This window comes from Albidovulum sediminis (genome assembly GCF_025380365.1).
Taxonomy (GTDB): domain Bacteria; phylum Pseudomonadota; class Alphaproteobacteria; order Rhodobacterales; family Rhodobacteraceae; genus Albidovulum; species Albidovulum sediminis.
Genome location: NZ_JAOCQF010000008.1, coordinates 1 through 54,364, shown reverse-complemented (window position 1 = coordinate 54,364; position 54,364 = coordinate 1). Strand labels below are relative to the sequence as shown.

The 54,364-nt window shown below is 61.5% G+C and carries 60 protein-coding genes and 4 pseudogenes (1 of these 64 cut by a window edge); 25 read left to right on the top strand and 39 right to left on the bottom strand.

What is annotated here, in order from left to right:
* The 7 genes from N5I32_RS20610 to repA form a co-directional block, all read right to left on the bottom strand.
* On the bottom strand, positions 1-378 hold the start of the coding sequence (locus tag N5I32_RS20610; protein ID WP_261497794.1) for a hypothetical protein. 675 nt of this gene lie to the left of the window's left edge; only the first 378 of its 1,053 coding nucleotides appear in the window; the start codon lies at positions 376-378; the stop codon falls past the left edge of the window.
* Between the two features lie 185 nt (positions 379-563).
* A complete protein-coding gene (locus N5I32_RS20605) occupies positions 564-728 on the bottom strand; it encodes a hypothetical protein (RefSeq protein ID WP_018001789.1) in 165 nt (54 codons plus the stop codon).
* 389 nt (positions 729-1,117) lie between these two features.
* A complete protein-coding gene (locus N5I32_RS20600; RefSeq protein ID WP_261497793.1) occupies positions 1,118-1,591 on the bottom strand; it encodes a UCP036055 family protein in 474 nt (157 codons plus the stop codon).
* A gap of 100 nt (positions 1,592-1,691) precedes the next feature.
* The gene (locus N5I32_RS20595) at positions 1,692-3,863 is read right to left on the bottom strand and encodes a ParB/RepB/Spo0J family partition protein (RefSeq protein ID WP_261497792.1); all 2,172 of its coding nucleotides are present in this window, start codon (positions 3,861-3,863) and stop codon (positions 1,692-1,694) included.
* A 177-nt stretch (positions 3,864-4,040) separates the two neighbouring features.
* A complete protein-coding gene (gene repC, locus N5I32_RS20590) occupies positions 4,041-5,252 on the bottom strand; it encodes a plasmid replication protein RepC (protein ID WP_261497791.1) in 1,212 nt (403 codons plus the stop codon).
* A 182-nt stretch (positions 5,253-5,434) separates the two neighbouring features.
* Positions 5,435-6,427, bottom strand: a complete 993-nt coding sequence (gene repB / locus N5I32_RS20585) for a plasmid partitioning protein RepB (protein ID WP_261497790.1) — start codon at positions 6,425-6,427, stop codon at positions 5,435-5,437.
* A complete protein-coding gene (gene repA, locus N5I32_RS20580) occupies positions 6,427-7,611 on the bottom strand; it encodes a plasmid partitioning protein RepA (protein WP_261497789.1) in 1,185 nt (394 codons plus the stop codon). Before repA ends, repB begins: the two co-directional genes overlap by 1 nt.
* A 215-nt stretch (positions 7,612-7,826) precedes the next feature.
* On the opposite strand from repA, the gene N5I32_RS20575 reads away from it, so the two are divergent.
* Together N5I32_RS20575 and N5I32_RS20570 are read left to right on the top strand one after the other, a co-directional pair.
* The gene (locus tag N5I32_RS20575) at positions 7,827-8,054 is read left to right on the top strand and encodes an AbrB/MazE/SpoVT family DNA-binding domain-containing protein (RefSeq protein WP_261497788.1); all 228 of its coding nucleotides are present in this window, start codon (positions 7,827-7,829) and stop codon (positions 8,052-8,054) included.
* Positions 8,044-8,454: a PIN domain-containing protein gene (locus tag N5I32_RS20570; protein ID WP_261497787.1), complete on the top strand. Its 411-nt coding sequence runs from the start codon at positions 8,044-8,046 to the stop codon at positions 8,452-8,454. Before N5I32_RS20575 ends, N5I32_RS20570 begins: the two co-directional genes overlap by 11 nt.
* A gap of 63 nt (positions 8,455-8,517) precedes the next feature.
* Here N5I32_RS20570 and N5I32_RS20565 read toward each other — a convergent pair whose 3' ends face one another.
* Together N5I32_RS20565 and N5I32_RS20560 are read right to left on the bottom strand one after the other, a co-directional pair.
* The gene (locus tag N5I32_RS20565; protein ID WP_261497786.1) at positions 8,518-9,402 is read right to left on the bottom strand and encodes a recombinase family protein; all 885 of its coding nucleotides are present in this window, start codon (positions 9,400-9,402) and stop codon (positions 8,518-8,520) included.
* A 418-nt stretch (positions 9,403-9,820) separates the two neighbouring features.
* Positions 9,821-10,972 (bottom strand): tyrosine-type recombinase/integrase, encoded by a 1,152-nt coding sequence (locus N5I32_RS20560; RefSeq protein WP_261497785.1) that lies wholly within the window; start codon positions 10,970-10,972, stop codon positions 9,821-9,823.
* 114 nt (positions 10,973-11,086) lie between these two features.
* Between N5I32_RS20560 and N5I32_RS20555 the strand changes: the two genes are divergently transcribed.
* A complete protein-coding gene (locus tag N5I32_RS20555) occupies positions 11,087-11,971 on the top strand; it encodes a DUF1403 family protein (protein WP_055688038.1) in 885 nt (294 codons plus the stop codon).
* A 2-nt stretch (positions 11,972-11,973) separates the two neighbouring features.
* The gene (gene scpB / locus N5I32_RS20550) at positions 11,974-12,570 is read left to right on the top strand and encodes an SMC-Scp complex subunit ScpB (protein WP_036562694.1); all 597 of its coding nucleotides are present in this window, start codon (positions 11,974-11,976) and stop codon (positions 12,568-12,570) included.
* A gap of 16 nt (positions 12,571-12,586) precedes the next feature.
* Here the strand turns inward: scpB and N5I32_RS21385 are convergent, their stop codons facing one another.
* From N5I32_RS21385 to N5I32_RS20540, 3 genes are all read right to left on the bottom strand, one after another.
* Positions 12,587-13,513: a TniQ family protein gene (locus N5I32_RS21385; protein ID WP_369414374.1), complete on the bottom strand. Its 927-nt coding sequence runs from the start codon at positions 13,511-13,513 to the stop codon at positions 12,587-12,589.
* Positions 13,514-13,593: 80 nt separating this feature from the next.
* The gene (locus N5I32_RS20545) at positions 13,594-14,406 is read right to left on the bottom strand and encodes a TniB family NTP-binding protein (RefSeq protein ID WP_261497783.1); all 813 of its coding nucleotides are present in this window, start codon (positions 14,404-14,406) and stop codon (positions 13,594-13,596) included.
* Positions 14,407-14,476: 70 nt separating this feature from the next.
* Complete coding sequence (locus N5I32_RS20540) at positions 14,477-16,111, bottom strand: TnsB C-terminal domain-containing protein (RefSeq protein ID WP_261497782.1); 1,635 nt, start codon at positions 16,109-16,111, stop codon at positions 14,477-14,479.
* 167 nt (positions 16,112-16,278) lie between these two features.
* Here N5I32_RS20540 and N5I32_RS20535 point away from each other — a divergent pair, with 167 nt between their 5' ends.
* Positions 16,279-17,262 (top strand): hypothetical protein, encoded by a 984-nt coding sequence (locus N5I32_RS20535; protein WP_261497781.1) that lies wholly within the window; start codon positions 16,279-16,281, stop codon positions 17,260-17,262.
* Between the two features lie 147 nt (positions 17,263-17,409).
* Positions 17,410-18,349 (top strand): annotated as a pseudogene (locus tag N5I32_RS20530) (IS5 family transposase).
* Positions 18,350-18,408: 59 nt separating this feature from the next.
* Here the strand turns inward: N5I32_RS20530 and N5I32_RS20525 are convergent.
* Positions 18,409-19,251, bottom strand: a complete 843-nt coding sequence (locus tag N5I32_RS20525; RefSeq protein WP_261497780.1) for a hypothetical protein — start codon at positions 19,249-19,251, stop codon at positions 18,409-18,411.
* A 238-nt stretch (positions 19,252-19,489) separates the two neighbouring features.
* Positions 19,490-20,146 (bottom strand): hypothetical protein, encoded by a 657-nt coding sequence (locus N5I32_RS20520; protein WP_261497779.1) that lies wholly within the window; start codon positions 20,144-20,146, stop codon positions 19,490-19,492.
* Between the two features lie 322 nt (positions 20,147-20,468).
* Here N5I32_RS20520 and N5I32_RS20515 point away from each other — a divergent pair, with 322 nt between their 5' ends.
* From N5I32_RS20515 to N5I32_RS20510, 3 genes and pseudogenes are all read left to right on the top strand, one after another.
* Positions 20,469-21,050 carry a rhomboid family intramembrane serine protease gene (locus tag N5I32_RS20515; RefSeq protein WP_261497778.1) on the top strand — a complete coding sequence of 194 codons (582 nt, stop codon included), beginning with the start codon at positions 20,469-20,471 and terminating at the stop codon, positions 21,048-21,050.
* Between the two features lie 233 nt (positions 21,051-21,283).
* A pseudogene (locus tag N5I32_RS21380) lies at positions 21,284-21,379 on the top strand (hypothetical protein); the annotation flags it as partial.
* A 203-nt stretch (positions 21,380-21,582) separates the two neighbouring features.
* A pseudogene (locus N5I32_RS20510) lies at positions 21,583-21,888 on the top strand (hypothetical protein); the annotation flags it as partial.
* A gap of 73 nt (positions 21,889-21,961) precedes the next feature.
* Here N5I32_RS20510 and gnd read toward each other — a convergent pair.
* From gnd to N5I32_RS20485, 5 genes and pseudogenes are all read right to left on the bottom strand, one after another.
* Positions 21,962-22,951 (bottom strand): phosphogluconate dehydrogenase (NAD(+)-dependent, decarboxylating), encoded by a 990-nt coding sequence (gnd, locus tag N5I32_RS20505; protein ID WP_261497777.1) that lies wholly within the window; start codon positions 22,949-22,951, stop codon positions 21,962-21,964.
* A gap of 47 nt (positions 22,952-22,998) precedes the next feature.
* Positions 22,999-23,280 (bottom strand): DUF427 domain-containing protein, encoded by a 282-nt coding sequence (locus tag N5I32_RS20500; protein WP_261497776.1) that lies wholly within the window; start codon positions 23,278-23,280, stop codon positions 22,999-23,001.
* Positions 23,281-23,296: 16 nt separating this feature from the next.
* Positions 23,297-23,911, bottom strand: a pseudogene (locus N5I32_RS20495) (uracil-DNA glycosylase family protein).
* Positions 23,908-24,489, bottom strand: a complete 582-nt coding sequence (locus N5I32_RS20490; RefSeq protein WP_261497775.1) for a molybdopterin-dependent oxidoreductase — start codon at positions 24,487-24,489, stop codon at positions 23,908-23,910. Before N5I32_RS20490 ends, N5I32_RS20495 begins: the two are co-directional and overlap by 4 nt.
* A gap of 16 nt (positions 24,490-24,505) precedes the next feature.
* Positions 24,506-24,952 (bottom strand): hypothetical protein, encoded by a 447-nt coding sequence (locus N5I32_RS20485; RefSeq protein WP_036763518.1) that lies wholly within the window; start codon positions 24,950-24,952, stop codon positions 24,506-24,508.
* An 82-nt stretch (positions 24,953-25,034) separates the two neighbouring features.
* Between N5I32_RS20485 and N5I32_RS20480 the strand changes: the two genes are divergently transcribed.
* The gene (locus tag N5I32_RS20480) at positions 25,035-25,715 is read left to right on the top strand and encodes a hypothetical protein (protein ID WP_261497774.1); all 681 of its coding nucleotides are present in this window, start codon (positions 25,035-25,037) and stop codon (positions 25,713-25,715) included.
* A 3-nt stretch (positions 25,716-25,718) separates the two neighbouring features.
* Positions 25,719-26,648, top strand: a complete 930-nt coding sequence (locus tag N5I32_RS20475; RefSeq protein ID WP_261497773.1) for a CorA family divalent cation transporter — start codon at positions 25,719-25,721, stop codon at positions 26,646-26,648.
* Between the two features lie 20 nt (positions 26,649-26,668).
* Here the strand turns inward: N5I32_RS20475 and N5I32_RS20470 are convergent, their stop codons facing one another.
* The 20 genes from N5I32_RS20470 to N5I32_RS20375 form a co-directional block, all read right to left on the bottom strand.
* Positions 26,669-26,983 carry an antibiotic biosynthesis monooxygenase family protein gene (locus N5I32_RS20470; protein WP_051578302.1) on the bottom strand — a complete coding sequence of 105 codons (315 nt, stop codon included), beginning with the start codon at positions 26,981-26,983 and terminating at the stop codon, positions 26,669-26,671.
* A gap of 19 nt (positions 26,984-27,002) precedes the next feature.
* Complete coding sequence (locus N5I32_RS20465; protein ID WP_261497772.1) at positions 27,003-28,193, bottom strand: cation:proton antiporter; 1,191 nt, start codon at positions 28,191-28,193, stop codon at positions 27,003-27,005.
* Complete coding sequence (locus N5I32_RS20460) at positions 28,190-28,687, bottom strand: peptide-methionine (S)-S-oxide reductase (protein WP_028720610.1); 498 nt, start codon at positions 28,685-28,687, stop codon at positions 28,190-28,192. The genes N5I32_RS20465 and N5I32_RS20460 overlap by 4 nt, the downstream gene beginning before the upstream one ends.
* A gap of 4 nt (positions 28,688-28,691) precedes the next feature.
* Positions 28,692-29,150 (bottom strand): carboxymuconolactone decarboxylase family protein, encoded by a 459-nt coding sequence (locus tag N5I32_RS20455; RefSeq protein ID WP_028720609.1) that lies wholly within the window; start codon positions 29,148-29,150, stop codon positions 28,692-28,694.
* 2 nt (positions 29,151-29,152) lie between these two features.
* Positions 29,153-29,680, bottom strand: coding sequence for an N-acetyltransferase (locus tag N5I32_RS20450; protein ID WP_028720608.1), 528 nt, complete (start codon positions 29,678-29,680; stop codon positions 29,153-29,155).
* A complete protein-coding gene (locus N5I32_RS20445) occupies positions 29,673-31,103 on the bottom strand; it encodes a mercuric reductase (protein WP_261497771.1) in 1,431 nt (476 codons plus the stop codon). The genes N5I32_RS20450 and N5I32_RS20445 overlap by 8 nt, the downstream gene beginning before the upstream one ends.
* Before the next feature lie 2 nt (positions 31,104-31,105).
* The gene (locus N5I32_RS20440) at positions 31,106-31,675 is read right to left on the bottom strand and encodes a hypothetical protein (RefSeq protein ID WP_028720606.1); all 570 of its coding nucleotides are present in this window, start codon (positions 31,673-31,675) and stop codon (positions 31,106-31,108) included.
* 28 nt (positions 31,676-31,703) lie between these two features.
* The gene (locus N5I32_RS20435; protein WP_261497770.1) at positions 31,704-33,182 is read right to left on the bottom strand and encodes a protein adenylyltransferase SelO; all 1,479 of its coding nucleotides are present in this window, start codon (positions 33,180-33,182) and stop codon (positions 31,704-31,706) included.
* A gap of 23 nt (positions 33,183-33,205) precedes the next feature.
* Entirely contained in the window at positions 33,206-33,658 is a 453-nt protein-coding gene (locus N5I32_RS20430; RefSeq protein WP_261497769.1) for a DUF417 family protein, read from the bottom strand.
* 57 nt (positions 33,659-33,715) lie between these two features.
* Positions 33,716-34,216, bottom strand: coding sequence for a peroxiredoxin family protein (locus tag N5I32_RS20425; protein WP_261497768.1), 501 nt, complete (start codon positions 34,214-34,216; stop codon positions 33,716-33,718).
* Positions 34,213-35,652, bottom strand: coding sequence for an FAD/NAD(P)-binding protein (locus N5I32_RS20420; protein ID WP_261497767.1), 1,440 nt, complete (start codon positions 35,650-35,652; stop codon positions 34,213-34,215). Before N5I32_RS20420 ends, N5I32_RS20425 begins: the two co-directional genes overlap by 4 nt.
* A gap of 3 nt (positions 35,653-35,655) precedes the next feature.
* Entirely contained in the window at positions 35,656-36,168 is a 513-nt protein-coding gene (gene msrA / locus N5I32_RS20415) for a peptide-methionine (S)-S-oxide reductase MsrA (protein WP_261497766.1), read from the bottom strand.
* On the bottom strand, positions 36,165-36,605 hold the full coding sequence (gene msrB / locus N5I32_RS20410; RefSeq protein WP_261497765.1) for a peptide-methionine (R)-S-oxide reductase MsrB: 441 nt from the start codon (positions 36,603-36,605) through the stop codon (positions 36,165-36,167). The genes msrA and msrB overlap by 4 nt, the downstream gene beginning before the upstream one ends.
* 101 nt (positions 36,606-36,706) lie before the next feature.
* Positions 36,707-37,579, bottom strand: coding sequence for a LysR family transcriptional regulator (locus N5I32_RS20405; RefSeq protein ID WP_261497764.1), 873 nt, complete (start codon positions 37,577-37,579; stop codon positions 36,707-36,709).
* Between the two features lie 9 nt (positions 37,580-37,588).
* A complete protein-coding gene (locus N5I32_RS20400; protein ID WP_081791463.1) occupies positions 37,589-38,506 on the bottom strand; it encodes a TIM barrel protein in 918 nt (305 codons plus the stop codon).
* Positions 38,503-39,351, bottom strand: a complete 849-nt coding sequence (locus N5I32_RS20395) for a pyridoxamine 5'-phosphate oxidase family protein (protein WP_261497763.1) — start codon at positions 39,349-39,351, stop codon at positions 38,503-38,505. Before N5I32_RS20395 ends, N5I32_RS20400 begins: the two co-directional genes overlap by 4 nt.
* A 62-nt stretch (positions 39,352-39,413) precedes the next feature.
* Complete coding sequence (locus N5I32_RS20390; RefSeq protein WP_028720598.1) at positions 39,414-39,881, bottom strand: nuclear transport factor 2 family protein; 468 nt, start codon at positions 39,879-39,881, stop codon at positions 39,414-39,416.
* A 23-nt stretch (positions 39,882-39,904) separates the two neighbouring features.
* Positions 39,905-40,597 (bottom strand): DNA-3-methyladenine glycosylase I, encoded by a 693-nt coding sequence (locus N5I32_RS20385; protein ID WP_036763516.1) that lies wholly within the window; start codon positions 40,595-40,597, stop codon positions 39,905-39,907.
* Between the two features lie 594 nt (positions 40,598-41,191).
* Complete coding sequence (locus tag N5I32_RS20380; protein ID WP_261497762.1) at positions 41,192-42,193, bottom strand: DUF4236 domain-containing protein; 1,002 nt, start codon at positions 42,191-42,193, stop codon at positions 41,192-41,194.
* Between the two features lie 179 nt (positions 42,194-42,372).
* Positions 42,373-42,648: a hypothetical protein gene (locus N5I32_RS20375; protein WP_261497761.1), complete on the bottom strand. Its 276-nt coding sequence runs from the start codon at positions 42,646-42,648 to the stop codon at positions 42,373-42,375.
* A 197-nt stretch (positions 42,649-42,845) separates the two neighbouring features.
* On the opposite strand from N5I32_RS20375, the gene N5I32_RS20370 reads away from it, so the two are divergent.
* The 14 genes from N5I32_RS20370 to N5I32_RS20305 are packed head-to-tail and all read left to right on the top strand — an operon-like array spanning position 42,846 to position 54,262.
* Positions 42,846-43,205, top strand: coding sequence for a hypothetical protein (locus N5I32_RS20370; RefSeq protein WP_261497760.1), 360 nt, complete (start codon positions 42,846-42,848; stop codon positions 43,203-43,205).
* The gene (locus N5I32_RS20365; protein WP_261497759.1) at positions 43,144-43,914 is read left to right on the top strand and encodes a lytic transglycosylase domain-containing protein; all 771 of its coding nucleotides are present in this window, start codon (positions 43,144-43,146) and stop codon (positions 43,912-43,914) included. Before N5I32_RS20370 ends, N5I32_RS20365 begins: the two co-directional genes overlap by 62 nt.
* Positions 43,911-44,201: a TrbC/VirB2 family protein gene (locus tag N5I32_RS20360; protein ID WP_261497758.1), complete on the top strand. Its 291-nt coding sequence runs from the start codon at positions 43,911-43,913 to the stop codon at positions 44,199-44,201. The genes N5I32_RS20365 and N5I32_RS20360 overlap by 4 nt, the downstream gene beginning before the upstream one ends.
* A gap of 9 nt (positions 44,202-44,210) precedes the next feature.
* A complete protein-coding gene (locus N5I32_RS20355) occupies positions 44,211-44,489 on the top strand; it encodes a VirB3 family type IV secretion system protein (protein ID WP_261497757.1) in 279 nt (92 codons plus the stop codon).
* The gene (locus tag N5I32_RS20350; protein ID WP_261497756.1) at positions 44,479-46,875 is read left to right on the top strand and encodes a VirB4 family type IV secretion/conjugal transfer ATPase; all 2,397 of its coding nucleotides are present in this window, start codon (positions 44,479-44,481) and stop codon (positions 46,873-46,875) included. Before N5I32_RS20355 ends, N5I32_RS20350 begins: the two co-directional genes overlap by 11 nt.
* Positions 46,872-47,093, top strand: a complete 222-nt coding sequence (locus N5I32_RS20345) for a hypothetical protein (protein WP_261497755.1) — start codon at positions 46,872-46,874, stop codon at positions 47,091-47,093. Before N5I32_RS20350 ends, N5I32_RS20345 begins: the two co-directional genes overlap by 4 nt.
* Positions 47,094-47,097: 4 nt before the next feature.
* Positions 47,098-48,264 (top strand): lytic transglycosylase domain-containing protein, encoded by a 1,167-nt coding sequence (locus tag N5I32_RS20340; protein ID WP_261497753.1) that lies wholly within the window; start codon positions 47,098-47,100, stop codon positions 48,262-48,264.
* Entirely contained in the window at positions 48,261-49,058 is a 798-nt protein-coding gene (locus tag N5I32_RS20335; protein ID WP_261497752.1) for a type IV secretion system protein, read from the top strand. The genes N5I32_RS20340 and N5I32_RS20335 overlap by 4 nt, the downstream gene beginning before the upstream one ends.
* 26 nt (positions 49,059-49,084) lie before the next feature.
* Entirely contained in the window at positions 49,085-49,732 is a 648-nt protein-coding gene (locus tag N5I32_RS20330) for a VirB8 family type IV secretion system protein (protein WP_261497818.1), read from the top strand.
* A gap of 35 nt (positions 49,733-49,767) precedes the next feature.
* Entirely contained in the window at positions 49,768-50,442 is a 675-nt protein-coding gene (locus tag N5I32_RS20325) for a TrbG/VirB9 family P-type conjugative transfer protein (protein WP_261497817.1), read from the top strand.
* A complete protein-coding gene (locus tag N5I32_RS20320) occupies positions 50,439-51,764 on the top strand; it encodes a TraB/TrbI/VirB10 family type IV secretion system protein (protein ID WP_261497751.1) in 1,326 nt (441 codons plus the stop codon). Before N5I32_RS20325 ends, N5I32_RS20320 begins: the two co-directional genes overlap by 4 nt.
* A gap of 1 nt (position 51,765) precedes the next feature.
* Positions 51,766-52,800 carry an ATPase, T2SS/T4P/T4SS family gene (locus tag N5I32_RS20315; RefSeq protein WP_261497750.1) on the top strand — a complete coding sequence of 345 codons (1,035 nt, stop codon included), beginning with the start codon at positions 51,766-51,768 and terminating at the stop codon, positions 52,798-52,800.
* 17 nt (positions 52,801-52,817) lie between these two features.
* Positions 52,818-53,237 carry a hypothetical protein gene (locus N5I32_RS20310; RefSeq protein WP_261497748.1) on the top strand — a complete coding sequence of 140 codons (420 nt, stop codon included), beginning with the start codon at positions 52,818-52,820 and terminating at the stop codon, positions 53,235-53,237.
* Positions 53,237-54,262: a TrbL/VirB6 family protein gene (locus tag N5I32_RS20305; protein ID WP_261497747.1), complete on the top strand. Its 1,026-nt coding sequence runs from the start codon at positions 53,237-53,239 to the stop codon at positions 54,260-54,262. The genes N5I32_RS20310 and N5I32_RS20305 overlap by 1 nt, the downstream gene beginning before the upstream one ends.
* Positions 54,263-54,364: the final 102 nt, after the last annotated feature.

Genomic DNA, 54,364 nt, shown 5'->3' with positions numbered 1-54,364 from the left:
GCGTAGTCCCGTGCCCAAAGGCTTTTCGTCGTGCCTGGTCACAGGTGAAGCGCGCTCAAATCGTGCAACGCCCAGTTCGCGATCGTCGAACTCGACCCAAACGACGGGAGCAGGAAGCTTCACTTCACCGAGGATTGCCATGGCAGGCACCCCAGCTTCCTCAGCCTGTTTCGAGACGGCATCGTGAAGCGTGTCAGTGTAGGCGGCTGCCAGGTGATCGAGCAGGAATACCTTAGCCTGCTGTAGCGCATCGAGCGCGTAAACTCGGAACTGCCGCAGGTCGTCGGACGGTGTGAAGTGCCAGATCAAATCGTCTTTGGGAGCCGACTTACCTGCGAGCGACGAACCGTATAATGAAATCAATGATTTATAGAGCATCCTATCGGCCCCCGAACCGTCTTGATCAGCTTCCGATGAACACCTTCGATGATCAAGCGACTTTCATGGAGGCCGCGCCGACCATTTGTCGGCTCCTCCGATCGGTCGACCGGAACGGTTTACCGGCAAAAGGCCCAATTCGGGGCCACTGCCCCGATGCCGAGCCCTCGTTGGGGCCGTGGGCTTCATGCCCACGGATCGACCTCAGCGACCACTTGAACCTCGTCGCCGTCGATTTCATCGGCGGGGACGGCGCCGAAGGTTCCATCCCCTGCCTGGAAGACGACGATCGAGACCATGAGCGTGGCGGCGAGAGAGGCGGCGAAAGCGTGAGCATCTTTGCGGGACATCTGTTTGGCTCCTGTCTGGGAGGCGGGGGACCATCCCCCGCGCGACAGGACCCTGCAGGCCCGAAGACTGGCTGACATCACCGGGTGCGTTCGGCTCGCCCGAATCCACCCGGCGGCACGGGCTTGCCCGTAGTCCGACCCCTTGCGGGTTGATCTCGAAGACAGGATTCGGGGCAAGGAAGGGAATGGCGAGCGGGAGATGGTGCCCCAACGTCAGGAGCCGGCTGTCCCGCTGATGCTTGGAACGCCGCGAGCCTCCCGGGGCAGGCTCTTGGTTGAAGACCTCCATCTTGGGGGATGGAACCTTCGACGCCCCGCGACATCGCGGGACGATAGTGTGATCGGTGAGAGGCCCGCCCGTCGGCAGGCCCCTCACGCCATGTGAGGGCTCAGGCGGCTAGATCCGCGCCCCCTGCCCTATCGCCGTCCTCGGCACCGACGATTTCAAGCCGCGCGTTGCGATAACCTTCCCGCGCGATCCAGAGCTCCGCCGCGGTGACGGACTCCGCCAGATGCAGCAGTTCGGTATTCCCGCCGAAGTCCAGCAGCACGCGCACCTGCCCGGGCTTCGGTTCCTCGGCCACCTCGAAAGTCAGACGGCTGTCCGCCGAATGGCTGCGCATGATGGTCACGAGAATGACCCCGTCCGAGGAGAAGTTGCCCTCATGCAGCGTGAAGGAGGCCGGAGCGGTCCAGGTCGGATAGACCCGAGGCGGTTCCTTCTTCACGAGACGGCCGACGCCGTTCGATCGCTCCCAGGCGGCAAGCTTCTTGCTGAACCGTGCCGGTGGCTTTGGACTGCCGTCGGTGTAGCGGATCAGCGCCCCGAGGGGGGCTGTGTCGATGATGGTCGTTGCAGACATGTTTCCTCATCCCGAATGCGAGCACACGCATTCAACATATTGATATTGCTGTATTTTGTGAGAGATAGGAGCGGGTCACCCCGCCCCCGGATGGCTCAGATCATTCCGCGGCCATCATCGACGCGTCGCCGTCCGGCAGATCGGCCGTCAGGAAAGCCGGGAGATCGATGTCTTCGGGCGCGCTCGCGTCCTCCCCCTGCCCTTCTGCGATCCCCTCGCCGTCGCTTGCCGCCAGATCGGCCCGGCGCAGGACCTCGGGCAACCAGCCGCTGCCTTTGAGGAGCCGCTCGGCCTCGGCGGCCATCTCGCCCTTCTTCAGATGATCGAGAAGCTGCGCGGTCCCTTCACCCTTCGCCTCGCGCACGGCCTCGAGGATCCGGGCCTTGGGAACGCGGTTGAGATAGCCATCGACCGTCGGCTCCCAGCCCGCCTCGACCATGTCGAGATCGACAGCTCGCGCCACGAAATCAGCATGGGCCATGCGGCGGGTCAGGCCGCTGGCGGAGATGCCCGCACCATATGGGTTCACCTTCTCATGGAGCGCATTGATCCCGAAGCTGAGGCAGTGCGCGAGGAGCGCCAGACGGCTGCCCTGGTCGAGCACGGTCAAATAGTCCCAGAGTGCCGCATCATCGCCGAGAGGCAGATCAGCCTCCCAGGCCGCGTGACGCTCATCGACCAGCTTTGCGACGACGCTGTTCTTCAGATCGGGCGCCTGAGCGGACATGTAGACGTGGCGCACGGTGGCCTCGAGACAGCTGCCCGAGGCCGAGGAGGTGCGGAAGGTATCCGTCACCAGCTTCAGAAGCAGGAGCGTCAGCGCCACGTCCGGCGACCGCCCGATGGCCTCGCGCAGCGCGAGGGTCCGGTGGGCAGTCAGTTCCATAACCAGCCGTTCGGGCAACGGCTTCAGCGCGCCGTCATCTTCCTCGTCGGACGCATCCGCACTGATCGGGTGACCGCCCGAGGTGATGACGGTACCCACGGCGGAGGTCGCCGACTGGTTCCAGTTGGAAACACCCAAATCACCCCCCTGCCCCATAGCATCCGCGCCATCACCATCCTGGACCGCGGTCTCCTCGCGCGGCTCGTCCTCAGGCCGGACATAGCCGCGATAGATCGCAAGGCCGCCATCCCGATCCAGTGTGACGAAGACGCCCGCGCGCGCAACCTCGGCCGGGTCGTAGATCAGCGACCTCTGTTCGAACGCTTCCATCGCGATCTCGAGCTGACCGAGCCGCGCATCGATCTCCTCGGGGTATTCGTCCTGGCCGGAGTATTCCTCTTCCAGCCCGCGATACTCTGCGAGGAGCGTCGCGTGGGACGCGCTCTCCTCGTCGGTCATCGGCGCGGGATCACCGGCCAGACGCCGCAGGCCGTGGCTGTAGCCATAGGGCAGGTCGGTCGCCACCTCGATCCACTTCCAGCCCTCCGAGGTCAGCGCCTCGGCTTCCGCCTGAAGCTTCTCCGAGACCAGCCGGTCGAGCAGGGCAGGGTCCTCGAGCCAGCCACCGTCATCGCCCTGAAACAGATCGCGCAGAACGACGCCGCCCGCCGCCTCATAGGCATCGACACCGACGAAGACCGCGCGGCGATCCGAGGCCCGGACCGAGGTCTCGGTCAGCATGCGCCGGATGGCATAGGGCTCCTTGTTCCACGAGTTCTTCACCGCATCCCAGACCTGCACTTGACGCCCGTGGTCAGGGTGCACCGTGAACGCCATCAGCTGTTCGAGCGTCATGCCATCCTCGGCATAGACCTCAAGCAGGGCAGGGGCCACGGACGCGAGTTTCAGGCGCTGCTTAACGATCTGCGGCGTCACGAAGAAGGCCGCGGCGATCGCTTCTTCACTCTGACCCTTCTCGCGCAAGGCCACGAAGGCGCGGAATTGGTCCAGCGGGTGCAGAGCGACGCGCTGCATGTTCTCTGCCAGCGAGTCGTCCTCGGCCAGAATGTCGGACGCAGCATCCCGCACGATGCAGGGGATCGGCGCGGCCTTCGCCAGCCTCTTCTGCTTCACCAAGAGCGACAGTGCCTGGAAGCGTCGACCACCGGCCGGGATCTCGAACGTGTCGGTCTCGACACCATCGGCATCGAGCACGGGCCGGACGTTCAGGCTCTGCAGGAGCCCGCGGCGGGCAATGTCCTCGGCCAGTTCTTCGACCGAGACGCCGGCCTTGATGCGCCGCACGTTGGACTGGCTCAGCACGAGCTTGTTGAAAGGGATGTCCCGCGACGGGGACAGGGTGATGTTCTGGGCTGCTTTCGCCATCAGATCTTCTCCACGACGGGCGTCGGAAGCCACTCTCCCAATCTCACTTCCCGTCACCCCTCAAACCCCCAACCTTTCCCTCTATCTGCTGGTTGCTCATCAGACCGCGCAGAGAGTTCACAGCTGTGAACTTCATCGATTGGGGCGCCGACGGCGTGATGTTCACAGCTGTGAACATCACGCCGCGCTTCGCCGGGACATCAGTGCCATGACCATCGGCCCGCAGGAGAACTCGCCCGCCGCCGCCTTCGATGTCAGCGCACGGAGATAGCCACCGGGCGATCGGATGTCGGCGAAGCGTTCCAGCATGGCGACAACAACGATCGATGCCTGCTCGGGGCCCATGAACCGTTGCGCTTCTTCCCAAGCGGAAGCACTGATCCCCATGGCCGGTCGCACATGGCAAGCCGCGTCGAAAAGCTGATGCCAGTGGCGGATATCGCCCTGGTAGAAAGTTTTGAGCGACGGGCAGCCCGCGATCACCAGATGGAGCGGGATCTTTGGCACGCGTCTTGTGTCTGCTTCTTCCACGTCAGCACTAGGTGCATCCGTTTCAACATCTGGCGCGCCGGCCGCCGCCCCGCCTTTTTCTAAGGCAGGTTCAAGATCTATAGATTCTTTATTTGAATTATGATGGTGGCGCTCAGTATTGGCTCCATTGGTGTTCATTTCTTCTGTTTCAGGACCATCAATGACGTTGCGTGCGTGGTCGAGAAGGGCTTGAAGGTCGGCGCGAAATGCTGAGAGCTCCTCGAGCGTGAGCTTGCGGCGAAGGGCGCGCGCTGTGAGAACAGCCTTGTCGCGAAACTGATCCCAGAGGCCGAGGCCTGGCTGGACCTCTTCTCCGAACTCCGCCAGGGCAGCAAGATCGCGCCGCATGAGGCTCACGATTTCCCGCAGTCTCCGGACACGGTCCTCGGCCTCACGCACAGCCTCTGCGGCCCGTGCAACCTCTTCGGATTGGCAGTAGAGTGGCGAGAGGTCGAAGCCAAAAGCCACACGCTCTTCGCCGTGCTTGCGAACATACCTCTTGCCGTTGGGACTATCGCGGCGCATGAGCAAGCCAGCATCCACCAGACGGGCAATGTGCCTGCGCATCGTGGAGCAGGGCATGCCGTTCAGCCGCTCGCAGATTGCCTTGTTCGACGGGAAGACGACCATCTCGGTATTCCCGCCAAGTGCATCATCCGGAAAGAAGCTGAGAAGCCCCTGCAGAACGGTCAGATCGCGTTCGGAAACCCCAAAGGCCGCCTGCGCCTTGGACAGCTCGCGAAGGAGCTCCCACTTGTTGACGGGCTTGCCCGGAACAGACGCCTCAGGACGCTCGACCACGCGCAGATGGGCATGCGAGATCGGCCGCATAAACGGCGAAATCGGTGTGTACTCCATGATGTCGTTCACGAAGGCATAGAAAAGCTGTTCCGCGAATCACATATGACTTGCGGTTTGCGCGCCGGCCCACTACCTTGAAAGTGCTAAGATCAAAGTTGGGGTCTCGTGGAGCGCAAGCTTTGCGGGACCTTTTCTTTAGCCTGTACCGTGCCTCCTTTTTGTTGCTGCTCTGCCTCTCTTCATGTCTCGCCTTTCCAGCGATCGTGAAGCTCTTCGAGGACGTCCTGCGCGCGGGCATCAAGCCACTCCGCAAAGGCATCATCCACATCCGTCAGGTCCAGGCGAAGCGCCCGGCCAGATCTCTTGATAGCGCCCACGGGCGTGCCATCGATCACAAGGGCAGTGGTCTTCGATCTCGGCTTCTTGCCGAGCGTCGAGCTCACACTCTTTTTTACGTGCCGCGCAACGGCCTCAAAAGCCGCCACCGAAGGATCCACCTGCGGATCCTCATCCGCCTGTTCGTTCGCGGCCGCCTTGGCGCGAACATCAAGAGCAATTCGGGAAAGATCGTCGTTCTCGATCCGGCTGTCGGCAAGCTCCTTGGCCAAAGCTTCCCATCTGGGACGGCCGACGCCGTGCGCCGGTCCGATTGCATGGGCCAGTGCAGTTCCGATCGCCTTGGCAACCGAGATCGACATCGATACCGCCGAACGGGTCACGTTGAGCACTTCGGCAATCTGTGCCTGCGAGCCAAAGCCACTATCGAGCAGTTCCTGAGCGAAGAGGGCACGCTCGATGTAACTCAGGTCACGTCTACCAGTATTCTCTGAAACCTGAGCGCGGAGTGCCGCCGTATCGTCCAGGTTAGCGATGAGGGCGCGAACCTTGCTCACTTTGTCGGAGGCACGAATGGCCTCAAGACGGCGGCGTCCATAGACGAGGAGATACCGATTGGGTTCGGTCGCATGGCGCCGAACAAGGATGGGCACAGTCTGCCCGTTTTGTTCAATCGACGCGCGAAGATCGTGCACATCCTTTGGGTCGAGGCGATCCGAGTATCGCTCGTCTTGGATCTCAGCCGGATCGAGCTCCCAAACATGGTGAGCATCGACAGCATCACGCGCCGACCGCAGGGCCCGATTGCTAGACATCATGCTACCGGGGGCAGGGGGCGTCCCCGCCGCTGCAAGACTATCCAGCATAGACATGCGCTTCTTCTTGCTGTCGGTCATCAGCGCCCCCAAGTCTTCTGAATGAGCTGGGCAATCTCGTCGTTGACCGCATTCAGGCTTTCAATGGCCCGGTCATAGGTCGTCCGGGTGAACGCGCTGCGTTCGACCTCGTAAAGGGTCTGCTTGGTCAAACCGGCATCCGAGATGGCCGTCGACTTGAGCATCGGCGCGTTCAAAACCTTGTCGCCGTACATCGTTCGCAAGAAGGCGACGATACGGTTCTGCGGTGCGTCTGTCGGCTCATACCGGGTCAAGAGATACCGCATCCAGTCATGCGACATGTCAGCCCCACTGTCGGCAATGACGTCCATCAGGTCGGCCGTCATTCTGAGGAACTGGCTCATCGACATCACGTCGAGCATCTCGGGATGGATCGTCACGAGAACGCCTGTCGCGGCCGACAGCGCGGACATGGTCAAGAACCCCAACTGCGGAGGACAGTCGATGACGACGACGTCATACCGCTCATCGACCTGCGCCAGCGCCTCCTTCACACGGAAAAAGAACAAACCCGCGTTGCCGCGAGAAAGCGCCCGTGGCGTCTCGTGCTCGAACTCCATCAGTTCGAGATTCCCCGGAATCAGGTCGAGATTCGGAATGTATGTCTTGCGGATCACCGCGGCGATCGGAACCGGGTCTTCATAACGGATCGCATCGTAGAGCGTGCCGCCGTCCAGCAGGTCAAACTCAGGCTGAACCCCATGCAACGCCGTAAGAGAAGCCTGCGGATCGAGGTCGATTGCCAGGACACGGTAACCCTTGAGGGCCAACCGTTGGGCGAGGTGCGCCGAGGAGGTCGTCTTTCCCGAACCACCCTTGAAGTTCATCACGCCAATGACCTGCAGATGGTCACCAGCGCGACGACCGGGCAGGTAATCTCCAGGCTTTCGAGCCGTTTTCTCCAACAAAATTCGTAAGTTATGGATATCTTCAGCTGAGTAGTGCCGCCGGTTCCCTGATGAAACTTCTGGCGACGGCCCCTTGCCATCAAGATGGAGCTTTCTGAGGTAAGAGTCGTTGACACCCAGCAGAGCAGCAGCTTCCCCAGAGGTGAATTTGCGCATAGACTTGGATGCGTCGGGCGGGAAAAGGCTCTCACGCTGCGAATGCAGTTGCGCCGCCAGCACCTCGGAATGCTGACGGATCACAGCGTTCAGGTCTTCCTGTGTATCGGCTCTGCTCATCTGCCCTCGCGCGCCCGTGGCGTGTTCACGGAATTTGGCGTTTAGTCGCCCTTTTCCGTGACTATTGCCGGAGGACTCAGATTCGTGCAAGCTCTTTCTAAATCTGGTGTCAGCCACTGCGTGACGCACAAGAGTAGCCAGGGCTCGTGGACAGGCTTGCCCATGCAACCAGCATGATATACGTTCCTGACTGTATATCCACTCAGGAGGTCACGATGCAGATCGCAAAATGGGGCAACTCGCTTGCCGTCCGTTTGCCCGCTGAGCTTGTCCGCGAACTTGGCCTCAAGGAAGGCGATCGGATCGACCTGGTCAAGGACGACGGTCAGGTCAGAGTCCGTCGTCTGGCGCGGGCGGATGAGGTGCTGACGGGTCTGCGCCGCTTCCGGGGCAAGCTGCCCGCTGCGGAACGCCTGAGCCGCGAAGACGCGCATGAGCGCTGAATTCGCGGACACGAATGTCGTTCTGTACCTGCTCGACGACGGCCCGAAGGCCGATCGCGCCGAAGTTATCCTGGGGCAGGGGCCCCGGATCAGCGTCCAAGTCCTGAACGAGACGCTGGTCAACTGCCGCCGCAAAGCTGGCCTGAGCTGGGAGGAAGCAGGGACGTTTCTTGAGGGCATTCGCGCCTTGTGCCCCGTCGAAGACCTGACCCTTCAGACCCACGACGTCGGCCGCGCCTTGGCGGAACGCTACGGCTTCTCGATCTACGACGCTATGATCGTGGCCAGCGCTTTGGTTGCGGGCTGCACCACGCTGTGGAGCGAGGACATGCAAGATGGCCTGCTGGTCGAAGGCCAACTTCGCATCATCAACCCCTTTGCGCGAGCGGACAGTTTCTGAGCTTGGCGCTGGCCAAAGCCTTGTAATCCTTCCATGTCATGGAGGATTCGCAAGGTTGTTAGGCTACTCAAGCAGACCCAACCTCTCCGCCCGCTCCAGCAGCATCTTCACCGACGACGGCTGCCAGCTTGTCCGCCCGCGGGGCGTGCGCTCGCGCATCGCTTCCAGTCTGGTGCAGATTGCCTGAAGCGTGATCTCGGGGTCCGCGCCCTTGATGGCGGCGACGATGGCGGGCAGGCGGTCGTCGATTTCGCGGCGGCCGGCGCGGTCCAGTACCGTGGGCGGCAGGAAGCCGTCCCGGACATAGGCGTTGACCGCGCGCAGGAGTCGGCTTTGCGTCCATTGACGCTCGTGGGGCAGGGGGCCGTTGACGATGCGCACCACATCTTCCCAGGCTAAGTCGGGCCGCAGGCGGCGGACCTGGGGCACCCAGTCCTGCGCCGTCTCGTTCAGGCGTTCCATATAGCCGTCCTGCCGGGCCAGCCGCACCTTGCGCAGCGCCGCCGGATCCCGGACGCGCAGACCCGGATTGCCGCCAACCCGGCCTTTGGTTCGTGCGCTGGCCAGGCCGGCTTTGGTGCGTTCGCGGATTAGGGCGCGCTCAAACTCAGCTGCGGCGCCGAGGACCTGGAGGGTGAACTTACCCTGCGGGGAGGACGTGTCGATCGGATCGGTGAGCGATCGGAAGAAGGCGTTCTTGGCCTCCAGCCGTTCGATCACCTCGAGGAGGTGGGAGAGCGACCGCGCCAGACGGTCGATGCGCACCACCACCAGCGTGTCGCCCTTGCCGATCCGCTCCAGCACCCGCGCCAGCACGGGCCGCGCGCGGTTCCCGCCCGAGGCCTGCTCCTCGTGGATCTCGACGCAGCCTGCGGATTTCAGGGCCTGCGACTGGGGCAGGGGGGTCTGATCCTCGGTCGAGACGCGCGCGTAGCCTATCAATGGCATCAAAACAGGCCGTTTGCAGTTTCACATACCACTAATAAACGACCGTTTGAAAACAGATGCAAGGGTGTGCACTGTGGCGCTGCTCGTCAGAAACCCCTTGGTTTCCGCACCGCGACTGCAATCGGAGAGACCACACGGACCATCGCGCGCGCGTGCTATATAGAGAGCAGGACCACCTCGGCAAAAACCCTTGGGTAATTTGCAAAATGCTCGTATTTTGCACATATGACGTCGCAACACCCTTCACAGCATGATGACTTCAATAATCCGTCCGGCGATGCTGAGGAGCTCGACCAGGCACTCGAGGACGACCTGTGGTGTCGCGTTTAGTTCCTGATTTCAATTGAAGCAGTAAGCTGAAACTGAAGCGCTGGAATTTCATCTTAGCGCTTCACCAACGCGTCAAGATTCCTGAGCTTCACAGCCCTGCGGCTTTGGTCAGGTTCACCCTGAACCTGTCGCGCCTGCGCTGGTAGCGCCGGGTCATCTCGGCCGACGCATGTCCTAGGTGCTTTTGAACATAGCGCTCATCAACCTCTGCCGACGAGGCGAGCCCGGCACGCAAGGAATGCCCTGAGAACATTGCCAACCGTTTGGCTTCCGGCAAATCGGATCTGACACCACTCTTAAGAACGGTTGCCTTGATCAGTCTTGCGACGTGCTTGTCGGAAAGGCGCGCCTCGAGGGCGCTTTTGCCGTCCCGCGAGGTGCGCACGAAGACTGGGCCAAAGCCGATCTTGGCAAAGTGTAGCCATTGCTCCAGCGCGTGGACGGGACAGGTCTGGTCGCTTGAGCCGCGCCCGACCTCGACCTCGCGCCACCCGGTCTTGGCGTTAAGCGTGAGCAGCGCGCCTTTGTCGAAGATCTCCAGCCAGCCGCCGGAGTCCGGTGTATCATCCTTGTGTATGTCGAGGTTGACCACCTCCGACCTGCGCAGGCCGCCTGCATAACCCAGAAGCAAGATCGCCCGATCTCGGAGCCCGCGGAGATCGTAGGGCAGGGTGGCCACCATGGCCTGGATATCCTCAGGCAGGATAGCTTCCTTCTGAACCGGCGGGCGCGCATGCTTGCGTTTGATCCCAGCCAGAACAGTGGCGATGTGGCGATCCTTGCGATCAAGAGTGAAGCCGCGCTGCCTATAGTTCCAGGAAAGCCCCGAGAGACGACGCTCGATCGTGGAGACCGAAAGGGCAGGGGTCTTCCCGGTTGGTGCAGCCAGATCAGCCACATAAAGTCCAATCATCTCGGGTGAGGGGGGCAGAGGTTCTGTGCCTTTCAGTCGGCACCAGCGGGTGAAGTGTTTCCAGTCGGCGGCGTAGGCCTTGTTCGTGTTCCCAGCAGTCGAGGCCTCAGCGTAGTCCCGGGCGGTATCGATCAGCCGGTCGAGCGCGCCGGAGCCGGCCACATTGGCGGGCAGGGCGATTGAGGCTCGATCCCGAGAGGTTCTCTCGTCGTGTTCGTCACTGTTCAACGAGTCATAGGACGCTGAGCTCGAAATCTCGGACTCCGACCCGCCCAAACCCTCGATTTTGGTGCTGCTATTTGTGAGACTACCCATGTTTTTGAGCATATCAGTTTTACGTCCGATAACGCAAGGTTATCGGACATTATGGCAAAAGATAGAGTGAGGCGTTTTCTGTGCTATTTTCTGGAGAAAAGCGCCGCGATGGTTTAGGCTTCAGTCATGACATTTGCCCGACCGGAACACTCCATCGACACAGACACTCTACCCCGGATGCCCGCCTGGGTCACCTCGGCACGGGTTGAAACCCTTGAAGATGTGGCGTTTTTGTCGGGCGCTGCGTTGAACCACTTGCATGTTGTGCTGGGATGCGCGGAGGTGCCCCAAGCCTTGTTGCGGGAGCGGCTCGCGCTGTGCGCAGCTGAGGCTTGTGTTGCGTTTTCTGGCCGACGGGAGCGGGCAGGGGAACTGCGCGATGCAGCGCACCTTCTGCGTCCCGGCGATCTACCCGGACCGGCAGGTGAAACCTATCTGATCTGGCGGCGCGCGGTGGAGCGGCCGGTGGCGGTCAAGGCTCTGGGCCGAGCCTTGTCGGCCTTCGAGCCGGGCCAGATCGCGACGTGGCTCGATGCGGGGGTGGGGGCGCCGGTCAAACGAGCAGCACTGGTGCTGGAAGCTGTTCTGCGCGAGGCGCCACGTGCTGACGAAGCTGCGCTGATCCTCGCGGATGCTGCACTCGCCCAGGCGCTTGGTTGGGATCATGTCGTGCCGCTGCTGGCGGCTGGCCTGAAACGTGCCGACCTGCGCAAGCAAGGCGACGAATTGAAGCTCGCCTGTCATCGGGCGCTCGTGTCATCGGCGGCCGAGGCCGTGCGTCTCTCCACCAACCTCGCGCGTCGGGCGGCGCATCTGAAGGCGGTCGCACCAAAGCTTCGGGCCAAGGGGGCGGCCGACGCCGTCGAGATATTCCTGAAACAGGACGCGGTCGCTCCCTCAGTCTTGCCTTTGCCGGACCGCGCGGCGCGGCGGCTCTGCGACCGGCTGGTCGATCTCGGCGCTGTGCGCGAACTGACTGGCCGCGACACCTTCCGGCTCTACGGGGTGTAACGATGGCCAAGGATCGCTCCGAGCCTGAATTTGACCGCGAGTTGTCCGACCTGCCGCCGGAGCTGCGCTGGCGCGAATGGATGCGGCGGATCGAGGCGGTACTGTTTGCCTCTGCCTCGCCTGTACCGCGCGAGGATCTGGCGCGCATAGTGGGGCAGGCGACCTCGGTTGATCTGCTGATCGAGGATCTTGCCGCCGATCTAGAAGGGCGGGCGTTCGAGATTGCCATGGTCGCAGGGGGGTGGATGTTCCGGACGCGGTCTGTTTACGCGCCTGCGATCCGCTCCGCAGCGGATGTCGGGGACCAGTTGCTGGACCTGAACGAGTTCGACGTCGCGATTTTGGCGGCCATCGCCTACCATCAGCCAATCACGCGCGATGGGCTGAAGGACATCTTCGGCAAGGAGATCGGTCGGGACCTGATCGGGCGGCTCCATGCACACGGTCTGATTGGAACTGGGCCGCGCGCGCCGCGTCGTGGTGCCCCCTATACCTTCGTGACCACAGACGCGTTCCTCGCGGCCTTCGGGTTGGAGAGCTTGCGGGACCTGCCGGATCCTGAACAGCTGAATGATGCCGGGCTGGCCGCGAGCGCCTGAAACTCACCGGGAATTTTTACAGCGCTTGCCGCTGCTGATCGAGCCGCGCGGCCGCCTGAACGAGATCCGCCAAATTCGGGCCAGCGGTGTTAGAGCAAGGCCCAGCTTTGGGCCGAGGCAGGACGGCATCGCTGAAAGATGTGACCAGTCCGCCCCAAGCTGGCGCAACCTGAGCGACGCGTTTCCAATAAATGATCGCGGAACTTCTTCGCGTTCCGAACGGCGTCGATTGCCCGTCCGTCAATTGCCGAAACAGCTGATAGCGATCCCGATGAGAGAGGCGCGCGATGGACATTGGCCGTCGACTAAATTGAAAGCAGGCTGATCCAAGAAGGTCCGGGAGTGATCGCCCCTCTGCCATTCGATGCCCTGATGCCTGCAGACGAAGCAGATCGTCGATCAGACGCTCAAGACGCCGAACCCCATTGGTGGCAGGACGGGTGCGTTTGCAGAGGGCCGCGCCGCACCAGGCGCAGATCTGATGCGGCACAAGACGCTTCTGGCTGAACGGAGCCAATCCTTGTCCGCAGGATGGGCACCTGTCCCGAAGTCGGCAGCCGTGGCGAAAGCAAGAAACGCGTGTCGCGAGGCGCCAGTCTCGGCGAAAATAGGGCGTTTCGTCTTCCGCCAGACAGGCCGGGCAGAATTGCAGCCAGGTCGCCTGCGTCTTTGGTGCGCAACTCTGCTGAGGCGATGCCCGCAGGGGCAAACGCAGCACGGCCAAAGGGTCGGGAGCATTAGTCAGAGCCGTTATGTCTTCCAGAGGTATGTGGGTATGCTCTTCCAAAAGCTGCAGGATGCGACCGGGCAATGCCCGATCAAGCCGCGCCGACCAGTTCTCACCCGGCGCTTCGAGAAGCGCACCAAAATAGTGCGGAGGTATGCCGTTTGCGTAAGCGAGGCGGTGCAGCCAACTCGACAGAAGTTCACCTGGTGCGGGCATAATGCTCATGGGCCAACGGTTTCCCGCCGCACTTTCATACCGCTCTGCAGGTGTGACGGAGATCCCGGTCGGCCCAAACCTCATGTCATCTCGTGACGCAAAGCCGAATTGCGGCGCCTCGAGAGAGGCACATAGCCAAGGTCCGACAGGGTTGCGCCCGTGATCCGGTCCTCACCGCGCGAGATGGCCGCAACTGCGGCCCGGGTGACGATCTCGACAACCTCGCCGATCAGCCCCTCTGACAGATCGTGGATGATCTTCGCCAAGGGTTCGCGCGACAGATCGGAGGTGTCGGCGAGCGGCAGACTGGCTTCCAGGCTGTCGAGAAGCGTCGCGAACTCCTCGTCATACGCCCATCGTGGAATGGGGATCGTATCGAAACGTGAGCCCATTTCGTCGGTGTCATGCACCGCATCGTAGATCGCGATCTCGCCGACAAGGACGGGTGAGATGTCATGCACCCGTGCGATCCGCCGCAAGAACGAGAAGATGGCCTTCACATCCTGGCGCCGCCCACGCAACGCGCTGTGGAACTCGTCGAAGATCAAAAGGCGCGGCTTCAGGCGCTCGAGAAGATGATCGACCTGATCGCCGGCGCGGGACAGGCTGCGCCAGCCCGCGGCTTGTGGCGCGCGCAATCCGGACAGGATGCTGGCGTAGAAATGCGACAGGCCCGCACCTTCCCGGGTCTGGATCACCCACACCTTTTGCTGGTCGGCGGCACGCAGATGTTCGACGGCGAAGCGTTCGGCGATCATTGTCTTGCCGTTATGGTAGGGACCGGCAAGCAGCAAACCGCGTGGGCGCAGCGATGGCGGTCGCTCAAGCAGCAGTCGCATCGCGTCATGCGCCGCGCCGGCCGCCGGATGGCTGATCCAGCGCGGCGCGCGCACATGGGCGATCCGCACTGCGTCATCGGCCTGCAAGAGTGGCACTATGGCGGGCATGAGGTGGTCCGGCACCTTACCAATCCTCGACAGGGAAGACCCGCCGCGGACGATCCGGGTCGAGCTTTGCCTGGGCCGAGGCGGAAGGCGCAGCGAAGTCGGCATAAGGCTTCTTTGCCTCGGTGGCATGCCGGGCGCGGGTCATCTCCTTCAACCGGCTTTTGGGGGTTTTGGCGGCGGCAACAGTTGCGGCGATTTCGCGTCGGATGGCTGATGCCTCCTGCACAGGGCGCCGCTGGATTTCGCGCCGCCGCTGTCGATCCGTCTGGTGCTGCCAGAGCGTGATCGGCTCGGCCAGTCCGTCCCGTCGCCTGACCGGCCGCCAAGCCTGGGTATCCGGATCCTTGACGTAGACATGGCTGATGTCGCGAGGATCATAGCACAGATCGAGCGGGTTCAGCCGGTCACGACGCGCGACCAGCGGGCCCAGCCAGGGCTCGAAATAGTCGATGGCGAAGAGACTGATGCCCTGAGGTGAAATCTTCCGCGTCTTGCGCGGCAGGAAATTCAGCAGCACATCGACAGGTGCATCGATCGGCTGGTCTTTCGGCTGGAACCGATCTTCCCACTCTTTCGCCGGAACGGTCAGCTTGCGCGCATTCTGACTCAGGTTGTGGTCGATGATCGCGAGCGCGATGCAGCGTTCAAGATCCGCGAAGCTGAGCCGTGCCCGCGCTTCCGAGGCATAGTCGCCCCGATCCGCGATGGAACGCCCCGTCTTGCCCGGCAAAGCCCGCAGCGCCGTGTTCACTTTCCCCAGCAGGCGTTCGACGACTCCGCCCCGATGCACGGTGCCCTTGTTCCGCATGCGTATGGCGATGCCATAGTCCGCGCATCCTCTGCTGAAGGTGCTGCTTTGGAACTCCTTGGCGGAATCGACGACGATCTGCTTCGGGCGACCATGCATTGGCCAGGCATGATCGATGCCGCGTTCTGCCAGCCAGGCAGTCTTGCAGCACATCGCGTGCGCCAGACAAAGCGCGACAGACAGTCGTGACGGCCGCTCGAGGGTCAGGCAGAAGCCGATGATCGCGCTCGTGGCCACATCTGCTGCGATGGTCAGATAGGGGCGACCAACGAAGACGCCGTGGTCATCAATCACCTCGACAAACTGGATGTCTGCCGGCGTGTGATCGATCTGGACAACGTCGAGCGCGTGGTTAGCCCGGATGTAGCCGGGTCGCGGCTTCAGCCGGTTCAGGTGTTTACTATCTGACAGGCGGCGGCGGGCAATTTCTTCCGGTGCGAACAGAATGGGGATCCGCCGGGCGACAGTGACATAGGCGGGTGGAGTGTGCCCTTCCTCTGCGCAGCGGGCGCGGATCTCTTCAACGATCGGTGCAAGGTCTGGCTGCTCAGGGCAAAGCCACATCTCCTGCAGGGTCATCGCGATGATGCTCTCGACAGCGGGGCTGACCCGTGGTTTCCTTGTCTCACTCGTTCGCGGCAGCAGGGACGATACCCTGCGCTCTTCCCGATACCGCGCCAGATAGTTGTAGACTTGGCGTGTCGAAAGCCGCAGCTCGGATGCCGCGCGCATCACGGCCTCACGCACGGGCGCCGCCCCGTCAAGAATCCGGTCCAACTCGCGCGCGATCCGCGTCGCCTTGGCCCAAGCTTCATCCGAGGCATGCGCTCCGCCGGACGTCATCGATATGAAACTTTCGAAACCGGCTGGGCAGTGCGCCAACAGGGCGGCCACTTGCTGAAATACGGAACCAAAATTGAAACCTTAAGCTGAAAAATGATGTGCGATATCGCCGTATCTTCTAGAAATCACGTAATAATCATGTGCTGAAATGGTGAAGAAAATGCGACATGTGGTTTCTGCCCGGTCCAATGGAAGAGGAACCGGATTACCTGCCTCCCGGACCACGGGCCGAACCGCGTGAAGCCGAGGTCCTCGACGATTGGCGGATGGCAGAGGCGGCTCATGCCGCGCGTCTTGCCCGTGTGGCCGGTCGCGTCGGCGCGCTGGACGACCGTTTGAAGCGCGGCCCGGAAGGATGGCGGCACCGGTTGGCCCTGATCGAGGCTGCCGATCTGAGTTGGCTCAACGGCGACCGCATTGGACCCGATAGGCTGGCGCTCTGGATCTCCATGCGCCTGTCAGGGGTACAGGACGATACTGCTGCGCTCGCGCGTGTCGGTTGGGCGGTGCGGCGGCTATCCGGTGGGCCGGGACCGGAGGTAGACCTTTCCGCCTTCCTTGACCGCCGCGACCCCGAGAACCTCGCCGATGCGGCCGAACCGTTTGCGGATCGCGCAGGCGGTTGGCTGGACCTGACGGCGCAAGCCTCCGAGTTGCACCCGATCACCCGTGCTTGCTTGGGCTTTCACCTCTGGAGCCTCGCGGGCCTCGGGCAGCAGGGTGACCGAATGGAGGCAGCCGTCACGGCCGCGCGGATTGCGGCGAGCGAGGGCAAGGGCGCAGTCTTCGCACCTCTGGCCATGGGCGGGGCAGGGGGGCTACGCGTCGGTGGTCCACCCGCTGAACGTCTGGCCCGCTGGCTTGACGGAATGGAGACGGCGTGCCTGACCGCGATGCGGCACCTCGACGATATTGAAGCGTGGTCAGTGCGGGCGGAAGCCGAGATGACCTCACTTTCGGGAAAGACTCCTAGCGCCTTGCGCGCCGTGTTGACCGAATGGCCCCTTGTCTCCGCCGCGATGGCCGAAGCTCTGACCGCTGCCAGCCGCGCCGCCGTCCAGCGCAACCTCGCTTGGATGGAAGCGCGTGGTCTGGTCCGCGAAATGACCGGGCAGGGGCGGTATCGGATGTGGCGGGCTAAGAGCCAATAGGTTGTTCGCTAGATAAGCCGGGGTCCAGCTGACAGTTGATCCGATTAAGGACCTCCAGGGCGTGGCAGTACAGTGACGTGCGAGGGCTCTGTTGCACAAATCGCGTAAGGGATTCATCTTGTGAATCCAGCGTGATAGCTGGAAGGCATGAGCAAACCGAACACACCGACTTACAAGACCCTGAACTGGCCCGCGTACAACAAGGCGCTCAAGCGCCGCGGGTCGCTGACGATCTGGTTCGATCCTGGCATGGCGTGGGCTGCGAAGCCAACCAGCAAGCGTGGGCGACAGCCCGTTTACAGCGACGCTTCCGTCCAGACCTGCCTGACGATGAAGGTCCTTTTCGGCATGGCGCTCAGGCAGACGACTGGGTTCGTCGAAAGTCTCTTGTAGCTTGTAGGACTAGACTGGGATGTGCCTGATTTAAGCACACTGAGCCGTCGCCAAAAGACCCTTGCCGTGAACATCCCGCATCCCGCATCGGGGCGCGCAGGGTCCGCTGCATCTCTTGATCGACAGCACCGGGATCAAGGTCGAAGGGGAAGGTGAGTGGAACGCGCGCAAGCACGGCGGGGCAAAACGCCGAGTCTGGCGCAAGGTCCATCTCGGGATCGACGAACAAACGTTGGAGATCAGGGCGGTCGAGGTCACCAGCAGCGACGTCGGGGATGCCCCCATGCTGCCCGAACTGTTGGCCCAGATCGCCGCCGATCAGGACATTGCCAGTGTCACAGCAGATGGCGCCTACGACACCCGAAAATGCCATGACGCCATCGCCGATCGCGGGGCCGCCGCAATCATCCCGCCCCGCAAGAATGCAAAGCCGTGGAAGACTGTCACGGCAGGCGCGGTCGCGCGCGACGAGGCCCTGAGAGCATCGAAATACCTCGGCCGCGCGCTCTGGCGACGATGGAGCGGATACCACCGCCGAAGCCGCGACGAGACCAAGATGCACTGTGTGAAACTGCTGGGTCAGCGCCTCATGGCGCGGGACTTCGACCGTCAAGTTGCCGAGTTCCAGGTCCGTGTGGCCGTCCTGAACGGCTTCACCGCGCTTGGCATCCCCGTAACCGAAGCCGCAGGATAGGTATGTCCGGGGATGGGGGACGTCCGCTTGTCACCGGATTTGTGCAACAGAGCCCAACGTCATCGCGAAATCTCGCCAGCCATCACGGCCCTCCCATGAACGGCGAGCATCGCGGTGAACCTTGGACAGCCGAACTGCCGTATGACGTTGAGAACGCGAGCCTCATAGGCCGCCTGCCCGATGAGGCGACACAGGTCTGACGCATGAAACTGCCGGTTGCCGCTGGGTGCGGCCTTGATCTGATCGTTCAGCTCACGGTCCCGTGGGTCAGCCGCCTGCTGCGGGGTTGGAGTTTCCGCCGATCGACTTTCCGAACCGGGTGAGGTTCGCCATCGGCGCATGAACCCGAGCAGGTAGCCGGCAGGAACCCTGTCGTTCCCGCGCGCCCGATTGAAGGCAAGAAAGCGGTCCCAGATCACCCGCGTGTCGACGTTCCAGCAGGGCAGAGCTCTCTTCGCGGCCTTGATCAGCTCCGCCCAACACGTCTGAAAGACGTTTGATGCTTCAGAAATAGTGATCTGTCCCGAGAAAATAGTTTTGTTATTTCTTTCTTTAGATAGTGATGTGTCGCCTGTGCCTGACGCAACATCCTGATCGCTGCCTTCAGTATCGAAGGCCGTGAAGCGGAAGAGCCAAGGCGCGAACTTGCCGTTGGGCTTCTCGCGTCTCAGCTCCAGCTCGGACGCCTCGAGTTCAGCCAGCAGCTCGGTCAGGTACTGGCGGGAGATGCCCATCTTCGACGCCAGGTCGGCGAGGGTGAAGGCGGCCGTCCCGCGCGGCAGCCCGTTGTAACCATCTTTCCACGCAATGGCGTCGAGGATGAGTGTTGCCAGCTTGTGGGCGGAAACGGACAGCTCTGTCTGGGTGATCCGTCTCAGGATCAGGCCGGTCGTGGGTTCCATGGTCGGTGTCTCCTGTGAGAGACGACTCCATGCCGAGAGCAAACAACATTTTTGCCAGCAAAACAACTTTGCTGGTTGCGGCGGTTCGGACAGTGCGCTAGAAGATCCTTGTTCACGGGTTCTTCTAGCGCGGCGTCAGGCTTTTCGGTCTGGCGTCGTTTCTCTTTTTGGGTTCGGTGCACCGTCACAGGTGCAAGATGATCGGGTGCGGACCTGCCCCGGGCAGGCCCGGGCAAGTTCAGTAGCGGACCTCTTCGAAACCGTAGTTCCCCTCATGATCCCGCCAGTCCACGAAGACTGATCGGTAACTGACCCAGTTACAGTGCGCGGTGTCGGGCAGCTGTGATGCGGGCGGGACCTGGGCGACACTCGACCGTGTCCATCGATAGTCACCCTGCACACCATAGGATCCGAGGCGCGTGGTGTCGTAGGTGTTGCAGTCGCCTTCACCGTTTTCGCGTTGGCTGAACTGGATGTGAAAGACACGGATGCTGCGGACGAAGTCGAAGGCGTCGCCCGAAATGTCGATGTCGGCCTGCTCGTCTGACTGGACTTCGACCAGAGGGAGAGGAGCTTGCGGCACGCTGACTTGAGGCACCTCTCGGAAGGCGATGTCGTAAAGCCGTTCCATCGGCGAGAGCGGGGCAGGGGCGTTGAACGACGCCCCCATCGGGCAACGCCAGATCTGCAAGGGTGGCTCGATCGGCCAGGGTGTGATTCTGCGGATGAAGACCGCACGCGCATGGGCACAGGGCGCCGATGCCGGCCAGCCGCCCGCGAGACAGAGCAGAATGGCGCAGTCGACCTGGTAGGCTTGCGCCGGCTCGACCGAACCGACGAGGCTCGATACGGTGATGGCCGCGGCGGCTGCCGCGGTCTGGACCTTGTGTTTCATGACGCCGACTCCATCTATAATGGTGCGGCGATACAAAACAACACTAACGATAGCAAGCAGATTTGATCGCTGCCGAACTGCGTTCGCTTCGGTCTTGCTTCGACGGACGGAGACAATGGGTGGAATGGCGTTCACCATTCTTGGAGATGAGGCTCTGATGCCTAGTCACAGCCTTCGGTAGGCAGCGGCGCTCTTGGTTTGGGCCGTGGGGAGGTTCGCCGTCCTGAACCTCGGTCCCCTAGCCGTTTCCCAATAGTGCGCGAAAGCCGTTGAAGGCCTTGCGGAGACGTCTACTGTCGCCGCGATGACAAACCGGGATCACATGCACGCCTTCCTGCGCAGCGCCGCGGCGCTTGTCGCCTTTATCGCCCTGCTCTGGGCGATCCAGGTCGTCAACTGGATCACCGGCTACGGCCTGAACCCGGCGTTCGGACTGATTCCACGGTACCTCGGTGGGTTGGATGGTATCATCGCAATGCCCCTCCTGCATGGAAGTTTCGGGCACCTGATGGCCAATACGCCGCCACTTCTGGTGATGGGTGGACTGCTGGTGGCAACAACCACGCGGGCCTTGCTGCCGGTGAACGCCGTGGTGATCGGCCTCGGGGGAGGCCTCGTCTGGCTGTTCGGCACCTCGGCCATCCATATCGGTGCGTCGGGGCTCGTCTTCGGCTGGTTCGGTTTCCTCGTCGTGCGCGGCCTCGTGGATCGCTCGCTGATCACGCTAGGCGCGGCATTGGTGGTCGGGGTCCTATATGGTTCCATTCTCTGGGGCGTTCTTCCGGGCCAACCCGGCGTGTCTTGGGAAGCGCACCTCTTCGGTGCCATCGCCGGCGCGGCCGCTGCGTTACTGGTCCGAACGCATGTCCGTGCCCCGCGCTTGGGGGACGTGGATCTGGACTAAGCGCCACAACTGACCTGCCCGGCCCAAAGCTGCCTTTGGGCGAGAGCTGATATCGCTGCAATGCGGCCCATCGAAGGAGATATTCGCTGCACAAGCTTAATCTAAACCTAAGCAGATGACTGGATCGCGGGATTTTGCCGACATTCCTGTTTAGCCACGCTGCCGACGAAGCATTTGCTCGCAGTTGCGGCACAAGAGTTGTTTCGAGGCGGCGCGCGTAGAAACGGACGGACCTGCTCGGACACTGGTGGGAAGGCTGGGCGGAGTTCGCCAATGCACGGCTCGCCGGACTCGACATCGACGCATGGATCGATCACTGCAGCCTCAACGCGCAGAGCATCTTACTGAAGCCGCAGGACAAGATCGGCGCGCCCGCGCAGCGGATCGTGCGAGCAGGTGAAAAGGCCGACCGCGCCGAGTTGAACCGCGCCATCGCGCGCGAGAACGGCCCCCGGATCATCGCGGACCCGAGCCTAGCGCTCGACGTGATCGCCCGGCAGTAAGCGGCCTTCACCCGCCGCGACATGGCCGCTTGCGTATACCGTTACGGCGAAGGTCCGGGCCAGTTCAACGCGGTGCTGGGCGCCATGCGCAGGGCACCCGACCCGGTGGCGCAGGGGTAGGATGTGCGCGGCGGCGAGCGCTTCACCACGCGCGACTTGCTCGAGGTCGAACAGCGGCTACACCGCGCGGCGATGACGATGACGTCCGCGACCGCGATACAGCCCTTGCCCGCGCCGAGGCGCAGGATCTGATCCTGTCCGCCGAGCAGGCCGAGGCGCTTGCCCATGTCACCGACGGCTGTAGTCTCGGGATCATCATCGGCCATGCCGGGACGGGGAAGAGCGCTATGCTGGACGCGGCCTGTAAGACCTGGGAGGCGGCGGGGTTACCTCACCGCCATTCCCTCTTCAGCCCTTGGAAGAAAGGCTTGGGTGGCCGCCGAATTTATTGCGCAGGGCCGACAGGAAACGATTGCCCAGTTCATTTTTTTCGCGCGACGAAAAACGGGCAAACAGCGCTGCGGCGAGCACTTGCGCCGAGGTGCGCTGGTCGATGGCCGCTTCAATCGTCCACCGACCTTCACCACTATCAGCGACTTCGGTAGAATACTGATCCAGCGTCGGATTGCTGGCCAGAGCGTCGGCCCCAAGATCCAGCAGCCATGAACTGACTACGCTGCCACGCCGCCAGACTTCTGCGATAGCGGCGAGGTCAAGGTCATAGCGGCAATCTTCTTCCACCACTGCATGACCTGCCGAGGCGAACAGCGCGAAACCTTCGGCCATGGCCTGCATCATACCGTACTCGATCCCATTATGGATCATTTTCACATAGTGGCCGGAGCCGGGCTTGCCACAATGGAGCCATCCAGCCTCACCCGGAGCTTGAGGTCCACCATCGCGGGCAGGTGTTCTTGCGGCCGCATCTATCCCCGGTGCGAGCGTGTCAAGAATAGGCACGATCCGCCCGATTGCCTCATTTGCCCCGCCTAGCATCAGTGAGTATCCACGAGCCAACCCAAAAACACCTCCGCTGGTTCCGCAATCAACCATCAGGATGCCTTTAGCGGCCAGCATCTGGGCGCGCGCAACGCTCTCTTTGAAATGGCTATTGCCTCCATCGATGATGACGTCGCCTGATGTGCAAAGTTGGCCCAGCTCGGTCAACACCTGCTCGGTTACTTCACCGGCGGGAACCATCAGCCAGACTACACGAGGCGCTGCCAAAGCTGCGACCAAAGACCCGATGTCGGCATAGCTGACTGTGCCGACTTCTTTTGCCAACGCCTCCCTCGTCGTCTGGTTTGCACTGTGAACGTGACATTGATGCCCGGCCTTCGACAGCCGCCGGACCATGTTGCCGCCCATTCGTCCGAGACCGATAAATCCCAGTTCCATCGTTAAGTCCTTTCTTGATTTCCAATGCGTATTTGGGCCGGTCCGGCTCAGCTCACCTGTACGCCGCGCCAAAAGGCGACCATGCCCCTTATTTGCGCTGCCGCCGACCTGGGAGATGGGTAATACCAAGCCGCATCAGGGTTGGTCTTTCCGTCCACCTCTAGTGAGTAGTACGATGCAGTTCCCTTCCAGGGGCAAACCGTTTCGCGCGTGCTTTGCGATAGGTACACTGCCCGCACACTTTCGATCGGAAAGTAGTGATTGCCTTCGACAACAACGGTAGCGTCGCTTTCTGCGATGACTTTGCCGTTCCAGATTGCCTTGACCATTTGGCGCCCCCTTTTGTCAGTCTGTCTGATCCATGACCTCGCGGACACGCAGACGGAGTGCCGGAAGGAGTTCTGTCCCGAACCAGGGATTGCGGCGCAGAAACGCGTTGTTGCGCCAGGATGGGTGTGGCAGCGGCAGGATTGCCGGCGCCCAACGGCGCCAGTCCGCAACGGTGGCCGTAACGCCGGCCTTGCGTGCGTCTGCGCCCAGGTGCTAACCATGGGCATAACCCCCGATCAAGATAGTGAGCCTTACCTGATTGAGCGCGTCCAGCGCCCGGCTTCGCCACGTTGCCGCGCAGCGTGGTGGTGGTGGCAGGTCGCTGCCATTCACATCATAGCCGGGAAAGCAAAACGCCATGGGTAGGATACTGATCCGGTCGCGATCATAGAATTCATCGCGCGCAACCCCCAACCACTCACGCAACCGGTCGCCCGAGCGGTCATCGAAGGGGATGCCGGATTCGTGCACGCGCAAGCCCGGCGCTTGCCCAACAATCAGAATTCGTGTGCGTTGCCGCAGCCAGACGACTGGCCGGGGTTCGTGCCTTGTGGCAGTGGCTGCGAAATCTGCTGCGCACAGACGGCAGGGCCGTATTTCCCGTGCTATTGTCGGCTCGCCACCATTCATCCTCTGAACCTTTGTTCCTTCCAGGGATCACCGTAGTTGTGATACCCCAGCTTTTCCCAAAAGCCCTTGTAGTCATAGGGACTGAAATGGAGGCCACGAAGCCACTTGGCGCTTTTCCACAGATATAGGTCCGGCACCACCAGTCGTGCCGGGCCACCATGTTCGACGCTCAGCGGTTTACCGTCGAATTCTGTGGCCACAAAGGCTTTGTCACCTAACATATCGACCAAACGCAGGTTCGCGGTGTAATTGCCGTCCGCACGCGCCTGAACATAAACTGGATCAGATATCGGGCGAACGAGATCGGCCAGTACAGAAACTGCCACCCCGCGCCAGAGCGTGCCCAGTTTGGACCATCTGGTCACGCAGTGCAGATCGGCGCTGAATTCGCGCTGTGGGAGGGCCTGAAAGCCCGCCCAATCCAGTGTGATCGCCTGTTCGACGTCACCGTCGAGGGTTAGTGACCATGTTTCCTTGTCGGCCGTCTTGGGCGTACCCGCCGTCATTACCGGGAATTTCTGAGTTACCACCTGATTGGGCGGAATGCGCGGGCGTCCATCTGGGCGAAGAGTACTCATCGTCAGCTCCCGATTGTCAGTAGACCTCAGTGACCTTCAGCTTGCGGCCGCGGAACTCACAGAATTCACCGGCTCTCTTGCCTTCCAGGGCCTCGTAGATTGGCGCCGCTTGTGAGACACCGATAAATTTCTGCCCCTGACATGAAAACTCTCCTGTCGAGACGCCAATGACCAGATAGCGATCCCCGATCCGCACTGCTGCGCCCGGCGCCACTTCGGTTTTCGGTCCGAAATCAAGCACGTTCAACGCTGAGATTTTGGCTTCCACTTGATGCTCGCGGTCATCGAACGCCTCAGCAAGATCGGCGGCGGTTTCTGCTTGGCCCTGTTCGTCATTTTCAATCGGCTCCGTGCGATCCAGCCGCGCGGCGCTGAGAAATCGCTCATAGGTTTTATGGGCTTGCTCAAGTTCGGCCTCTGTCAGGGCCAGCATCGTGTTGCGCAAGTGGTTCTTGTCGATCATGGGTTTTCCTTTACGATAGTTGGAGTTGTTAAGTTGGTGATTTTGCGGGGCTTCTGATCCCGCTCAAGCGTGGGAAAAAGATTTGGGCGCAGCACTTTCCATCGTTATCCTGTTCACGATCTCGTCCACGATCGTGCGGGTCGCGGCTGTGTTTCTAGAACACACGGGCATTTCACGCGACGTTGCCAGAGTTCAGGCCATGTCGGCACTTAGCGGCACGGGGTTCACCACGTCTGAATCCGAACTGATCCTCCAAACACCGGAGCGCAGACGTATCCTTGTGATCTTGATGATTACCGGTTCCGTTGGTCTGGCCTCGGTGGTTGCCACTGTTGTGGTTGGGGCCTTCGGGATCAAGGAAACGGCCAGCGGGTTGTTGCTTCAGCTTACGGCGATCATCACGGCAATCGCCTTTGTGCGCTACGTGCTCTTTTCCTCTGTCGTCGATGAGTTCATTTGCGGCATGGCACATGCGTGGCTTATCAAACACATGGCGCATGTTCCGTTCACGGTTTTGTACCAGTTGGATGCGGACAGGGTGATTGCCCAACATAGTTTGGCGAAGGCACCTCCTTCGAACAATGTGGAGTGGCCCGGCGACCTGACCCTCATCGGTGTGCGCAGCGCCTTCAATGCCGAGATAAACCCGTGGGACGGAACGCCGTTGCCTGAAGGATCGGCCATGGTCTTGGCGGGGCCAAGGGCGTCCCATCATAAGTTTGCCGCCGCCCATGGATTGACCCCAGATACAGGAGCGCACTGAGGCATGACAGACGTCAAAACATCGCCGGGGTTTCTTCACCTGCACGCACTGAACGGGGGCGGGGAATGGCTCCATATGTGTATCAAGCATCGAGAGACCAGCGCCTATCTCATGGAGGTGGCCATGCTCGACGACCTGGTTGTCGATGCGATGATCGAAGAGGACACACGTTCGCGCGTGCGCGTTCTTGATGACGGGATCATGGTGCTTTTGAAGGCCATGCATATCGGTCAGGACATGGCACGCCCTGAAGACATGGTGTCGATCAGGATCTGGATCGACAAGACGCGCGTCATTACTACACGCGAGGCCGATGTTGACCCGATCCTGGCCCTTCATCAAAAGTTGTCCGCAGGTGCAGGCCCAACCACACCGGGTGAGTTTCTGGCTGATCTTATCGAAGAACACCTCGATGAGGTCGATGACCACATCGAGGAACTGGAAGACGCGGTCAACAGGATCGAAGGGCTTGTGGGCACTCATCAGACCGAGGCTGCCTGCCCCAATATGGCACAAACCCAATCGCGTATCAGCGGCTTCTTGCGCCACCTCGGGCCACAAAAACCTGTGCTGGAACACTTGTCGCGCTGCAAGCACTCCCTTTTGAGCGAAAGAGAGCGCACGCGGATCGATGACGGGCTCGATCAGCTTTTGCGGTATCTTGAAACCCTGCAAAACCTGCGGGACCGCGTTGATATCCTCAACGATCAGGTTGCCCGCATTCAAGACAGGCAACTGACGCGCAGCTCCTTTGTCTTCTCGGTCGTGGCGACGCTGTTCCTTCCGCTTGGGTTTATTGTCAGCGCGTTCGGTGTGAACCTCATGGGGGTTCCCTTCGAAGGGCATGCAAATGGTTTCACCATACTGATGGTGATCTGTTTGGCTCTGGTCGCAGGGATGCTGGTCTTGTTCCGCTGGCGAAAGTGGTTCTGACGGAGGTGGCGGCTGCATTTTCATGCGCCGGTGAAGTTCATCGCGTGATGCTCAACGACCTCGGCAACAACCACATCATACTCCAAAAAGACACCGTTCTTGCCGCGGTCTTTGGCGTATTTGTGCTCGGGGTGGACATCCCATTCCTCGATCGCCTCGAAATCTTCGAAGTAACCGATAAGCACCTTTTCTCCGTCCTCTGCGGTAAAGACCTTGTGGCTCATATACCCCTTTAGCCCCTTCACCACGGTCACCATGCGGGCGTAAAGCTCGTCAAACTCGCCTTGGAAGTCGGGATCAACCCGGTGGCGAAAAACCTCTACATGCATTGCCATTATAGTCTCCTTTTCTGGTTCAAGATTTCATGCGCCCGATGCGGGTCGCCAAGGGGGTTGAACTGAGGCCGTGCAACAGGATGGACAGGCCAACAGTCAGCGAGACACAAGCCAGCAGTTCCTCTTCATTCGGGAAATCGAATTGATCCATCATCAGCAATGTGAAGAGGATCGAGGCCAGACCGCGTGGACCGAACCAACCAAGGAAGAGCTTCTCACGCGCGGGTAGCCCGCTTCTTGTCAGAGAAACGAAGATTGGCAAGACACGGACCAGCGTGAGGAAGACCAACGCAAGAATGATCGTATTTGGCCCTGCGTGCGCCAATCCGTCGGGCAGCAGAAACGCACCGAACACCAGAAACGCCGCCATCGTCAAAAGTTGGCCAGCCCCCTCCATGAACTCGCTGATAAAGTGGATGTCATGACGGTAGGTGTTGCCAAAGACCATGCCCGCAACAAAGGCCGCAATGAACCCGTTTCCGTGGATGGCAACAGCAAACCCGTAAGCTGCGAAGGCGGTCACGAGAAAGACCACCGCCCCCGACGCCTCTTGCATCAAGTCGCGGTTTTGCGCCCAGTCCATCGCCTTGGCCGCCACCCAACCGACGGCAATACCAGCGAGCGGACCGAGCACAATCTCGGTGGCGGCCTCCAGCGCCAAACCATCGGTCTGCGCGCCGCCAACCGACGACGCAAGGACTGCACCCAAAAGAACGAAGGGTAGCACCAGCCCATCGTTCAGCCCGCTTTCCACATTGATTGTCTGGCTGAGGTGGTCTGGCACCTCTGGGTTCGAAACGACAGATTGCCCCAGCGCGGCATCCGTCGGCGTCAATACTGCGGCGGTCAGCAATGCAACGGCAAACCCAGACGTAGGGTTGAGCCAAAGCGCGACAAGTGTCCCAAGCGCGATCGTCAGCGGCAGCCCGATCACCAGCATCCGTGTCGGGATCTGCCAATCCATCACCAGTTTCTTAAAGCGCACATGGCTAGCGTCAGAGAACAGGATAAGGATCAGCGTGATCTCGGCCAGAATTTTTTTACCTTCGTGGATCACATCCGGCGACAAGCTGGCGCTCAATGGCACGGACAATGCAAAGCCAAGCGCTGTGAAGATGATTGGCAGGGTAAGCAAGCTGCGCGAGATTGCTTTGCTGAGCAACGAGTAAATGGCAAAGGCCACAAGCACGAGAAGGACTGCGGGGGTCATGACGTTGTGTATTCCTTCTTGAGCAATGCACTGTGCCGGGCCCGAAGCTTGGCAAGTTTCGGCGCGATATAGGTGCGGCAAAAGGGCCGTTCGGGGTTGGATTTGTAGTAATCGTGAAATCGGCTGTCCGAAGGCTTGAAGCCCCGGTGCATAAGGCTGCGCGTAACAAAATGCACCTCCGCCTCTGCGGCAAGGTCCCGTATATGCGTCGCGCAGGCGTTTTGCTGCTCCGCGGTCATACTGTAGACCGCGCTTCGATACTTGCCACGCATCTTGTGATCGGCCTCGCTGGCATGGGTGCTCAGGTGGACCGCGATCAGGTCTCGCAAGCTCACGCGATCAGGATCAAAGGAGATTTCCACCGCCTCGGACCACGCCTCGTCAGGGCCGTCGGAGCGGATAAAGCCTTGCCGCACCTCTGACACGCCCTCAAGCGGTTGGAAAACTGCCTCGGTGCACCAATGGCACCCGCCTCCAAAGCCGATGGTTACCACAAGATCACTCCGCCACTGGAACCTGACCTTGGGCCAGTTTCAGACGGGTCCAGAGGTTCATGTTGATGACGATGGCCGCGATTTCGGCGATGGCTTTTTCGTCGAAATGTGACGTCAGGCTTTCATGCCGCGCTGCAAAGGCCGCCGGATCATAGGCCGTGAGCGCCTCGCAATAAGCCAGCGCGCAGCGTTCTGCCGGGGTGAACATCGTGCTTTCGCGCCAGCTTGCCAGATGCGCGACCTTTTCAACCGCGATTCCCTGATCATGGGCCGCTTTGGTGTGCAGGATCAGGCAATAGGAACAGGGGTTCATCTGGGCGACGCGTAGGCGCAAAAGCTGGGCCAAACGTCCATCTACCGACAGATCGGCAGTATACCCAACCGAGGCCGCCATTTGCTTAGCGATCCCGTGAAACTCGATCAAATCGGGATCAAAGCGGGTATTCTCGAATGTGACAGGCATTTTCAATCTCCCAGATTGAATTTCTTGCGCCAGTTTGCGCGTGTCCCACCGACCTTGCGCAGGAATGGGCAAGTCAGACGGATTTCATGGGAGCGGGTTTCAATTTCTTCAAAGACCTCGGCCGCAAAACGTGCGCCAAGGCCGCTGCCACGAAAGGATGGATCGACCTCGATATGCGTCAGGATCATCCGGTCGCCTTGCCAGACATAGCTGACGAACGCGTCAGACGGGGCCATGTGCCGGACAAAACGTTGCGCCCGTTCTTCGTGAATAAGGCCGGGGTCGTAAAGACCCGCGCGGGCTAGTTCCTTTTCAAGTTCAGGCAGCTTTGGGTTGCGCAGTTTGCGGCCCTTGATCTGGAAGGTCGGGAACTTATCTGCGCTGCCCGCCAACTTGGTCAGGCGCACGGCCGCGCGCGGGTCCTTATCAACTTCGGCCAATTCATAGGCCAGCCCGCGTTCTTCCAGGGCGGACTGATAGAACCGCGTCTTGTGGCAGCGGACCTCGCCAAACAGGGTGATGTCATGCATTGGCGGCCGCCAGCGGTTTCAAGCCTGCAAGGATCGTCGGGATCAACTCGGCGACGGTCGGGTGAACGGGCAGCGCCTGTTGCATGATCTTGTAGCTGGCACCCGTGGCCATGAAGTTCGAAAAGATCGCGATGATCTCATCGCCCGCGATGCCGAACACTGTGGCACCCAGAATAGCCTCGCTGTCGCCGTCCACGATGATGCGAATCAGGCCGGTTGTCTCGCTTTCTTCCTTGGCGCGGCTGATGTCGGCCATCTTCATGTCGGCGATTAGGATATTGCGCCCTTCGGCAGCAAGTTTTCGCGCCTCGGTGCGGGACAGGCCGACGCGTCCCAGCGGTGGGTCGGTGAACATGGCATAGGTCGTTGGCCGCTGATCGGCGTCCTTCCATTGATAGAGGTCTTTAATCTTATCGAGATCGGCCAGCACGATTTCGTGGTCGTGATAGCTGGTATGGGTAAAGGCACCACGCCGGTTCACATCGCCAAGCGCCCAGAGGTTGGGCACCTTGGTGCGCAGCTTGGCATCGGTCGGAACGTAACCGCGTGAATCGGTCTCCAGCCCGACCGCCGCAAGGTTCAGCTTGTCGGTGTTCGGGGCACGCCCCGTGGCAAACAGGACATGACTTCCCGCGATCTCGGTACCATCCTCGAGCGTCATCAGAACGCCGCGCATGCTGCGCCCGACACCTGCGATCTTGGCGTTCAGGTGCAGCGTCACGCCCTCATCCTGAAAAAACTTCGCGATGATTTCCGAGACATCCTCATCCTCGCGTTCGGCCAAACGGTCGGAACGGTGTACCACCGTGACCTTGCTGCCGAGGCGGCGGAAAATCTGACCCATCTCAAGGCCGATGTAAGAACCTCCCACAATGATGAGGTGATCTGGCAATTCATCGAGCGCCAGAAGTGATGCATTATCGAGCGCATCGATGTTTTCAAGGCCGGGAACTGGCGGGGTAAACGAACGAGTCCCGGTATTCAGAAAGACCTTGTCAGCCGAGAACTTGCTTTCGCCTACAGAGACGATGAACCGGCCGTTTTCATCGAACCCGGCAAGACTGCCCCAACCGTGGATCACCTCGACACCTTTGGTGCGCTTTAACCATGCTGTCAGTCCCCGGCGGGCGGTATCGACACGCTCGCGCATCCGCGCCATTGCGGCGGGAAAATCCACAGTAACCGCGCCCGTGGAGACGCCAAAATCCGCCGCGCGCCGCACCATATGCGCAACGCGCGCCGACTTGCGCAACGTCTTGGTGGGTGTGCAGCCGCTATTGACGCATGTCCCGCCCAGCTTGTCGCCCTCGATCAGGGCAACGGATTGCCCGCGATTGGCCAACCCAACCGCGAGCGAAGGTGCCGCTTGGCCAGAACCGATGATTACGGCGTCAAAATGATTCATGTCTTCGTCCTCTGCCATTCTCACGCTTCGCTGTTTTCGCCTTGGAAAGGCACCCGTTGGAGGCGCTCATCCCCGATAATCTTGGTGACCAGCCAAACGTATTCCTGCCTGGCCGTATCGAAGCCAAGCATCGTAAAACCCTGACCAAAGGGGCATTCCGGGAAGTCAGGGAACCCAAGCCTGAGAACATAGCGTCCGGGGTCGGCGTTGAACTCGCTCTTGCGGACCTTGCGGACACCGTATCGGTAATCCTCGTCCTCGGTCATCTCGCTGCGCGTATCCGGTTCGGCAGTTTTCAGTGACTTGACCAGATCTTGCGGGGCACCATCCCCCTCAAGATCAAGCGCATCGACAAGAAACCCTTTGACGCCCGTATCTGCGATCTCAAGCGCATAGATATTCGAGGCGTCGCCCGAACCCGGCTCGGTCTCAAAGCGGAGTTTCATCCGGACCGTCACTTCCGCCGGATTTACAGCGAGGCCTGCGCTTACATCCACGAGTTTTCCGTTCTGAATGCGGAAGTCATGGGTGAACCCGGCGTCTACGAGTTCCGACAAAGCGGCCACGGCATCAGTTGCATCAATTTTCATGGGTCGTTCCCTTCGGATTTGGGTAAGGTTAGGTGCCGCAAAACGTGACGTGACGGGGCGCGTCGACTGGGGCGGGTAGCGCATAGGTTTCTGCCCCGTCTTGCTCGGTGAACGGATGTGCCAGCACAGCCAAAAGCTTGTGAAACGGCTCAAGATCGCCACCCGCGGCGGCCTTCAGGGCCTCTTCAACCAGATGGTTGCGCGGGATGTAGATCGGGTTGATCCTGTTCATCGCTTCCGCCCGCAACTCCGCGGCAATATCTTCCGCCGCAAGCCGCGTGTGATAGCGGGCCGCCCAAGCGTCAAACGCCGCGGGATCATCGAAACAGGCACGCGCCAGTTGGTCATTGCCACGGACAGACTCCGCCAAAGCGCGGAACAGGTTGGTGAAGTCAACATCTTGCCCTTCACAGGCCGTGAGCAGATCATTTGCCAAGGCCAGATCTTCGGGCAGTTCCTTCAGCAGACCCAATTTGGCCTGCATGCCCCGCAGCCATTCCTGCTGGTAGTGCGCGGGAAAGGCGTTGATCTCATTGGTCAACTGTCGGATCGCGTCATCGCTGTCCTCGGCGTTCACCAGATCAATCAGCGTCTCGGCAAAGCGCGACAGGTTCCACTGCATGATCACCGGCTGGTTGCCATAGGCATAGCGCCCGTGTGCGTCGATCGAACTGAACACAGCTTTGGGGTCATAGCTGTCGATGAAGGCGCAGGGACCGTAGTCGATGGTCTCGCCCGAAATCGTTGTGTTGTCAGTGTTCATCACACCATGGACAAAGCCGATATTGACCCATTTCGCGACCAGCGATGCCTGTGCATCCCGGACGCCCCGGAAGAATTCCAGATATCGATCTTCACGGCCGACGATGTCTGGAAAGTGACGGGCGATGGCATAATCGGCCAGCTTGCGCACCTTGTCGGTCTCGCCGCGCGCTGCATAAAACTGGAATGTTCCAACCCGCAGATGCGAGGCCGCGATGCGCGCCAGCACGGCGCCTTGCTCCAGCCCATTGCGCGCGATCTCTTCGCCCGTCGTGACCGCTGCCAAGGCCCGCGTTGTCGGAACGCCGAGGGCATGCATCGCCTCCCCCATCAGGTATTCGCGCAAGACGGGGCCCAGAACGGCCTTGCCATCGCCACCACGCGAAAACGGAGTGCGGCCTGAGCCCTTGAGGTGCAGATCGCGGCGGCGGCCTTCGGTGTCGACCAACTCGCCCAAGAGGATAGCGCGGCCATCGCCCAGTTGCGCCGAATAACCGCCAAACTGATGGCCTGCATAGGCCATGGCCAAAGGGGATGCCCCTGCAGGCGCCATCGCGCCGGACAGGGCGGCGGCGCCTGCGGCCGATTTCAAGACGGTGGGATCGAGCCCCAGTTCTGCCGCCAAGGCGATGTTCAGAACGACGATCTGCGGATCGGGAACCTTGTCGCCTTGCCAAGGGACAAAGAAGCCCTCCATTTCGTCGGCAAAGCTGTTGTTGAAGGGGAACGAAAGGGCATCAAGCATGGTGGTTTCCTTTGTGCGATGGGCTAAACAAGGGCCAGCGCATGATGGTGTGCGATAGCAAGGCAAGCGGCGAGCAAGCCAAAATCCTTCATCAGGAATTGCCCACGCGAGGACAGGAAAAGACGGCCTGCTTCTTCCTCGAAATACTGAACATAAGGGAACAGGCTGAGTGTGACCAAGAAGGTCAGCACGCCAAGCAAACCGCCCAGAAGGCCAAAACTGGGAAAGAGGATGCCAAGCACCAAAAGCAAAGCGGTGCTCAACTCAACAATCCCCAGAAAGATGCTGAAGCCCGCCGGCGTCATCAGTTTCGGGCCGAACCGCAAGGCCGGGTGCCCCGCGACCAGCGTCTTGACAGCGTCCTGTTCATAGCGGGCAAATTTGGCGATGCCGAAGGCAACGAAGATTGCCGCAAGCGCCAGTGACAAAAGTTTCATTGCTGGCACCCAGTGGGTGATTTCTGCGACCAGTTCCATTTTCGTCCCTCGTTATTGATTGTTTGGCTCCGGCGATCTGGCCGCCGGAGCCAATGGTCAGGCGCGCTTCAACTCGACATCGTCGGCCCCGAGCGCGGCAAGAAATCGCTGCGGATCGAGACGAAAGTCCGCGTGGACAACGTTCCCTTCCGGATCGATCACGGTGAACCACGGCGTGCCGCCAGAACGGTAATCCTCCATGAAGGTCGGGTAGCGTTCACCTGCGGGCGTGGTGTCATGACCAAAGGGCATTTTCAGCCCATACTGCTCCTGATTGATGCGCAGCTTATCGCGGGTGTTTGTCTCGGCACCTTCGAAGACGGTCTGAATGACGGCGAAATCGAACCCTTTGTCCTTCAGTTTGTCATGCAGAAAGCGCAGCGTCGGAAAACCGCGCGAATGACAGCCAGGGCACCAGTGCTGGAAGCAATAAATGATCTTGTAGCCGTCTTTCATATCCGAAAGGCGAAGCGGCTTGTCCATCGGCTTGCCATCCGCATCGATCCAATCGTTGACGCGCAGTTCGGGCGCCGTGTTGCGAAGTTGTCCAAAGTTCATGACTGAAACCTTTCATATATGGCGATTTGGTTCGCCGCTTTCGCCCGCGCCGCCAGCGCACTGACGTCTTCGAGCGGAAAAGCCAGAACCTCCGCGCCGATTTCGGTGACGGCGGGCGAGAGATAGCGAAGCCCCTCAACCTCCGTTTCAAGTCCGGGCCCGACGATCAGGCCCGTCTTCGTTTCGTTCATCCGTAACAAGCCGTTGCGGATCAGGCCGCTTGTCAGCAGATCCACCGCAAGCTGGTGACCCGGACCGGATGTGTTGATTACGACTGAGGTCGTGATTTCTTCGTTCGTCCCCATGCCCGCCCGTTTCAGGCGGATGCGGGTTTTACCCTCGGTTTCGGCATACACCCAAGTGATCTCGCCATGCTCCTCCACGATCTGGCCTGCCGCTCGGAGCCGCGCATAGTCAGCGAGGCTGTCGTGCGTTCCGCGCCTGAATCGCCGCTCCAGTTGCGGCATGACCTTGCGGCGCTCCGAGAGGGAGGGCAGCAGGGTTTCAAGCCCTGTTTCGGCAGCCCAATCCAGAAAGCCTGGTCTGAGTTCGGCCATGCTTGCGCCCTTGGCACGGAACGCGGCGATTTCGGCATCAACTGCGGCGAGAAGCGCCTCGCCATCGCGGTAGGGCCCAGTCAGTTTGGGCGTCACAGGCTCTTTACGCGGGCGCGCCCAGATCAGCGGCTCCGGCTTGGGCCCACGGGTGATCACCCGAAGCCGGATATCCTGCTCGTCCATGACGGACTGCATAAGCCGCAGGACATCCAGCATCGCGGCGTTGCCTCCTAGGCAGGTCACTTCCTGCCCAAGACGCAGGACCTCGGCAATCGTTTGCTCGTTGCCATAAAGCGTCGTGAACGCCGTGGGGCCGCTATCCGCCCCAAATCGTTGAGGCGATGGCCCCCCGGTGGCCACGTCCACCCGGTCCGCCCGGATCACCTCGCCTGTGGCAAGCGTGATCCGAAACCCGTGTTCATCCTTGGCCAGATCGGTGGCCAAAGCCGTCCGCTGCTGCACCCGCACGCCTGCTTCGGCGTGCATGGCCAGAATGCCCTGCCCGATCTCGGCGAGATAGTCGCCAAAGACCGCGCGTGGGGCAAAGACAGCGCCGAAATCGCCTGCATCCAGATGATCCGCCGCGAAGTCCAACCAGCGTGGTTGGTAGGCGGCAATCCTTGAGCGAATATCACCCCAGTTTGCCTCGAACCATTCGACGAAACTCTCACCAAAGGCACCTGACGGCGAATTCAACAGATAGGCATATCGCCAAGGCGCGGCGCTCGGATGATCCGCATATGCCATCCCTTTGCCGAATTGACCCGCGTTGGCCCCAAGAATGGTGAGTTGGTCACCAGACGTAAGCACCAATGTTTCCGCAAGCGCCGCTGCGCTGGCCCCATCGCCAATAATCAGATGGTGATGAGGCCCACGCATGGCTTATTCAGCCGCCGTCGCCGCGCGCTTGGGCAAAACCCAATTGGACCGCGGAAAGTGGCAGGTATAGCCATTCGGGATACGCTCCAAGTAGTCCTGATGCTCTGGCTCAGCTTCCCAGAAATCGCTCGCCGGTTCTACTTCGGTCACGACCTTGCCTGGCCAGATCCCAGATGCGTTCACGTCCGCGATCGTGTCTTCGGCAATCGCTTTTTGTTCGTCATTCACATAGTAAATGGCGGACCGATAACTGCTTCCGCGGTCGTTACCTTGGCGGTCTTTCGTTGTCGGGTCATGGATCTGGAAAAAGAACTCCAGAAGCGCACGATAGCTGGTTTTCGCCGGGTCAAAGAGGATCTCGATGCCTTCGGCATGTGTTCCGTGGTTGCGGTAGGTGGCAAATTTCACGTCACCGCCAGTGTACCCAACGCGGGTGCTTTCGACGCCGGGCAGCTTGCGGATCAGGTCTTGCATCCCCCAGAAGCAGCCTCCGGCCAATACGGCACGTTCAGTCATACGTTTTCCTCCACTTGATCGAGGTATGCGCCATACCCCTCGGCTTCCATTTGGTCTTTCGGCACAAAGCGCAGGCTGGCCGAGTTGATGCAGTAGCGCAGGCCGCCCATTTCGCGCGGACCATCATTGAAGACATGGCCCAAATGGCTGTCGCCGTGTTTCGAGCGGACTTCGACCCGGACCATGCCGTACGAGGCATCACGATGCTCGGTCACGTTATCGATGGGTTTCGAGAAGGCGGGCCAACCGCAACCGGAGTTGAACTTCGCTGAGGATGCGAAAAGCGGCTCGCCGGAAACGATATCGACGTAGATGCCCGGCTCGAAATGCTTGTCATACTCACCCGTAAAGGCGCGCTCGGTCCCGCTCTCTTGCGTGACGTGATACTGTTGGGGTGTCAGCTTGGAGAGCGCATCCTGAGATTTTTCGTAAGTCATTTGTATCTCCTTCTTCTTCCGTTGAGAGGAAGATGGAGACTTTCGACCCGTTTGTGAAATTCCTGTCGGGAATAGTTTTTATAGCTGCGCGCGTGTGCCGCTTACCAATTGAAATTTTTGGATAATCCAAGGATGACTCGGACTTCGCGCGGGTTGGCAGAACCAGAGACAGCAACCATGCTGATGTTGCGTGACAGGGTCAGGCCCTTTACGGCGCGCAGGACGATTCCATCAACAATCGCTGAATGTTCGGGCAAGGAACACACACCCGCACCTTGCGCCACCATCTGCTGCACCCAGTCTTCCCGCTCGGACTGAAAACGCGGCCGCATGACAATGTTCCGATCCATGAAATGCTTGATCAGTTGGGTGCGAAATTCGCAGTGCATCCTGTCGATATAGGGCTGCTCCATCATCTGCTCTGGCGTGATTTCATCTGTCCCGGCGAGCGGGTGATGACTTGCCAAGGCCAAGCGCAACCGCTCTTGGAACAGCGGTTGGATCGTCAGTTTGAAATTCGGTTCCGGCGGATTGGTCAGCAGACACATGTCATACTTGCCCGACAATACCTCCGCCTCCGCTTCGCCGGGGTTCAGAGGATGAAGAAGAAGCTCGACCTCGGGCAATTCCTTCAGAACGAGCGCCCAGAATTTGGCAAAGACCCGCGGCGCAATGGTGCTTGCGACGCCAATATTGATCTTCCGGCTGCGCCCTGCGACCGAGTTTTCCGCAAGCTCGGTGATGTTTTCGAGCGCTGATTGAATGCGCATGAACTCTACGATCAGATCACGGCCCAAGGCCGTCAGGCGCGTGTCCTTGCCGTCGCGATACAGCACCGGACCGCCAAACTCATCTTCCAGACGTTGAATCGCCTTGGTGAGACTGGGCTGAGATATCCCACTCACCCGGGCCGCTTCCGTGAAATTCAGGGATTCGGCGAGATTCAGGAAGTACCTGACCTGATTAAGATCCATTTGCCTGCGTCACTCCACAAGGTAGCCGACTTCCTTATGCCCACAAGTGCCTGAATTGATCAAGTTTTTCAACCTGATAGCGCCCATCTCTTGTGAGTTGTGGGTTTCGGATATGATCGTGAAACGACCGGGCAGGCCTGCAAGCCCGGCCGCGACAGGTTCCGGGCGCGGATGGAACGGTTTGTTCGAAACGCCGTCGATGTCACTGAGCGCCCGGTGCTGGATCTCGCCTCTTGGGCCAAAATGGATCGGTGTGTAGTGAAAATGTGTCGGCGTATCTGGGTTGGACCGCTGGAACTCGTCAATCCTTGCAAACACTTGCGCCATCGCGTCGGGCGTCTCAAGCTCGCCGAGCGAGCGCGCATGAACATGCCCGAAATCAATGCAAGGCCCGACCCCTTTGACCGTCGAGGCCACATCAAGAATCATATCGACAGACCCCATCTGCCCGACCTTGCCAGCGGTTTCGATCATAAGGCTGATGTCAGTCTTGCCCAATTGCGCCATGAATCGCTCAAGGTTTTCGGCAAACCGGCGAGACACATCGGCTTCGGGCGCGCCGTAGAGCGACCCGGGATGCAGCACGATTTCGCGCGCGCCCAGAATGTCGGCTTGCTCATAGGTCCGTAGAAGCGTGTCGACAGAGCGCAGGACCTTGGCCGGATCGGGGCTGGCAAGAACGATGTAGTAAGACCCGTGGATCGATAACTTGATGTCGTCTGCTATTGCCAGCGCGCGGTAGCGACGCCCCTGTTCAGCCGTCATTCGTGGCCCATACGTCATTTGCAATTCGATTGCGTCGAGCCCGACTGAGCGCAGCCACGCGAAAACGGCACCCCGATCCTTGGCTTCCGGACGTTCAGTGAATGCCAAAGGAAAACCGCCAACGCCGAAACGGATATCGGGCGGAATGGCAAGCCTTGTCATGTTTCCAAAGGTGGATTGAATCTAGAATATGCACCCAGTTTCCAAGCCGGTTCAGGGCGATGCGGCGTCAATTGCCAAGCCTCTATGTCGAAGGTCCAATACCGGCCATCGGCACCGTCATGAGCCATGCGCCCTTCCAAGTTGAGCGTGGCGTGACCTGTCAGGTTCAGCTGTGCGCCAGTGTCGAAATCGACGAAGGTAATGCCCGCTCGAGGCTCGAGCGCCAGATTGCCCAATGTCATGAACATCGAATTACCGAAGTAGTCGGGAACGATAAGCTGATTTCCCTTCACGTTTACAAATCCCGGATACCCACCACGATGGCTTGCATCATGATCTCCGTCCGGGTTTTTGCTGGCCACGAAAAACGTGTCGGCCTGCCGGATCAGGTCCGCCAGATTTTCCGGCAGATCAGAGCCCGATGCGGGCGAAACACCCTGATAGCGATTGTCTGCCACAGGCAGTCTTTGCTGGATGTATTTCGGACAATTCGGACAGGTCTGCGCAACATCGATTGTCACCCGCTCAGGCGTAACCTCATTAACCGAACCATTGATGCGAAACCGCCGCGCGCTGGTCAGGTCCATTGCAACAAGGCCTATCGGCGCTCCGGCACTGACCATCGTCCATAGCGCGGACGGAACGGTCATTTCGGTCCGATTCAGGTAAACTGTCTTGTCATCAGCTCGGGCAACAAGCCCTTCTGGACCGTTGGCCAGAAATGACCAGACACGCCCCTCAGCATCACTTACGGCGATATTCAGGGTTGTCGCGATACCCAGCATCCGTTCGCTGTTTGCAGACAGTGTCGTGCTGATGAAACGCCCGTTCCGAAGGGCCAGCACGTCCTCCCCCGTGGCTTTCTGGACAAGGCGTTCACCATCGTGAAAAGGGCCCCCGCTCATCCTCACAGTCCCAATTCAGAAAGACTTGACGTGTCATCAGGACGGCGTCCCAAAGGCCAGTGGAACAGACGCTCGCTTTCCTTGATCGGCAGATCATTGATGCTGGCGTGCCGGTTCGTCATCAGGCCATTCTCGTCAAACTCCCAATTCTCGTTGCCATAGGCGCGGAACCAGTTTCCATCAGCATGGTGGTATTCATACGCGTATCGAACCGCGATGCGGTTATCCGTGAAGGCCCAGAGTTCCTTGACCAGTCGGTAGTCCAATTCCTTGGCCCATTTGTCCGCTAGGAAAGCTACCACCTCATCGCGACCATTCACAAATGTCGCGCGGTTGCGCCATTTGGTGTTTACTGTATAGGCTTTGGATACTGCCTCTGGATTGCGACCGTTCCAGCCATCTTCGGCAAGGCGGACCTTCTGAATTGCTGTCTCACGCGTAAAGGGCGGGAGAGGTTGGCGTTGTTCCATTCATTGATCCTTTCTGGGAATGTTTATGTAAATCTTGGCTGGCGGTCGCTTTCGACACTCATGGCGAGCACGCGGCTGATGTATGTCAGCGACTTGCCCGACTCTTCTTTCCATCCGTCAAAGGCGTTCTGTATGGCGCGCCGCTGTTTCGACGACGCTGGCAGAGTGTCAGCAACCCCTTCGAGTGACAGGCGTTTCAAGACATCAAACGACAAAACATAGGAATCTACACCGGCTTCGCGCAGGAAATACTGGGCGGTCTTGTCGCCCAGTCGATCACCATGCTTGCGCAGATAATCAAGAACGTCGGCGAAATCCTTGTGCTGCCACGCGGCGATGAAAGCGCCAAAGCTGGCATGTCTTTCTGTCTCGTCCAGAATGAACATCGCGTTGCGCTGAACGGATCGGATCCGCGCCCCGTTGCGCACGATGCGCGGATCTTTGAGCAGCATATCGAACCAGTCGTCATCCATTATTGCGCAAACGCTTGGGTCAAACCCTTTGAAAGCTGCTTCGAATCCCGGCCATTTGTCGCGGATCACCTTACGGCTGAAGCCCGCGTTGAAGACGTGTCGTGTCATATCTGCGAGCCATCGATCGTCACTGCGTGCAAGCAGGTCTGTGATGGGTGCCGGGTGTTCAATGCGCGCCTCAACGGCCTCAAGACTGCCGTGTCTCTTCACAGCCATCGACAGAATTTCGCGGAAAGGTCTCATCAAGCCTACTTCAAGAATGTGGTTCCGGGGATGTCGAGAGTGGCCACTTCCGGTGTGCCGGGCGGTCTCCACTAGACTAGGGAAAGGCCTCAGTCTTTTCCAATAGAACGCAGGCATAGTTTCAATAGCTGCCCGTTCGTCGGCAAATCTCCGCAGCTTAGGTTCGGCGCATCGAGTGTGTCCCGTATCCACTGGGTTACAGGACAATCGTTGTCACCCAGTCACGCACAAGGCGCCCATGTTGACTTGCCCTGATATGCGGGCGGTCACCCCAAGGGCCGACATTAGCCTCCGTCGTAAACGGCGGTTCTGTCCCGCGACTTGTAGGTTTAACACGTGACCCATATTGCGCCACCCACGAATAAGCGGCTTTTCTTTGAGCGACGGAGCCAGTTTTCTCACTATCGCGGCATTTTTCGCGTTGTGCGCGCGTGCAGCACGAAAATCCAATCCACAGGTTGGGCCCCAAGCCGCCTTGCGGCAGTGCCGAGAAGAAACGGTTCAACCTCGTCCCAATGTCAGCTCCCGCTGAAATCGCTCGGTCGCTTTGCACCCGCAGCGGATGGCTGGAATCCGCCCATCGCGACGAACTCATCACCTCAACCCCAGTCGCTCAGCCAACCCTTCAAACTCCGGTGCCTCCACGTAGAGCTTCTCGAACTCACGTCGTGCCTGGGCCTTGCGACCCACGCGTTCGTAGAGCTCCGCGCGGTCATGACGGATCTGGTGGAGGAGACGATCGGGGCGGTCCTTGCGGCGGCGGCCAGCGCGGGTCAGCACCTCGATGGCTGCGTCGGGCAGGCCACGGGCGGCGAGCGCTCGAGCCCGGTAGAGCAGAATGCCCGTGTCGATGGGCGTCTCGTTCTGGGTTGCGGCGGTCAAGGCGATCACCCTGTCCAGCAGGTCGTGATCTTGAGGTGTGTCGAGCCCGATCTGGACGAAGGACAAGAGCACCACGGGATCCTCCGGCGCGATGACCAGCAGCCTCTCGAGATGCTGCGCCGCGCCTTCGGCGTCCCCGCTCGCCTCGCACAGTTCCACCAGCGCAAGCCGTGTGCCGCGTTCGGTGGGGGAGATATGCGCATAAATGCCCTTGGCGATCGGCAGATTGCTTTGGGGCGAGAGATCATATTTCGTGAACAGCGCGCCGAGCCCGTCACCCGCCGCAAGCGCGCCTTCCAGATGCACGCGCGCCTGCGCAAATGCCTCCCGCTTCAAGCGGATCATGCCAGCCATCCAGGCGGCGTCGGGCAGTTCGCTTGCGGCTTCCAGCTGTGAGAGTGCTGCATTCTCATCACCGTCGTTCAGCGCACGCAGCCCGTCTATGAAGGCCTTTTCCTCGGGTGGGGTCACGAGCCTTCGGAAAAACCCGAGGGAAAGCTTGTCCCGTGTTGGGGTGGCTGCACGCGCGCCCTTGCGGTCCTGAATGGTGTAGAAGAGGCCCGAGCCCGGGAGGCCGAGTGTGGCGCGGTTCCCCCGGGGGCTGACGGTGTATTTGGCACCACGAGGACCGAACGACAGAGATGCCGTCGATTTCGAGAGGTTCAGCGTCACCCCGGGCGCAGGACGGATACGTTGCCAGAAACGCAGTGACACGGGGCGTAAATCCTTTCAGTAAATTGGCCGAAGACGAACTCTGATTGAACCGCATGGCCGCCGCATAGGCAACCGATGCGTGCGGCCTTGGACGGGATCAAGGCCGAACATGTTCCAACAAAATCATCAACGTATCATCGGCACAGGATCAGGGGCGCCCAGTGCCAGCGGGAGGGGGGCTACTCGACAGCCTCGATGAACCGCCCGTATTCCTCGCTCACTTCCCTCGCTTCCACAAAGGCCCGCGCGCGCTCCTCGTCGAGGCAACGGAAATACTCCTGCACGTCGGCGATATAGGCCTCGAAATCCCCCCGGATCAGGTCCGCATAGGTGCGCATGTCTTCTCGGGACGCGGGCAGGAACGGCCGTTCGGGCGGGATGCAGGCATGGGCCGGACTACTCACCACTAGGACGGTGATCAGCAGCGCCAGTGGGATGTTGCACGCACAGGACATGTGCAGGGCAAAACTCCTTTGCCGCCTTTAAGATCACGATGTTGTCAGCTATCACCGTTATCGGAGCAAGGCAATCTGCGTCAAGTCGTTTTAATTGTCTTGCTATCGTTCATGTTGTATTGTATCGCCCGCGGTGTTGCGACCCCGTGGGACCGATACTGCACCTCAGGCAGAGAAAGGACCGAAAGCGGGAGGCCATGATAGAAGAAGCACCGAATGTGGTTACAGAAGACGGGCTGCGCGGCCTCCTTGCCGAGGGCTATCTCATCGAGGTGGTCTGCAAGGAAGGCGCCGAGAAGCGCCACAACAGCTGGTACGGCGCCTGGGTCATTCGGGCGGTTGCACCGGATGGGCGCGACGACAAGATGCTCGTCACCAGCCGCAGCGTCCTCAAGCTGCGCGATTTCAAGACCATCGTCGGCCTTGTCAGCTTCCTTGCCGACATGGGCTGCACGACCGCCAGCATCCCGCTCATCGAAGGCGCCCGCGAGCGCCATGCAGCACCCGGGCGCACGCCCGAGCCACGAACCGGCCCGGTTCTGGTCAAGGACAACTGACCGCGCTTTTGCGCTCGTCGTTGCATTGGGTACAGGTGTTTGTTCAGCACCCCCGGCCCTTGCCGACGGTTTCATCTTCCAAGTCAGCCCCGATGGCCGACTGATCGACACTGCCGAGACTGCGAGCACCTTGCGCTCGTTCACTGGCGAAGAAGATGCCCAGACTGGGCCCCTTCCAGATCGTCTCTTTCTCTTTGCCGCACCGCAGTCCCATGGGGATGATGCTCCCCTGAGCGATGTGACGGCTGCAGCAGCGGTCGCCCCGCGCGCCGTGCGCGCCTCACCCGAAATCCTCCACGCCATCGAGACCACGGCGCTGCGCTACGGCAGCCATGACGCCCTGCGTCGGGCGGGCCTGTCGGTCACCGATTGGGCGCTGTTCTACCGCGCCAATATCGAGGTCGAGAGCGCGTACAATCCCGGCGCGCGCAGCCCCGTCGGCGCCATCGGACTCGGCCAGCTGATGCCTGATACCGCGCGCGATCTCGGCGTCGATCCCCATGACATCGCCCAGAACCTCGACGGCTCGGCCCGTTACCTTCTGATGATGCTCGAGCAGTTCGGCGATCCCGCGCTGGCGCTCGCGGCCTACAATGCCGGCCCCCATGCGGTCACCCGCCATGGCGGCATTCCCCCCTTTCGAGAAACCCAAGGCCATGTGGCCCGTGTGACAGCCGTGTTCCAGCGGTTGAGAGGAGACCTTTCGTGACGTCCAAAACTTCAATTATTGCGCTCGGCGCGATGGCCCTCATCGTGCTGGCCGGCCCAGCTCTGGCCCAAAGCATTGACCTGTCACCTGTGCAGACCCTGCTGCAGGGCATCGTCGATGCGATCACCGGTCCCTTGGGCATCGTGATCGGCACGCTCGCGCTGATCGGCGTGTTCCTCTCCTGGCTCTTCGGCATCCTCGATTTCCGTCAGGCGCTCTGGGTCGTGGTCGCGATCGCGGGCATCGCCGCGGCGCCCACCATCGTCGCCGCCATCTGGACGACCTGAGCAAGACCCATGTCGGAGCAGTCCCGCGTGTTCATCGGCCTTCTCAGGCCGCCCAAGCTGATGGGCCTGCCGATCATGTACGCAATGGTCTGGCTCTTCGGCTCGACGCTCCTGTTCCTCTGGGTGCAGAGCTGGGTGGTGGCCGTCTTCGCGGGGCTGGCTTGGCCGGCGCTTTGGAAAGCCGCGGACTGGGATCCGAACTTCCTCGACGTCCTGGTGATCACCTTGCAGGAAACCCCACCCACGGCGAACCGCAAGCTCCACGGAGGCGACAGCTATGCCCCGTGATGGATTTGTCGATGACGTGGCGGAGGGTCTCGATCCTCTCACCGCGCTGCCCGCATGGGTCAAGGGTGAGAAGCGGCTGTCGTCGATGCTGCCTTACGTCAGCCTCGTGACCGACCGGACGATCCGGACCCGCGGCAACGAATTGATGCAGTGTATCCGCCTCGAAGGGGTGAACAGCACCACGAGCGAAGACGCCCATCTCGACCGGATCGGCGGGCTTCTCGCCGGGATCGTCGCGCAGGTAGGGACCGAGTTCTCCTTCTACCTGCACAAGGTCTCGAAAGCGGTCGACGTGTCTCTGCCGCCCATCCCGGGCGAGGGCTTCGCTGCCGCCATCGATCAGCGCTGGCGCGCGCATCTGGGTCGGGCAGGCCTGCGCGACAAGACCCTGACCCTGACCGTGCTGAAGCGCCCAGAGACCGGCAGCCGCTTGCCCTTCGGTCTGGGCGCGTCCCGCGCACGGCATGCCGCGGACACGACCCGGCGCTTGCGCAAGCTCGACGAGGTGGTGGGGTTTCTCCTGTCGTCCTTCGATGAGCTGAAGCCTCGCCTCTTGGCCGCCAGCAGCGGCGAGCTTCTGGGCTTCCTCGGCTCCCTGAACACGGGCGAAGAGCACCCACTCTTCCCGCGATCACGCCTGGGCGTCATCGCCGAGGATGTCGCCAATACCCGCGTCACCTTCCGCGGCACGACCATTGCGCTCTCCGACGGTGCCGTAGGCGACAAGCTCGGCGCGATCTTCGCGGTGAAGAACTATCCCGCCAAGACCGACAGCCTGATGCTCGACGAGCTGAACCTGCCCGTAGACATGGTGGTCACTCACTCCTTCGTGCCGATCAACGCCAACATCATGGCAGGCCGGATCAAGCGGCAGCTGCGACTGATGCAGGCGGCCAATGACGGGGCCGTCAGCCTCGCGCAGGAGTTGGAACTCGCCCAGGACGATCTGGAATCCAAACGCTTGATCTTCGGCGAGCATCATATGACGGTGGCGGTTTACGCGCGATCCCAGACCGCGCTCGACGACATCGCGGCCGAGATCCGCAACATCTCCGCCACCTCCGGCATCAACCTGATCTCGGAAGCCTTCGGCGCGCGGGCGCATTTCATGGCGCAGCATCCGGGAAACACTGGCGCGCGCAGCCGCAAGGCCGCGATCACGAACCACAACTTTGCCGATCTCGCCACCTTCCACCGCACGCCACTGGGCAAAACTGGCAGGGAAGTGCCCTGGGGCGTGCCGATCACGCTGTTCCCGACGCCTGAGCGCAGCGGGTTCCGCTTCAACTTTCACGAACAGGGCGCGCCGGACCGTGAGCCCACAGGTGGCCACACGTTGATCCTCGGCCGCCCCGGATCGGGCAAATCCGTGCTGGCGGCTTTCCTCATGACCATGGCACGGCGGGCAGGTGCGCGGGTCTTCGTCTTCGACTATCGCGTCGGCATGGAAATGGCGGTCCGCGCGCTCGGCGGCAGCTATTCGACCGTGCGGGCAGGGCGACCCACGGGGCTCAATCCCCTCCAGACCGAGATCGACGCCCGCGGGCAGGCCTGGCTTGCCGACTGGCTTGCAAGCCTCCTCGAGCGCCGGGACCGGCCCCTGACCCCGGTGCAGACTAACCGCCTGCAGGAGGTCGTGCGCCAGAACGCCAGTGCGGGGAACGCGGGGCTGCGCAACTGGTCCGACTTCGCCTCACTCCTCGTCTCGACCGACGACGAGGGCGATCTCTTCGAGCGGATGCAGGAATGGACGGCCGATGGCCGCTACGGCTGGATCTTTGGGGCGAACGCGAACGACACGTTCCAAATCGGGGGCAGCACCGACGCTGACGTCGCGGGCTTCGACCTGACCGGCATCCTCGATTCCGAGAGCGAGCGGGAACGCATGGCGGTTCTGTCCTACCTCTTTCGCCGGGTCGAGCGGGTGATCGAGGACCGCAAGCCCACGATCATCGTGATCGACGAGGCTTGGAAGGCGCTCGACAACGCGTATTTCGCCGAGCGGCTCTCGAACTGGCTGGTGACCGCCCGCAAACAGAACGCGGTCGTCGTGATGATGACCCAGTATGCCAGCCAGCTCGAGCGCACCCGGACCGGCAAGACCATCGTCGAAGCCGTGCCAACCCAGGTGCTCCTGCCCAACATCCGCGCCTCGGCTGCCGACTACGCCATGCTCGGCCTCAGCGAGAAAGAACTCGACGTGCTTCTGGGCGTCGGCTCCGCCTCTCGCCTCGCGCTAGTGCGCGATGACCGTGGCGCGGTGGTGATCGACGCCGATCTCAGCGCCCTCGGTCCCCTCGTGACCATCCTTGGCGGCATGGAGAAGGGCGAGGCTCTTGTTGGCTCCGATTACCGCGACCGCCCTGATTTCTGGAGAGTGATATGACCCGTACCATCACGCGCAGCGCCGTGCTGCTTGGCGTTGGCCTGAGCCTGACAGCCTGCGCGCAGTATAACCCCGCGCAGGCCAACTGCTTCAACTTCCGCGACGCGCCTGTACAGGCGGGAACTGCCACCGCCACGACGACGATCTCGACCATGGGCGCGGACGTCACGCGGCGCGATACGGCCTGCGAATTCGTGATGCTGGGGGCGGGTGGCTGAGCGGATGCGGAGCTGGCTCCCCCTCTCGATGATCGGCCTCGCGCTTGCAGGTCCCACAGCGGGGCCAGCGGTTGCCCAGGGTGTGCCGACCTTCGACCTGCGCCTCTTCGCAGAGCGGCAGGCAATCCTCGATCAGACCGAACAGGATCTGGCGCTGCAGCAGGACCGGCTGACGCGCGAGGAGGAGCTGGCCGAGATCGAACGCCAGCAACTCGCCTCGCTCGAAGGGCTGATGGATGCCATGTCCCTCGGCTCGGGCGATGTGGCTGGCACCGCGGCCGGGCTCGAAGCGGGGCAGGGGGCGGTTGAGGACGTCGAGAGTGCTGCGGCCAGCCTCTACGCGCCCGAGGACAACAACCCGGCCGCAGCCCGGATGTTCGGCGATGCCCGGGAAGGGATCGAGGAGCTGATTATCCGTGCCGCACGCGACACGCATAGCCTACCGGGTGTAAGCCGCGCGGGGCTGTCGCTGGTCCAGTGGCGCTGCCTGCTGCAAGCGCTGATCTGGCAGGAAAGCCGGTTCCAGATCGGGGCACGCTCCCCCGTTGGGGCTTTCGGGCTCACGCAGATCATGCCCGCTACCGCTAGCGATCTTGGCATCAACCCGGCCTATTACGACGACCCGTACCTGCAGGTCACAGGCGGTGCGCGTTACCTCGCGATGATGCTGAACATGTTCGATGGCAACATCATCCATGCGCTTGCCGCTTACAACGCAGGCCCGGGACGCGTGCAGGACTACGGCGGCGTCCCGCCCTTCGCGGAAACCCAGCATTACGTTGTGGTGATCCCGCAGCAGTACAACAGCTACCTCGCCGCCGTGGGCGGCATCGATGCGCTCGGCACCATCGACCCTGTGCTCCTTGCCAACGCAAGTTTCAGCCTCTCGGCCCATGGTGCAGGCGTTTATGGCGACTACTCGCTGGTCTCGGTCCGCGCTGCCGCCCTGCGTATGCAGGACATCATCACCCGCATCGGCGAGACCGAGGACCTGCACGAGGCCATCGCGCTCAACACCTATGCGCGCGCCGAGCTGGCCCGATTGGTCGCGATCCGGACCCGGATCAAGGCCGCTTACACCCAACCGCTGAGCGAGGAACAACTCGCCATGGCCGCCGCCCAAGCCGCCGAGCGGCAATATATGGATTTCACCCAGGAGACATTGCGATGAGAAGGCCATTGCGCATTTCCCTTACCACTACCGCCGCGACCCTCGCGCTTGGCCTTGCCCTCGCGGCCCCCGTCGCCGCACAGGGCGTGCCCACGGTCGACACGCAGAACATCGCCCAGGAAATTCGTCAGCTTCAGCAGATGCTGCAGGATTTCGGGATCCAGACCGATCTTCTGGACAATGCGCTGGCACAGCTCGACCTCCTGCAGCAGCAGTTCGATCAGCTCGAGGAGATGTATGCCTCGCTGACCGGGCCGCGCAGCATCCTCGGCCTCGCCATGGGCGGTGACCTCGACAATCTCCTGCAGGCCAATTTCGAAGACATCCCCGGACTGATCAGGGGGATCCAGGCGGGTGACTGGTCGAGCCTGATCGGCCCCAATGCGGGCCCTCTGCGCACGCAGATGGAACAGGCCCTTGCCAGTGCCGGGTTCGACGAGGACTCGCTGCGCGAGATCGCCACCAGTGGCAATCCGGGCGCAGAAGGTGTCGCCACCCGCGCCACGACCGGCGCCGTGATGTCGGCGGCGGCCCAGAACAGCCATGCCGAGGCCGCCCAATCACTCGAACGCGTTGAACAGCTCGTCGCGATGATCCCCGACATGGAGGACCTGAAGGCATCGATGGACCACAACACCCGCGTCACGGCGGAACTGGCCATCGCCATGACTCGGATGTGGGAACTTGAAGCCATCCAGACCCTCGGCGCGGGCAATGCGGGCGTGGTGGATGCGGCCACCGTCGCCGAAGAGCGCCGCTACATGGACTTTACCCTGCCGAGCCTCGCGCCATGAGCAAGACACCCGACATGACGGCAGGCATGAGTGCGCGGGAACTCGTTGAAGAGGAACTGATCCATGGCGCGCTGCGCCGGGAGCAGCTCTGGCGGATGATCGGTCTTGGCGGGGCGGGCTTCGGTGTCATCGGCTGCCTTGCCGCTGCGGCCGTTGCCCTGATGGTCGAGACGCCCCCACCGGTCGTCGTGCCTTATGACCCCGCGACGGGTCTGGCCCTGCCCAATGCCACGGTCGAAACGGTGCGACTAGCCGAGCGGCCTGCGATCATCGAGGCGCAGATCTACCGCTACATCCTCGACCGCGAGGCCTACAACCAGCTCGACAACGATCTGCGCGTGCGCCGGGTGCTGGCGCAATCCACCGGGGCGGCCGAGGCCAGCATGCGCGCCATGTGGACCTCGGGGCAGGAGAGCTATCCGCCGACCCGCTATGGCCCCGCGGCAGAGATGGCTGTCGAGATCGCCTCGATCACGCTGATCGGCGAGAACCGCGCGCAGGTGCGCCTCAGGAAGCGCCTGACCAGCCCGCAAGGGGCGCAGGACGGGTCATTCACCGCAACATTGATGTTTGCCTTCCAACCCGAACGGACCCGCTCGATCGACGACGTCTGGCAAAACCCCTTCGGCTTCACCGTCACCCAATATGCCATCCGATCGGACCGTTCCGAATGACCTCTGTTCCCGTTCTCACATCCGTCCACGCCATTATGGTCGCTGGTGCGCTGGCCCTCATGGCGCCCACAGCGTTGGCTGAGACCACACCGCGCCCGGGGGCCCATGACAACCGCGTCCGGGTTGCCAACTGGACCGAAGGCCAAGTCTACCGGATCGTCACCACCCTGACCCGGGTCACCACCGTCGAATTCGGCGAGGGCGAGACCATCCGCTCGATCATCGCGGGCGATACGGTGGGCTTCCAGTTCGACGGTGTGCCAGGCGGGCGCGCCTTCGCGATCAAGCCGGCAGCCTCGGGTGTGGCCACCAACATCACGGTCTACACGAACCGCCGTTCCTACTACTTCCACGTCGTCGAGGCGCGCGAGACCCCGCATTACGTCGTACAGTTCCGCTATCCTGAGAGCCGCGTACAGCCAACCCGGGCGGTTGCCGCTGATGCGCCGAATGCGAACTACGCGGTCAGCGCAAGCGAGGAGTTCACACCGACGGCCGTCTGGGATGATGGCACCTTCACCTACTTCCGCTTTGCACGGAACGCTCCTGTCCCCGCGATCTTCCGCTACGCGAACGGCGGCGAGCGGGCGGTGAACAGCACAGCACTCGAGGATGGTGTCATTCGGGTCTCGGGCGTGAACCGGCAATGGGTCCTGCGCCTCGGCGAAGACGAGGTCTGTGTTCAGGATATGGGTGGGCCCACATCATGAGCCAGGACACAGAAGATCTCGCCGCGCGCCTGGCGGCTCTCGAAGCGACGGGCGACAAGAAGCGCGGTGGTGCACGGCACTCCCCGCTGGCCGCAATCGTCGGCGTGGCCGGCATCGTGGCCGTGGGCGGCCTGGCCTGGGCCGCCCTGCAGCCATCGCCGGAGGCACCGCTTCCAACGGCGGCCCCCGAAGAGTTCCAGACGACAGGATCGGGCTTCGGTGACCTCGCGCCCATGCCCGTGGTCGAGCCTGCACCGCCTCCGCCGGCCGAGACCAGCCCAACCGAGTCGGAACTGGCACTGATGGAAAGCCTTGCGACGCTGCGCGCGGAACTCGAAGACCTGCGCGCGCGGCCCGTCGAGGCATCGGATAGCGGGGCAGAACAGGCCATCGCTGATCTGACAGCGCAAATCGCGGCACTGCAGACCGCCTCGACCGAGGCGCAGCGCGCGCTCGAACGGCAGTTGACCGAACGCGATCGCGAGCTCGACCAGCTGCGCATGGACCTCGAGGTCGCGCGGCTGACCCCGCCTGAGCCGACTGACCTCGGCCCGAACGAGGAGGAGTTGCGGCTCGCGGAACTTGAACGCCGCCGCATCGCCGAAGCGGAGGCCCGGGCCGAACGAATCGCGTCGCCCATGATCGCGTTTTCCGGGATGGGGGCAGGGACCGACCGAGAGAACAGCCTCGAGGCCGCGCGCTTGAATGAAGACGAAGCCTTCGTGCGCGCGGGTGCCAGACCCGCCCCGGTGACGCGGGCCGAGGTGATCGTGAACCCTGGCAACACCGTCGTGCAGGGCACGATGATCCAGGCCGTGACCGAGACGGCGCTCGACAGCACGCTGCCTGGTGCCATCCGCGCCATCGTCTCCGAAGACGTTCATTCCTTCGACGGCACGCGCGTCCTGATTCCGCGCGGCGCACGTCTCGTAGGGCGCTATCGCTCCGATGTGGCGCTCGCGCAGTCTCGGGTCATGGTGGCCTGGGATCGCATCATCCTGCCCGACAACCAGACCGTGGAAATCAGCGCCTTCGGCGGGGACGAGCTCGGCCGCACCGGCACCACCGGCTTTGTCGACACCCGCTTCGCCCAGCGGTTTGGATCGGCCGCGCTGATCTCGCTGATCGGGGCCTTGCCCGCAGCCGCGGCCGGACAGATCGAGGATGAGGCTGCGGCCGACATCGCGAGCGACGTGGGCACCGACCTGCGCGACAGCACCCAGAGCGTGATGCAGGACTATCTGGCGATCCGGCCCGTGATCCATGTCGACCAAGGCACCCGGATCACGGTCATGGTCGACCGCGATCTGGAGATCTTCTGACATGGCAGCAAGCTATCTCGAAGCCTCGCTCGATCGTCTCGGCACGCCCGTGCAACGGGACGACACGATCGAGATCTGCATCAACCCCGATGGGCAGGTCTGGGGCGAGTTCCAGGGCGATCATTTCATGCGGGGCCTCGGCACGCCGCTCACCCAGACCGAAATCAAGGACCTCGGCAACCAGATCGCCTCGGCCGCCTCGACCACGCTCAGCACCAAGAAGCCCATCGTATCGGTCTCGATCCTCTATCGGGACCGGCCTATCCGCGCGCAGGTGATCCAGCCCCCGGCCGTCGAGGGTGGGTTTTCCATATCGTTGCGGTTCTTCTCCTCCCTGCCGCTGGAGGCAATCCGGCTTGGGTTCCTCTATGGCAAGGAGCGCAGCCTCGAAGGTCTGCGCCGCGAACGAAACGCCGCCCTGCGCGATGTGGTGGCCTCCGGCGACATCGACGCCGCCCTGCGGTTCTGCGTCGAGAACAAGCTCAACATGATCGTCTCGGGGGGCACCTCAACCGGCAAGACTGTGGCGGCGCGCAAGATCCTCTCTCTGATCCCACCCGAGGAGCGAATCATCACCATCGAGGAGGCGGCAGAACTGCGCCCCGAGCAGCCAAACGCCGTGACGCTGATTGCTGATCGCGACACCGAAGCCCGCAGCGCGGATGTGCTTCTGGCCTCCACCCTGCGGATGCGGCCCGACCGGATCGTGCTGGGCGAGGTCCGTGGCCGCGAGGCCATGACCTTCCTCGAGGCGATCAACACCGGCCATGGCGGCTCGCTCACAACCCTGCATGCCGAAACCCCGCAACTGGCCGTCCGCCGTCTCGCCATTGCCGCGCTCAAGACCGATGTGCCGATGACCTATGCCGACATGGTAGACTACATCGAGGGCTCCATCGACGTGATCATCCAGGCCGGTCGCCATGACGGCGCCCGCGGCATCACCGAGTTCTTCCTGCCGGGGCAGGCGCGACATCCAGATCAGAACACTGCCGGAACCGGAGCCGCCGAGCGTGCTGCGGTCGCGGCCGAATGAACCGAAAGGAAAACCCCATGCGCAAGATCACCCTCGCCGCAGCTGTCACCCTGTTGGCCGCGCCCCTCGCGGCCCAGACCTCGCCTCAGGTCACGAATGATCTCACCGTGACGGTCACGCCCCAGCAGTACCGGATCTGCAACGACCGGCCCGCACGGCCGACCTGGATGGACGAGGTCCACCCGCGCGAGTCCTACAAGGCGCTGACGTTGATGCGGCTCTATGAGTTGCGGTCCTGGGAGGCGATCAAGGAAGCTGGCGACTGCGGCTGTGATGTGCGCTTCCCGTCATGGGATGCCGCCTCCGCCGAGTACGAGGAACGGTTCGCGACAAGCACCCAAGCGGAGCACACTCAAGCTCGGCTGGCCATTCGGAACGAGCAGAACCAGATTGCCCGCGACGTCCAGGATATCTGCGAAACGCAAGGCAACTGGTAATGAGCATCGTCAGCTGGATGGTCGGAACGGCCGACGGCTTCCTTGCCGATGCGGCAGAGTCCCAGTTCGGGGCTGTGGCCAGCAATACCGGCACGATCGTCCTGCTGATGGTCACGCTCTCGCTGATCGGCGTCTGTATCAACATGGCCTTCCAGTTCCGCAGCATGGATGGGGCCAGCTTCTTCTGGTACCTGATCAAGCTGACGCTGATAGGTCTCTTTGCCTTCAACTGGGCCAACTTCAACGCGGTCGCCAATGCCGTTATCGGCGGACTCGACTATGTCGCCGGGGCCCTGATCTCCTCGGTCGGTGGCGGCGGGGCAGGGGCCACGTACTTTGCCGCCGAGTTCGATGATCTCATCACGGAGTTCAGCCAATACCTGAACGCGATCGGTAACAACCTGAACTGGATGACTGGCGCGATCCTCGGCGGAATCGGCCTCGTGCTGCTCAGCCTCCTTGGCTTCATGACCGGCATTGTCCTCATCTTCGCCAAGATGATGCTGACACTGATGCTCGGTCTTGCGCCGATCATGATCGCCCTGTCGCTCTTCGATGCGACCAAGGATTTCTTCCACAGATGGGTCTCGACGACGATCAGCTACGCCTTCTACCCCATCGTCATCGCCGCCATGTTCTCGACCGTGGTCGGCATGGCGAATTCGCTCTTGGCCCAGCTCGGTGATCCGAACTCCGCGACCAACATAGGCTCGCTGGTGCCGTTCTTCGTCATGGTGTTCCTGGCCAAGGGCTTCGTTGCGGCGACGCCCCTGATCGTGCGGGGTATCTCGGGGAACCTGATGGTCGCCGCAGCACCTGCAATCGTCAGCGGGTCTGCAGGGGTGCTGCGGGGGCTGATGAACACCTCTGGTGTGCAGGGCAGAGCGCGGATCGGGGCGCTGACCACCGGTGAGGTGATCGGGCGGGCGGCAGTGCAAGCGCCTGCTGCCGTACGAAGCGCTGCGGCGACCGCGAGCGCGCAGGTGGTCAGGATGGCTGAGAGGGCGAAGCGGTTGGGGCGGTGAAGTCAAGCCCCACGTCGAAATGATGGTAACCGGCCGATTGTTACCGCCTGCCTTGGGTCGGGCTGATGGCCTAAGAGACGTGCATAGCGACGTCGTTAATGA

Coding starts and splice junctions, on each gene's coding strand:
- N5I32_RS20540 (WP_261497782.1), bottom strand. CDS start 16,111: ATGACGTCCGGCGGAGCGCATGCCTCGGATGAAGCTTGGGCCAAGGCG.
- N5I32_RS20445 (WP_261497771.1), bottom strand. CDS start 31,103: ATGGCAGAGGACGAAGACATGAATCATTTTGACGCCGTAATCATCGGT.
- repC (WP_261497791.1), bottom strand. CDS start 5,252: ATGGAGTACACACCGATTTCGCCGTTTATGCGGCCGATCTCGCATGCC.
- N5I32_RS20405 (WP_261497764.1), bottom strand. CDS start 37,579: ATGGATCTTAATCAGGTCAGGTACTTCCTGAATCTCGCCGAATCCCTG.
- N5I32_RS20385 (WP_036763516.1), bottom strand. CDS start 40,597: ATGAGACCTTTCCGCGAAATTCTGTCGATGGCTGTGAAGAGACACGGC.
- N5I32_RS20475 (WP_261497773.1), top strand. CDS start 25,719: ATGACAGACGTCAAAACATCGCCGGGGTTTCTTCACCTGCACGCACTG.
- N5I32_RS20450 (WP_028720608.1), bottom strand. CDS start 29,680: ATGCATGACATCACCCTGTTTGGCGAGGTCCGCTGCCACAAGACGCGG.
- N5I32_RS20560 (WP_261497785.1), bottom strand. CDS start 10,972: ATGCTCAAAAACATGGGTAGTCTCACAAATAGCAGCACCAAAATCGAG.
- N5I32_RS20570 (WP_261497787.1), top strand. CDS start 8,044: ATGAGCGCTGAATTCGCGGACACGAATGTCGTTCTGTACCTGCTCGAC.
- N5I32_RS20575 (WP_261497788.1), top strand. CDS start 7,827: ATGCAGATCGCAAAATGGGGCAACTCGCTTGCCGTCCGTTTGCCCGCT.
- N5I32_RS20365 (WP_261497759.1), top strand. CDS start 43,144: ATGCAGCACCCGGGCGCACGCCCGAGCCACGAACCGGCCCGGTTCTGG.
- N5I32_RS20535 (WP_261497781.1), top strand. CDS start 16,279: ATGTGGTTTCTGCCCGGTCCAATGGAAGAGGAACCGGATTACCTGCCT.
- N5I32_RS20345 (WP_261497755.1), top strand. CDS start 46,872: ATGACCCGTACCATCACGCGCAGCGCCGTGCTGCTTGGCGTTGGCCTG.
- N5I32_RS20335 (WP_261497752.1), top strand. CDS start 48,261: ATGAGAAGGCCATTGCGCATTTCCCTTACCACTACCGCCGCGACCCTC.
- N5I32_RS20465 (WP_261497772.1), bottom strand. CDS start 28,193: ATGACCCCCGCAGTCCTTCTCGTGCTTGTGGCCTTTGCCATTTACTCG.
- msrB (WP_261497765.1), bottom strand. CDS start 36,605: ATGACTTACGAAAAATCTCAGGATGCGCTCTCCAAGCTGACACCCCAA.
- repB (WP_261497790.1), bottom strand. CDS start 6,427: ATGACCGACAGCAAGAAGAAGCGCATGTCTATGCTGGATAGTCTTGCA.
- N5I32_RS20315 (WP_261497750.1), top strand. CDS start 51,766: ATGGCAGCAAGCTATCTCGAAGCCTCGCTCGATCGTCTCGGCACGCCC.
- N5I32_RS20400 (WP_081791463.1), bottom strand. CDS start 38,506: ATGACAAGGCTTGCCATTCCGCCCGATATCCGTTTCGGCGTTGGCGGT.
- N5I32_RS20440 (WP_028720606.1), bottom strand. CDS start 31,675: ATGAAAATTGATGCAACTGATGCCGTGGCCGCTTTGTCGGAACTCGTA.
- N5I32_RS20435 (WP_261497770.1), bottom strand. CDS start 33,182: ATGCTTGATGCCCTTTCGTTCCCCTTCAACAACAGCTTTGCCGACGAA.
- N5I32_RS20490 (WP_261497775.1), bottom strand. CDS start 24,489: ATGAGTACTCTTCGCCCAGATGGACGCCCGCGCATTCCGCCCAATCAG.
- N5I32_RS20565 (WP_261497786.1), bottom strand. CDS start 9,402: ATGCCATTGATAGGCTACGCGCGCGTCTCGACCGAGGATCAGACCCCC.
- N5I32_RS20310 (WP_261497748.1), top strand. CDS start 52,818: ATGCGCAAGATCACCCTCGCCGCAGCTGTCACCCTGTTGGCCGCGCCC.
- N5I32_RS20520 (WP_261497779.1), bottom strand. CDS start 20,146: ATGAAACACAAGGTCCAGACCGCGGCAGCCGCCGCGGCCATCACCGTA.
- N5I32_RS20355 (WP_261497757.1), top strand. CDS start 44,211: ATGTCGGAGCAGTCCCGCGTGTTCATCGGCCTTCTCAGGCCGCCCAAG.
- N5I32_RS20555 (WP_055688038.1), top strand. CDS start 11,087: ATGACATTTGCCCGACCGGAACACTCCATCGACACAGACACTCTACCC.
- N5I32_RS20320 (WP_261497751.1), top strand. CDS start 50,439: ATGAGCCAGGACACAGAAGATCTCGCCGCGCGCCTGGCGGCTCTCGAA.
- N5I32_RS20420 (WP_261497767.1), bottom strand. CDS start 35,652: ATGCGTGGGCCTCATCACCATCTGATTATTGGCGATGGGGCCAGCGCA.
- N5I32_RS20600 (WP_261497793.1), bottom strand. CDS start 1,591: ATGTCTGCAACGACCATCATCGACACAGCCCCCCTCGGGGCGCTGATC.
- N5I32_RS20485 (WP_036763518.1), bottom strand. CDS start 24,952: ATGATCGACAAGAACCACTTGCGCAACACGATGCTGGCCCTGACAGAG.
- N5I32_RS20375 (WP_261497761.1), bottom strand. CDS start 42,648: ATGTCCTGTGCGTGCAACATCCCACTGGCGCTGCTGATCACCGTCCTA.
- N5I32_RS20370 (WP_261497760.1), top strand. CDS start 42,846: ATGATAGAAGAAGCACCGAATGTGGTTACAGAAGACGGGCTGCGCGGC.
- N5I32_RS20325 (WP_261497817.1), top strand. CDS start 49,768: ATGGTCGCTGGTGCGCTGGCCCTCATGGCGCCCACAGCGTTGGCTGAG.
- msrA (WP_261497766.1), bottom strand. CDS start 36,168: ATGACTGAACGTGCCGTATTGGCCGGAGGCTGCTTCTGGGGGATGCAA.
- N5I32_RS21385 (WP_369414374.1), bottom strand. CDS start 13,513: ATGCCCGCACCAGGTGAACTTCTGTCGAGTTGGCTGCACCGCCTCGCT.
- N5I32_RS20470 (WP_051578302.1), bottom strand. CDS start 26,983: ATGGCAATGCATGTAGAGGTTTTTCGCCACCGGGTTGATCCCGACTTC.
- N5I32_RS20500 (WP_261497776.1), bottom strand. CDS start 23,280: ATGGTCAAGGCAATCTGGAACGGCAAAGTCATCGCAGAAAGCGACGCT.
- gnd (WP_261497777.1), bottom strand. CDS start 22,951: ATGGAACTGGGATTTATCGGTCTCGGACGAATGGGCGGCAACATGGTC.
- N5I32_RS20305 (WP_261497747.1), top strand. CDS start 53,237: ATGAGCATCGTCAGCTGGATGGTCGGAACGGCCGACGGCTTCCTTGCC.
- N5I32_RS20525 (WP_261497780.1), bottom strand. CDS start 19,251: ATGGAACCCACGACCGGCCTGATCCTGAGACGGATCACCCAGACAGAG.
- N5I32_RS20425 (WP_261497768.1), bottom strand. CDS start 34,216: ATGAACTTTGGACAACTTCGCAACACGGCGCCCGAACTGCGCGTCAAC.
- N5I32_RS20390 (WP_028720598.1), bottom strand. CDS start 39,881: ATGGAACAACGCCAACCTCTCCCGCCCTTTACGCGTGAGACAGCAATT.
- scpB (WP_036562694.1), top strand. CDS start 11,974: ATGGCCAAGGATCGCTCCGAGCCTGAATTTGACCGCGAGTTGTCCGAC.
- N5I32_RS20330 (WP_261497818.1), top strand. CDS start 49,085: ATGAGTGCGCGGGAACTCGTTGAAGAGGAACTGATCCATGGCGCGCTG.
- N5I32_RS20595 (WP_261497792.1), bottom strand. CDS start 3,863: ATGGCGAAAGCAGCCCAGAACATCACCCTGTCCCCGTCGCGGGACATC.
- N5I32_RS20455 (WP_028720609.1), bottom strand. CDS start 29,150: ATGCCTGTCACATTCGAGAATACCCGCTTTGATCCCGATTTGATCGAG.
- N5I32_RS20605 (WP_018001789.1), bottom strand. CDS start 728: ATGTCCCGCAAAGATGCTCACGCTTTCGCCGCCTCTCTCGCCGCCACG.
- N5I32_RS20340 (WP_261497753.1), top strand. CDS start 47,098: ATGCGGAGCTGGCTCCCCCTCTCGATGATCGGCCTCGCGCTTGCAGGT.
- repA (WP_261497789.1), bottom strand. CDS start 7,611: ATGAGCAGAGCCGATACACAGGAAGACCTGAACGCTGTGATCCGTCAG.
- N5I32_RS20350 (WP_261497756.1), top strand. CDS start 44,479: ATGCCCCGTGATGGATTTGTCGATGACGTGGCGGAGGGTCTCGATCCT.
- N5I32_RS20430 (WP_261497769.1), bottom strand. CDS start 33,658: ATGGAACTGGTCGCAGAAATCACCCACTGGGTGCCAGCAATGAAACTT.
- N5I32_RS20515 (WP_261497778.1), top strand. CDS start 20,469: ATGCACGCCTTCCTGCGCAGCGCCGCGGCGCTTGTCGCCTTTATCGCC.